Raw genomic sequence first — 55,934 nt, 5'->3', positions numbered from 1 at the left:
ACCCGCAACGAGCTCCTGGACCAGATGGCCTACGCCATGGGCGGCCGCGTCGCGGAAGAAATCGTCTTCCACGACCCCTCGACCGGCGCCTCCAACGACATCGAAAAAGCCACCGCCACGGCCCGCAAGATGGTCACCGAATACGGCATGAGTGAGCGGGTTGGCGCGGTGCGCCTGGGCCAGGGCGGAGGCGAGCCCTTCCTGGGCCGCGATGCCGGCCACGAGCGTAACTACTCGGACCAGATCGCCTACGTTGTGGATGAGGAAGTCCGCCGCCTGATCGACCAGGCACACGACGAGGCCTACGCGATCCTCACCGAAAACCGCGACGTGCTGGACCAGCTGGCCCTGGAACTCCTGGAACGGGAAACCCTGAACCAGGCCGAGATCGCGGACATCTTCAGTAACATTCGCAAGCGTGACTTCCGCGAAGTGTGGCTGTCCAAGGAAACCCGGCCGGTCCAGTTCGCCGGCCCCGTGGAGTCCCGCCAGGAACGGGCTGAGCGGGAGGCGCAGGAGGAAGCCAAGAAGGCCCGCCTCGATGAGCCGTTGGATGCCCAGCCCCCGCACCCACAGGGTGTTCCGGAGGATGCTCCCTTCCAGGGCGGCATTCCCGACTCGGGGCCTGACGCCCTGCGCGGCTAAGCTTTCTTCTGTGAATCACTTCGACGACGACGATGCGCCCTCCTCCGCCGGACTCCCGGCGGAGGACGGATCCCACCACAAAAAGCACGAAAAGGTGGACCGGCCCCGGATTGAAGCTGCTGTCCGCGAAATCCTCATTGCCATTGGCGAGGACCCGGACCGCGGCGGTCTCCAGGACACCCCGAAGCGCGTGGCCAAAGCCTACGCAGAGGTCTTCGCCGGGCTGCACCACGATCCCGCAGACGTCCTGTCCACCACCTTCGACCTGGACCACGAAGAGCTGGTCCTGGTCAAGGACATCCCGTTCTATTCCACGTGCGAGCACCACCTGGTGCCGTTCCACGGGGTTGCCCACGTGGGCTACATTCCCTCGCACGACGGGAAGGTGACGGGCCTGAGCAAGTTGGCGCGGCTCGTGGACATCTACGCCCGGCGCCCCCAGGTGCAGGAACGGCTCACCACCCAGATCGTTGAAGCAATGGTCGCCCACCTCAAGCCGCGTGGCGCGATTGTTGTTGTCGAATGCGAACACATGTGCATGTCCATGCGCGGTGTCCGCAAGCCAGGCGCGAAGACCGTCACCAGTGCGGTACGCGGGCAGCTCCATGACCCGGCCACCCGCGCCGAGGCCATGAGCCTCATCCTCGGAAGGTAATCATCAGAACATGGACTCACTAGCTGCAGCCCCCGGAACCGGGCCCGCAACATCCCCGCTGCCCATCCTGCGCAAACCGCGCCCCGCCGCGAAGTTCGCAGACCTGCCCACCGGCCGCACCCTGGTCATGGGCATCCTGAACGTCACCCCCGATTCCTTCAGTGACGGCGGCCAGCATGCGACGGCGGACACCGCCATTGCCGCCGGCCTGAGGATGTTCTACGCCGGTGCGGACATCATCGACGTCGGCGGCGAATCAACCCGTCCCGGGGCCGAAGATGTCAGCCCGGAGGAAGAGCAGCGCCGGGTGGTCCCCGTCATCGAAGCCCTGGTCAAGGCAGGTGCGCTGGTTTCCATCGACACCACCCACACCTCCACGGCGGCCGCCGCGCTGAAGGCCGGGGCCGCCATCATCAACGACGTCTCCGGCCTCACCATGGAACCCGAAATGGCGGACCTCGTGGCCTCGTCCAAGGCGCCCTACATCCTGACCCACCGCCGCGGCGACGCCCGCACCATGAACTCGCTCGCGGAGTACAAGGATGTTGCCGGCGAAGTGGTTGCCGAGCTGGCCGGGGTGCGCGACAAGCTCCTCGCCGCCGGGGTGGGCCCGGACCAGATCATCGTGGACCCGGGCCTGGGTTTCGCCAAGAACGATGCCCAGAACTGGGAGCTACTGCAGAACCTGGACCAGCTGGACAGCCTGGGCCACCGGGTCCTGGTAGCCGCATCCCGCAAACGCTTCCTCGGCAGCCTGCTGACGGTGGCCGGCAAGGCCGCGGCCCCGGAGGAGCGCGACGCCGCCACCGCGGCCATTACCGCGATCAGTGCCTTCCGCGGCGCCTGGGCCGTCCGGGTGCACGACGTCGGACCCAGCCTGGACGCTGTTAAGGTTGCTTCACGCGTGGCGGCTGCCCGCACCACCCACTAGGGCCGGGGGACCCATGGACAGGATTACGCTGAGCGGTGTCACCGCCGTCGGCCATCATGGCGTATTCGATTTTGAGCGCCGGGAGGGCCAGCCCTTTGTGGTGGACGCGGTCCTGCACCTGGACTTCACCAAAGCCGCGGAGACCGATGACGTCCGGGACACCGCGCATTACGGTGAAGTGGCTGAACGGATCACGGACTGGATCACGGGGGAACCGTTGAACCTGATCGAGGCCCTTGCCGTGAGGATCGCCGATGACCTCCTGGGCCGGTTCAGCATCGAGGCCGTGGAAATCACTGTCCATAAGCCACAGGCACCCATTGAGGTGCCCTTCGGTGACGTGGCCGTCAGCGTGCGCCGGGAGAGACCATGAGCCCCGGATACACCAAAGCGGTCCTCGCCCTCGGCAGCAACCTGGGCGAACGGAACGACACCCTGTCCGGGGCCGTGGCGGACCTCGTGGACCCTCCGGAGGTGCGCCTGCTGGCGGTGTCTCCGGTGGTGCAGACCAAACCGGTGGGCGGCCCGGCCGGTCAGCCCGACTTCCTGAACATGGTCATGACAGTTGAAACCACCCTGTCACCGGCGGCCCTCCTGGAGCATTGCCACGCGGTGGAGAACAAGCACCTCCGTGTGCGGGACGTACGCTGGGGGCCCCGGACGCTCGACGTCGACATCATCACCTACGGGGACGTCGCCAGCGACGATCCGGACCTGACCCTGCCGCATCCCCGTGCCGCCGAGCGCGCCTTTGTCCTGTACCCCTGGTCCCTGATCGACCCGGCGGCAACGCTGGGCGGGGAGCGGATCAGCGAGCTGGCTGCGCGCGCGGCGGACTTCGCGGACCTTGTGCCGTTCGACGGGTTCGGGGACTACGACGGCGTCCCGACCGCCGGGGCGGTGGAATAGCGGTGAAACCCATCAGCCCTGGACGGCTCATGCTGATCGGCCTGGCCCTGACCGTCGCCGGCTGGTCAGCCACTGTGGTGACCACCCGCTACAGTATGGCCACGCCCGTGCTCCCGGTGACCGCCCTGGCCACCATGGCCGTCATTGTTGTCATCACGCTGATTCTTGGCATCCGGGTCCTTCGCTGGCGCAACAGCACTAAACGCAAGAAAGCACTGGACCCCATCCTTGCCGCCAGGACGCTGGTGCTGGCACAGGCCTGCGCCTATGCCGGTACCGTCCTGCTGGGCTGGCACGCGGGAATCTTCCTGGACCAGTTGCGCATTTGGAACCTGCGCAGCGACCAGGGGATCACCTGGGTGGCTGTTGCCGTGGCCGGCGGCGGCCTGGTGATGATCGTGGTGGGCCTGCTGGTGGAGAGGTTCTGCAGGATCCCGCCCGAGGACACTGATGCAGGGTCCGACGACGGGAAGAACAGCCGCGGGGTGCGCGGAGAGTCTGCCGGGGAGGGCGAGTATGCCTACCGAGGCGATTGATCCGACGGGCATCGCCTGGCAGCGGGTATCACCAAAATACGTCAGGGTCCGGCTTGTGGAGTGGGCCCTCGGCAACGTGCTCGCGGTCATCGTCCTTAGCCTGCCCCTCGTTTTCGTTTCGCTGGGATGGTGGCGCTGGCCGCCGCTGTGGCTGGCCATCCTGGTGCCGGCGCTGACGCTGGTCCTCGCCGTGTGGCGCCTGGTCCTGATCCCGCGGCAGGTGCGCGCCATCGGCTACGCGGAACGGGATGACGATCTGCTGATCCGTGGCGGCATCTTCTTCCAGCGCACCATGGCGGTGCCCTACGGCCGGATGCAGTACGTGGACATCGGGGTGGGCCCGGTGGAGCGCGGGCTGGGCCTGTGCACCCTGAAACTCCACACCGCCTCGCCCGGCACCAACGCCACCATCCCCGGCCTGCCCGCCGAGGAGGGGGCACGCCTGCGCGAACAGCTCGCCGCCCGCGGCGAAGCCAGGCTGGCAGGGCTGTGACCGCTGACCTTCCGGAGCGTGCCGTGCCGGAGGCGCCTCCCGCGGCCCCGGGAGCGCCCGGTCCAGCGTCCGCCCCGGTGCCCGGTCCAGCGTCCGGTCCAGCGTCCGACGGCGAATGGCGGCGGGTGCACCCGGCGTCGCCTTTTGTGCGCGGCTGGGTGGCCCTCGCGGCCATCGGGTTTTTCTTCGGGCGGGACACCTTCGAACGGCTGCTGCAGGGCCGTCCCCTCATCGATGAGGACTTCGCCGGCCGTGCGCCGTGGCTGGTGGCCGGCGGCGGGATCATGTTGGTGCTGGCCGTCCTGGGCTTCATCCTCACCTGGTACTTCACCAAATACCAGGTGTCCGAAGGCTACGTCAGGGTCAACTCGGGCTTCCTTTTCCGCCAGCAGCGGCAGGCCCGGCTGGACCGCGTCCAGGCCATCGACATCGTCCAGCCCCTGCTGGCCAGGATTTTCGGCCTGGCAGAACTCAAATTTGAGGTGGCCGACGCCGGCGAATCCGCCGTCAAGCTGGCCTACCTGCGGATGGACGATGCCCGGCAGCTCCGGGCCACCATCCTGGCGCGTGCCGCGGGCGTGCTCCCGGACCCGGCCCGGCCACTGGAGGCGCCGCCCGAGGCGCCGGAATTTCCGGTACTGTCCGTCCCGCCGTCGCGCCTTCTGGGTTCGCTGCTCCTCAGCGAGCAGAGCGTCGGTGTGGTGCTGGGCGGTGTCGCCTCCGTGATCCTGTCCGCCGTGACGGACAACCGTGGCTTCTATTTTTACCTGATTCCGGCGGCGCTGGGGCTTGCCGCCAGCTACTGGGGCTCCTTCAACAAGGGCTACAACTTCACCGCCGCGATTTCCCCGGACGGGATCCGGCTCCGCTACGGGCTGCTGGATACGCAGGCACAGACGCTGCCGCCCGGCAGGATCCAGGCCCTGAAGGTGGTGCAGTCCCCGCTTTGGCGCCTCTTCGGCTGGTACCGGATCCAGGTCAATGTTGCTGGCTACGGAGCCCCGGGCAGCAACGGCGAGCCAGCGTCCAGGACCACGCTCCTGCCGGTCGGCAAGCTGCCCGAAGTGATGAGCATGCTCGCCCTCGTCCTGCCGGATCCCGGAACAGCGGATCCCGGGCGCGTCTTCTCGGCGGGGCTGGGTGGAATGGATTCCGACGGCGGTTTTGTCACCACGCCGCGCCGCGGCCGCTTCCTGGCCCCGTTTGCCTGGCGCCGCAACGGCTTCGCCGCCACCGGAACGGCCTTGCTGATCCGGTCGGGCCGGTGGTGGCGGGAACTGGTCATGGTCCCGCACCAGCGCACGCAGTCGATGGCGCTGCACCAGGGCCCGCTCGCCCGCCGGTTCCGCCTCGCGGACCTGGTCCTCCACACCACCGCCGGCCCGGTGTCACCGCGGCTGAAGCAGGCCGGCCTGGACGAGGCGCGTACCCTTTTTGATGAACAGTCCGCGCGCGCACGCCTGGCCCGCAAACGGCAGACCAGCGAACAGTGGCTCGCGCAGGTGGCCCCGGCGCAGGTGGTCCCGGCTCCGGCAGCCGCCGCTCCGGCAACCGAGTCCGCTGCGGGGGAACAGCCGGCACACGAAATGAAAAACCAACAGGAGAGCACCAACCGTGGCTAAACCGGGGCGCCTTGGCGTCGGAATCATCAGCGCCGGCAAGGTGGGTGCGGTACTTGGTGCGGCCCTCCGCGCTGCGGAACACGCCGTGGTCGGGGTGTCCGCGGTGTCCGACGCCAGCCGGGAACGCGCGGCGGCCCTGCTCCCCGGCGTCCCGGTCCTGGAGATCCAGGAGATTGTGGAGCGCGCCGAACTGGTCCTTCTGGCCGTGCCCGACGACGCCCTGGCCGGCCTGGTGGACGGCCTCGCCAAGCTGGGGGCATGGCAGCCGGGGCAGCTCGTCGCGCACACGTCCGGTCGTTTCGGGGTGGGCGTCCTGCGCCCCGTGCGCGCCGCCGGAGCGATCCCGCTGGCCCTGCACCCCGCCATGACGTTCACCGGCATGAGCCTGGACCTGACCCGCCTGCCCGACTGCACCTTCGGGGTCACCGCGGACGCCGCGATGCTGCCCATCGCGCAGGCGCTCGTGGTGGAGATGGGCGCGGAGCCCGTGGCCATTGCCGAGGGCGACCGGACGCTGTACCACACGGCCCTGGCCCATGGTTCGAACCATCTGGTCACCCTCGTGGCGCAGGCGTCGCAGCTGCTGCGGGATGTAGGGGTGGAGGAACCGGGCCGGATGCTGGGCCCGCTGCTGCGCGCCACGCTCGAGAACGCGCTGGCCTCCGGTGAATCGGCCCTGACGGGTCCGGTGGCCCGCGGTGACGTGGGGACCGTTGCGGCCCACGCTGAGGCACTGCGCGAGTACGACGCCGGGGCGCGCGGCGATGTTCTTGAGGCCTACCTCGCCATGGCCCGCGCCACCGCCCGCCGGGCGGAAAACCGCGGGCTGCTCAAAGCTGATCAACTGGGGGCCATCCGTGCCGCCTTGGAAGAAGGAAATTAACATGGCCATCCAGGTAGTGCACACCGCTGCGGAACTCCGCGAGGCCAGTGCCCGGTTGCTTGCCCGCAAGCAGGGCAGGTCACAGGGCCTGGTCCCCACCATGGGGGCACTCCACGACGGGCACGCACACCTGGCGCGGACCGCCGTCGAACAGAACGACGTTGTGGTGGCGTCCATTTTTGTGAATCCGCTGCAGTTCGGCGACGCGGTGGACCTCGACCGGTACCCGCGGACCCTCGACGCCGACGTTGCGCTGCTGGAGGCGCAGGGCGTAGACCTGGTGTTCGCCCCGTCGGTGGAGGAAGTTTATCCGGGCGGTGAGCCGCTGGTGCGCGTGACCGCCGGCGCCCTCGGCGAGAAGTGGGAAGGGGCGTCACGGCCGGGGCATTTCGACGGCGCCCTCACCGTCGTTGCCAAGCTGCTGCACTACGGCATCCCCGGCGCCGGCCTCCCGTCCGCAGGAGCCTTCGTTTCAGGCGGCGCCGCCGGCCTGCCGGCATACCGTGCCTACTTTGGGCAGAAGGACGCACAGCAGTTGGCGCTGGTGCGGCGGATGGTGGCGGACCTGAACTTTCCTGTCGAGATCATCGCCGTGCCCACGGTGCGTTCCGAGGAAGGCCTTGCCCTGTCCAGCCGCAACCGCTTCCTGTCCGATGAAGAACGGCATGCCGCCTTGGTGTTGTCACGGGCCTTGCGCCTGCTGGAGGAACGGGCGAACGCCCACGAACCCCTGGACCTCGACTCGGCCCAGGCGCTGGTGGCATCGCAGCCGCTGGTGGAGCTTGATTACTTCGACGTGGTGGACCCGGGCACACTGGAACCGCTCGCGGAAAACTGCCGAAAAGTCCCGTTCCGCGGCGAGGGTCTCGCGCTTATTGCGGCCAAAGTGGGCCCGGTCCGGCTGATCGACAACGTGCCGCTGAGCTCCTGATGCTTCTCGGCCCGACTTGGCCCGGCCAGCGTTACAGTGTTGATTCACCCTGGGGGTCGCGGTTGACCATCAATTGTTGGAGGAGGGCGCGTTCGGGGCGCCCGGGATTTTGGGCCACGCAGCGGCGGAGCCTGGCCCTGGCCAGCTCCTCGCCGGGATCGGTACCGCTGAGCACCTCGTCAATAATTTCCTGTGCTTGCCACCGCAGCGACTCACGGGCGAACTGACGGACCTCAGCGGTCGCGGCGGCTGACTCAATCCACGGATCGGAGTCGTTGCACGGGATAAACTCGAACATTCGCTCTGCTGACATTTGGGGCCTCCTTGCACCATACGACGGGTCCCGGGGGATCCCTTCAGCGTCAAAGCACTTGCGTTTGGGAAAACACTACATGCAGTAAGACCGGTCTGTCTGCACTTGGGAGTAAACTAAAGTTACGATGATTTCCGATGGAAAAGCCATTCTGCCGACGGCGGAAAGTAGTGCAGCTGCGGCCATCCGGCCCGCCGATTCGCGGGAGCGGATCCTCGCCGTCGCCTATCAGCTGTTTTCCCACCGGGGAGTGCGGGACGTCGGTGTCAATGAACTGATCGAACGCTCCGGCGTGGCCAAGGCAACGTTCTACCGGCACTTCCCCTCCAAGGATTCATTGGTTTTGGCGTTCCTGGAACTGCGGGACCAGCTCTGGACCGTGGACGCAATCGTTGGCCAGGCTAAGCAACGCGCCACCAAGCCCACAGGGCAACTGCTGGCCATCTTCGACGTCTTCGGCGAATGGTTCGCCCGGGACGATTTCGAAGCCTGCTCGTTCATCAACATCCTGCTGGAGATGGGCCCGGGCCACCCGCTGGGGCTGGCCAGCATCGATTACCTCGCCAGGATCCGGGGCCACGTGCAGGCCCTCGCGGAGCAGGCCGGTCTCGACCGTCCCGAGGATTTTGCCCGGTCATGGCACATCCTCATGAAGGGTTCCATCGTCTCTGCCTCGGAAGGCGATACGCAGGCTGCGAGTCGGGCCCAGGAGATGGCCGGCTGGTTGATAGAGCACCATAGCCGCTGAATAGTCAGCTTGCTTATCACTTTAGACTTTCCTAGGCTGGATGCTGTCAGGCACACAACTCTCGAAGCGGTCAAAATGCGCTGAAACGCGCCCGGTCCGCCTCGCTAAGGAGGAAATATGTCAGAACACATCATCACAGGCAAGAAAGTAGCGTTCCTGCTGACGGACGGCGTGGAGCAGATTGAGCTCACCAGCCCGTGGCAGGCGGTTAAAGATGCCGGCGGCGAACCGACGCTGGTAGCTCCGAACAGCGGACGGCTGCAGGGCTACAACGGGACGGACAAAGGCGACACGTTCAACGTCGACCTCACAGTGGCAGAAGCCAACGCCTCGGATTTTGACGCCTTGGTGCTCCCGGGCGGGGTAGTAAACGCCGATCATCTTCGGGTGGACAAGGACGCGCAGGACTTTACGCGCAGCTTCTTCGAGCAGCACAAGCCGGTTGCATCGATCTGTCACGGGCCGTGGCTCCTGATCGATGCCGGCGTGATCCGCGGCCGCAACGTGACGTCCTACCATACGCTGCAGACTGATCTGAAGAACGCCGGCGCCAACTGGACTGACGAGGAAGTGGTGGTGGACCAGGGCCTGGTCACCAGCCGGACCCCGGACGACCTCCCCGCCTTCAACAGCAAGCTTGTAGAGGAAATCGCAGAAGGCCGGCACGCCGGTCAGACCGCCTGAGGAATCTGCCCGGGACCGCCGATGTTAATGGTTGTAAGCGGGGGAACCACCCGTCTTGATTAACGATGGCTAGGGATTGGCATGACCAGGCAGGTTGAATCGATTGAGGACGATGCCGGTGCAGTGGTGTATTACCATCGGCACGGGAACGGCGGGGGCCTTGTGGGCCGCGGGGCAGTGGTGGCGGACTCGGCACGGCTGGGGCCCATGACCTACGTTGAGCCGCAGGCGCGGATAGGTGCCTGCACCCGCGTGGGGCACGGCAGTTGGATCGACCGACGGGCACAGGTCGGGGAACGGACCATTATTGGCGACGCCGTGCGGGTGGGCCACGGGACAATCATCGGTAACCGGGTCCACATCGGCAGCCATTCACGCATTGGCGCCGGTGCTGTCATTGGGCATGGTGCCCGGCTGGCTGCCGACAGCAGGGTGCCCGACGGCGGTCGTGTCGCCTCCCAGCCGCGGCGCCGGGCCGCCGTGGTCGCGGACAAGCGCCAGCGGGTGCGCACGGCGCAGAAGAAGCTGGCCGCCTGAGGCGGCCAGCTTCTCGCAATGACGGTTCGGGCGCCACCCCCGTCCGGCGTGCAGCTTTGCCTGGGCTAGAGCAGGCCTGCCCCGATGTCCTTGCCGATCTGCCGGAGCAATGCGGCTGAGAGCCGGGGGTCTTTGGACGAGTCCAGATCGGTGTACTCGGCCAGGGTATAAACCTTCGTGACCGCCAGGTCCGGCCACCGTTCCGGCGGCAGCAGGGACCGCCCGGCAACGGCGATGAGCGTGCGGCCACCGGCACGGCGCGCGACGGCGGCAGGCAGCTTTCCCGCCAGCGTCTGCTCGTCGATGCTTCCTTCTCCGGTGATCACCACATCGCAGTTGTCCTGGCGGGAATCGAAGTCCAGCAGGTCCAGGAAGAAGTCCGCGCCCGATACCTGACGGGCCCCGAGCAACAGGCATGCGAAACCGATGCCGCCGGCGCTGCCTGCGCCCTCGCGTTCCGCCAGCGCCGCGGCATCAGCGAACCCGGACTCGGCCAGCCTGGCAGCCAAGTGTGCCAGCCCGGCCTCCAGAGCCGGGACGTCGGCCGGCCCGGCGCCTTTCTGCGGCCCGAAGACCGCCGGCGCGCCATGACTGCCGAGCAGGGGATTGCGGACATCGCTGGCTATCACCAGTTCCGTGCCGGCCAGCTCCGGCAGCGCCGTCCGCTCGACCGTGTGGATCCTGCCCAGGGCGCTGCCGTTGCCGGTCAGCTGCCGTCCATCGGCATCGCGAAAGGTGAATCCGAGGGCCGTGAGCATTCCCATGCCGCCGTCGGTGCTGGCGCTGCCGCCCAGCGCCAGCACAATCCTGGCCGGGTTGAGGCTGAGGGCCAGCATTACCGCTTCGCCGAAGCCGCGGCTGGAAGCTGCCATGGCTTCAAGCCTGCCGTCGGGCAGGAGACCCAGGCCGCAGGTGTTGGCCACCTCCACAACTGCCGTGCCGCCGTCGAACGCGATGCTTGCCTGAACGGGCTGCCCAGTGGGTCCCGTGACCGTGTAGCCCTGCCGGGTGAAGCCGGCGGCGACGGCGGCGTCAACACTCCCGTCGCCGCCGTCCGCCAGCGGAAGGACCTGGCAGTCCACCGTCCCCGCGCCGGTGGCTGACCGCAGACCCGCGGCAAGCGCGTCGGCCACCTCCCCGGCGGTCAGGCTGCCTTTGAACTTGTCGGGCGCGATGAGGGTCCGGACCGTCTTCGGAGCGGTTGTGGTGTCCATGTCAGGCGGATTCCGAGTAGGCGGGGCGGCGGTCAGCGGCGCTGGAAGGCTCGGCGGCGGCGGCCGCCGCGGGTGCCTCCCCTTCAGCCCCTGCGTGCTTGGGTGCGTGGTGGCCGTATTCGGCCAGGTCCCCATCGAGGTCTGCGACGTCGTCCACATGGGCGGGGTCCTGGGCAGGCATCGGCGCCACGTGTTCCCCGGCGAAGACGCGCCGTACACGGTCAGCGTCCAGGGTGCGGTCCCACCAGGCGATGAACAGGGTGGCTACGGCGTTGCCGGTGAAGTTCACCAGGGCCCGGCATTCGGACATGAACTTGTCGATGCCGAAGATGAGCATGATGCCGGCGGCGGGAATGGTGCCGATGGTGGTGAGCGTGGCAGTCAGGGCGATGAACCCGCCGCCTGCCACTCCGGCCGCGCCCTTGGAGGTCAGCAGCATGACGGCCAGCAGGCCCAACTGCTGGCCGATGGTCAGGTCCGTGTTGGTGGCCTGGGCGATGTACAGGGCGGACAACGACAGGTAGATCGCGGCGCCGTCCAGGTTGAAGCTGTAGCCTGTGGGGACCACCAGCCCCACGGTTTCCTTTTTCACGCCGGCGTGTTCAAGCTTGCGCATCAGGCCCGGGAGTGCGGGCTCGGCGGTGGAGGTGCCCAGGATGAGCATGTATTCCTCTTTGAGGTGGCGGATCATCGTGAAGATGTTCAATTTCAGGAACGCCATCACCGACCCGAGGACCACCACCACGAAAAGGATGGACGTGACGTAGAAGAGGGCAATGAGGCCGCCCATGCTGGTCAGCGATGAGACGCCGTACTTGCCGACCGCGAAGGCCATGGCGCCGAAGGCTCCCAGAGGGGCGGCCTTCATGATGAAGCCCAGGATCTTGAACATGACGCCGGTAAGGCGCTGCACGCCGTCCAGGACCGGGGCGCCCAACTTGCCCATGGCGTTCAGGGCGATCCCGAAGACCACGGCGATGAAGATGATCTGGAGAATGTCCCCCTCTACGAAGGGCCCCACGATGCTGTTGGGGATGATGTGCGTGAGGAACTGCCACCACTCCTGGTGCTGCCCGGCGTCGATCAGTTTGGCCGCGGAATCCGAGGTCTTGATGCTGCCGGCGTCAGCGTTGACACCCTCGCCGAGGCGGAAGATGTTGATGGCCACCAGGCCGAAGATCATGGCGAATATGGTGCCCACCTGGAAGTAGGTCAGGGCCTTCAGCCCGGTCATGCCCACCTTCTTCAGGTCGGCGACGCTGGCGATGCCGCCCACGATGGTCAGGAACACGATGGGGCCGATCAGCATCTTCATGGAGCTCACGAAGGTGGTGCCGATGGGTTCCATGGCGATGCCGGTGGTTGGTGCGAGCCAGCCGACCAGGATGCCGACAACTATGGCTGTCAGTACCCAGAAATAAAGCTGCCGGTACCAACGGGTTTTGGGGGCTTTCGTGGCCGGCTGCGCATCGGCTGTTGCCGGGTCCGTGGTGGTGCTGTGATCCATGATTCCTACCTCGTTGTGGAATATCGCTGGAGGGTGGGTGAAGTGTTGGGAGGAACTCCGGGACGACGGCGGCCGCAGGGCCGCCGTCGTACCTTTCAGTTCAGGCGGGCGCTACACCGCTGCCGGTGCGAGGGTGAGTGCCTTGATGATGGCCTCGGTGACGTCGTCCGTCCTGGCGTCCCCGCCGACGTCGCGGGTCAGGTGGCCGGAGCCGGTGGCTGCCTCGATGGCTGCCTCCACCCGGCGGGCTTCCTCGTGCAGGCCGAAGTGGTCCAGCATCAGAGCGGCGCTGGCGATCGCGCCGATCGGGTTGCTGATGCCCTGGCCGGCGATGTCCGGAGCGGAGCCGTGGACGGGTTCGAACATGGACGGGAAGCGGCGTTCCGGGTTCAGGTTGGCGCTGGCGGCCAGGCCGAGGCTGCCGGCCAGGGCCGAGCCGAGGTCGGACAGGATGTCCGCGTTTAGGTTTGAGGCCACCACTACGGACAGGTCTTCGGGCTTGAGGATGAACTTGGCGCTCATCGCATCAACCAGGACGCTTTCGGTCTGCACGTCCGGGTAATCCAATGCCACGCGGTTGAAGACTTCGTCCCAGAGGACCATGCCGTACTGCTGGGCGTTGGACTTGGTGACTGACGATACCTTCTTCACCGTGCGGGTCCGGGCCAGGTCGAAGGCGAACCGCATGATGCGCTCGCAGCCTTTCTCGGTGAACAGCGCAGTCTGCAGTGCCACCTCGTTGCCGGGCCCGCGGCCGCTGAGGTTGCGGCCACCCAGGCCGGCGTATTCGCCTTCGCTGTTTTCCCGGACCACAACCCAGTCAAGTTCGGTGTTGTCGGCTTTGCGCAGCGGGGACTGGATGCCGGGAAGGAACTTCACGGGCCGGATGTTGGCCCACTGGTCGAAGTTCTGCGTGATGTTCAGGCGCAGGCCCCAGAGGCTGATGTGGTCCGGGACGTTTTCCCAGCCGACGGCGCCGAAGTAGATGGCGTCGAAGTCCTTGAGGGCTTCCAGGCCCTTGGGGTCCATCATCTGGCCGGTCTTTCCGTAGTAGTCGCAGCCCCACGGGAACTCGGTCCAGTCGAAAGCGAACTTGCCGTTAGAGTTCGCTGCCAGGGCGTCAAGGACGCGGCGGCCGGCGGAAACCACTTCCTTGCCCACGCCGTCCGCAGGGATGGATGCGATGCTGAATGTCTGGTTGGCGCTCATGTGCCTGTCTCCTCGTTGAGTTTCTTTGCAGTGAACCTGTTGTGCGGGTCACACTGTTCTTCCTCTTCAAGTAGACGGGCGGCGGGCAGGCAGCGTCCAAGACCAAGATCCGATCCGCTAGATAGGTTTTGCCTACCTGTTCACCGTCATCGACTGCTCCAACACAGCCTTTATGAGCGCTCAAAAGGGCCGTGTTGGAGCAATCGATGGGAGTTAGTTGACCTGCTCGGCCGCCACTTTCAGGAACGCCCGGGCTGCGGGAGTGAGACCGTCCTTCCTGCTCAGGATGGCCACGTCCAGGTAGGAAACCGGTTCGATCAGCAGGGTACGGAGCCCGGATTTGTGTGCGGTGTGCGCCCAGGACGAGGGCATCACCGCGTGCCCGACGCCGGCCAGCACCAAGGGCAGAATGGAGGTCCGGTGGGCCACCTCGACGACGATTTCCACCTCGACGCCGTGGGCAAGCGCGTCGTCCACCAGCCACCGCATCAGCGACCCGCGCTGGCTCGCGATCAGGCGGTGGCCGCCCAGGTCCTCGCGCCGGATGGCCGGCCCCGCGCGGAAGGTGTCCGCCTGAGGGTTAATGATCAGGATGAGGGGCTGGCGCTCGAGATCCAGGACATCCACGCCCGGCACCCTGATGGGAGTGGAAGATCCTGCCAACCCGATTTCCGAGCTTCCGCTGCGGACCGATTCGATGACTTCCTCCGGGGTGAAGGCAGCGCTGACGTTGAGCCTGACTGACGGGTGGACCCTGGCAAAGCCGGCGATCATGGACGTCAGCGGCTCGATGCCGGGGGACGGCATGGTGATGATGTCCAGCTTGCCGCTCCTGACGCCCCTCAACGCCTGCACGGCTGACTGTGCGGCGTCCAGGTCCCGCATGACAAGCCGTGCCGGCCCCACCAGTTCCTTGCCGGCGTCGCTGAGGACAACCCTGCGGCCGATGCGGTGAAAAAGCGGAACACCCAGCTCTTTTTCCAGGCTGGCGATGGTCTGGGACAGCGACGGCTGGGCGATCAGCAAGTGTTCCGCGGCCCGGTTGAATCCATCATGGTCAACAACGGCCAGGAAATACTTCAGTTTCCGGGTGTCCACGCAAAACAGCCTACTGCGCAGCAAGAAAAAGCCCGTGCGCAGGAATGACAGCGGCGGGTACAGTGTTTGAATCTGCAGCAGCGACGATGCTCGCGCCACACTTCATTCTTACTCCCTGAGGGAACACCCATGTCTACAGAAGTCTCTTCGAACGCCTCCGGCCAGCCGGGGCCGCCCGGCAAATCCGGCCAAACCGGAACGGCGCCGGCGTCGAAGTCCGCCGCACCGGAAAAGCTGTCCCGGGAGTCGGTGACCATCATCGCCACACTGCTCGTGGCGACGTTCGTGGTGATCCTGAACGAGACCATCATGAACGTCGCCCTGCAGCGGCTGATGGTGGACCTCGGCGTGGACGCGCCCACCGTGCAGTGGCTCTCCACCGGCTTTATGCTCACCATGGCCGTAGTCATCCCCACCACCGGCTTCATCCTGCAAAGCCTGTCCACGCGTGCCGTCTTTATGCTCGCCATGGGTCTTTTCGCCGGCGGCACCGCCCTGGCAGCGGTGGCGCCAGGCTTCGAGGTCCTGCTCCTGGCGCGCATTATCCAGGCCGGCGGTACGGCCATCATGCTGCCGCTCCTGATGACCACCATCCTCACGCTCGTCCCGCTTGCCAGGCGCGGCGCGGTCATGGGCAACGTCAGCATCGCGATCTCCGTGGCACCGGCCATGGGGCCCACAGTGTCCGGGCTGATCCTGGAGCACTTCACGTGGCGCTTCATGTTTGTGTTCGTGCTCCCGGTGGCGCTGGCCGCCCTGGCGATCGGAGCGAAGTACCTGACAAACGTGGGCGAAACCGAAAAAACCAAGCTCGATTTCCTGTCGGTGCTGCTGACGGTTCCCGCGTTCGGCGGCCTCGTATACGGGCTAAGTCAGATCGGCGGTGGCCAGAGCGGGCCCGGCATCGCCGCCATCGCCGCGTTGGTTATCGGTGTGGCCAGCCTGGCTGTCTTTGTGCTCCGCCAGCTCAGGCTGCAGAAGTCGGAGGCTCCGCTGCTGGACCTCCGCGCGTTCAATTTCCGGATGTTCACGGTGTCCGTGCTGCTGATGGTGGTGGCCATGATGGCGCTGTTCGGCGGCGTGATCCTGCTGCCGCTCTACCTTCAGGAAATCCGCGGCCTGGGTTCGCTGGAGACGGGCCTCGCGCTGCTGCCGGGCGGACTGGCGATGGGACTGCTGGGCCCCTTCATCGGGAGGTTGTTCGACAAAGTGGGCCCGTTGCCGCTCACCGTGACGGGCTCGGTCCTGATGGTGGCCACCCTGTGGCAGTTCTCCATGCTCGACGCCGGTACTCCGGTGTGGTGGATCGTGACCCTTCACGTCCTCCTGAGCTTCGGCCTGGCGCTGCTGTTCACGCCGGCGTTCACCACCGGCCTGAACCCGCTGCCGCCACACCTGTACTCCCACGGCTCCGCCATCATGAGCACATCACAGCAGGTCGCGGGTGCCGCCGGCACGGCGCTGCTGGTGTCCATCTTTGCGGTGGTGTCGGCGTCCTCAGGCCTCGTGGCCGGCATGCGTGCCGCATTCCTGACGGCAACCGTGATAGCCGTAGCCGCCGTCGTGCTTTCCGCGATGATGCGCAAAACAGAAGGTGCCGTGCCGGGACACGCCGCGCACTAACCCAACTAGGTAGCGGCAGATGTCCTTTTGACCCGTCTAAACGACATCTGCTGCTACCTACATGGGGTCAGCCGGCGAAGAAATCGCTGAGTTCGGTGATGAGCTTCTCCGGCGCCCTGAGGACGCCGTCGTGCCCGGAGCCCTGCAGGATGGTGTAGCTGGAACCGGACAGGACGTCGTGGATCTGGCCGCAGGCCACACCGAAGTAGGCCGGGCTCTTTTCGCCCACCACGATGAGGGTTTCCAGGGGCAGTTCCAGGAACGGCTCGGCCGGCATGTCCGCGGCGATGATCGCCTTGATTTCGCGGACGCCGGTGCGCATCATTTCGCGCTGCTGCTTGCCGAGGGTTGTGCCGGCCGTGAGTTTGTTGGCGATGGTCAGCATGGACAGCGGCATCCGCGAGAAGGCGCCGCCGGTTTCCAGGCCCTTGGTAAGGACGGCCAGGGCGCGGTCATCGTCCCCCGCTGCGGTTGCCCGCTCATATTCCGTGGTCCAGTCCGCTGTGACGCTGTGGTTCACGGACACGGCCGGGTCATAAACGGCCAGCCGCTCCACCGGCAGGGTCCGGGCTGCGTGCAGGGCCACCGCGCCGCCGAAGCTGTGGCCGAACACGTCGGTGCTGGACGTGTGCTTCATGACGGCGTCCAGGTCCCGGATGTCCACATCCAGGGTGTAGTCCTGAGGTTGCGGCGACGACGAACCGCGGCCGCGGCGGTTGAAGGTGTGCACCGGCCGGCCGAGGGCGGCGCTCAGCTTCTGGGCAAACTTGGTGTAGTCAGCCGCGGTCACCATGGAGGCCTGCACCACCACCACGCCGGACCCGGCGGAGGCCAGTTCCGCACCCGTGGTGAAGAGCTCCAGTGTGCCGCCGTCGGGGGTTGTAATTGTCTCGCGCGTCATGATCCGAGCCTAGCCGAGCAACCTGCGGAATGCCTCAGCCCTTGAAGTACTCCGCGATATCCGCGACGAGTTCCTTCACTGCGGCGGGGACGGAACCGTGGAAGCACTTGGGGGAGAGCTCGAACGTGCTGCCGGGGACTGCGCTGTGCAGGCGCCGGGCCGTGACCTTGTAGTAGTGCGGGCTCTTGCCGCCCGCCATGAAATGGGTGTTGGCCGGCAGGACGGCGAAGTCGCGGGCGCGCTCCACCTCGTCGTAGGCGGCCCGCAGCTCACCCACGCCTGTGGGCATCAGCTCCCTCGCCATCCTGTTGACCTTGGTGCGCGACACCAATGCCATCAGGCCGGCCAGGACCGGTTCCGGAACTTTGGACAAGGCCGTGTCCGGCTGCATGCCCTTCTTCAGTTGGGCCATGGCATGGCCCAACTTGCCCGCGTTGACCGCATCCTCAAAACCGTCGAGCCATGAGGTGTCGATGCTGCCGTCGATGTTCACGGCCGCGTCGTAGACCGCCAGCCTGTCCGGCTCATGCGCCGTTCCCACAAACTCCTGCACGGCATTCAGGGCCACCGACCCACCCAGGCTATGGCCCAGGATATTGCGGGCGCCGGTGGCATCCATGACGGTGCGAACGTCCTCAATCTCGGTGGCCATCGAGTAATCGGCCGGCTGCTCCGTGGACTTTCCCCGGCCGCGGCGGTCGTAGACGTCCACCGCCCACCCCGGTCCCAGACCGTCCGCCAGGGCCATCGAGAACGGCCGGTAAATCAGGGCGGTCAGGAAAGCTCCGCCGATCACCACCACCCGGCGTTCTCCCGGCGCATCCACGGTGCCGTAGCTGTACAAAGCCAATGTGCCGCCGTCGTGCGTGGGGACTGCCTGCTCTTTCACGGTCCCCATCCTAGGCGGACGGTCCTGGGCGCTGGCCGGGTGCCGGCTGGATCCGGCCGTGCTAACGGCGCCGGCCCAGTCTTTGGATCTGGCCGTCGCTGGCATTGATGAACCGGGCAATCCGCACGGCCAGGCCCTTGCCGGGCCGGATAGGGCCCTCGTGTAGCTGCCCCGGAACCACGCGGAACTCGATGGACGGGACCGCGGACGCCAGCTGCCGCCCGGTCTCCGCGAAGTATGCCGGGCTCCAGCCGCCGCTGAGCATCAGGATGGGCGTGGTGAGCGGCGTGAAGTCGTCGAGGTCGGCATCAGCGTCGAGCACGGCCCGCATTTCCTTCACGGCTGTGGGCAGCAGTTGGCGCATCTCCGTCCCGAGGTTTGTCCTGGCTGAGAGGATGCTCAGCATCCGCAGCGCACCCAGCGGCAGGTGGGACAGCGGCCCGGCGGTGCCCAGTCCCTGGACCAGGTGTGCCCAGGCGTGGTTCAACTGGCCTGCCGTGACGGCGTCCTCAAGCTCGGGCCGCCAGCGGTGACTGAGGTTTCCGGACAGCGACACCGCAGCGTCGTAGGTCACCAGCCGGGCGATCGGCAGCGTCCGGGCGGCTTGCAGCGCCACGAAACCGCCGTAGCTGTGGGCCACCACGTCCGTGGAACCGGTCTTGTCCATGACCGCTGCGAGGTCCTTGATCTCGGTGGCCGCCGAGTAGTCGTCCGGCTGCGGCGAGGAGCCCGCCCGGCCCCGCCGGTTGTAGCAGTGCACCGGACGGCCCAGCAGGAGGCTGAGCTTCCGTGCGAAAGGACGGTAGAGGGCGTCGGTGACCAGAGTGCCGTGGACAATTACGACGCCGGGAGGTCCCGCCGTCGTCGGCTCCCGTTCCGCAGGGGTGAGGAACGAATGCACCTCCAGGTGGCCGCCGTCGGCTGCCTCAAGTTTCCAGGACTCCACAGCCCGAGTCTATGCCCGGGCGCCGCCGGAAGCCGGGCGGCGGAACTCCCGGTAAACTTGTGGACTGTGACTTCCCAAAACACCCCCGCCCCCAAAAACGCCCCAGAGCCCCTCGACGCCAGCGAGCAGATGCGCATCCGCATGGACAAGCGCGCCAAGCTGATCGAGGGTGGCATCGAGGCGTACCCGGTGGGTGTTGAGCGTACACACTCCCTGACCGAGATCCGCGAAAAGTACGCGCACCTCGAGGCGGACGACACCACCGGCGACACCGTGGGCGTCACCGGCCGGGTCGTGTTTGTCCGCAACACCGGCAAGCTCTGCTTCGCCACGCTCCAGGAAGGCGGCGTGGACGGCAAGGGCACCCGGCTGCAGGCCATGCTCAGCCTCGCCAACGTGGGGGAGGAGGCGCTCGCCGAGTGGAAGGCTCTGGTGGACCTCGGCGACCACGTGTTCATCAAGGGCGAGGTGATTTCCTCCCGCCGCGGTGAGCTGTCCGTGATGGCGGAGTCCTGGTCCATGGCGTCCAAGGCCCTGCGCCCGCTGCCCGTGCTGCACGCGGAACTGAACGAGGAAACCCGTGTCCGGCAGCGCTACGTGGACCTTATGGTGCGCGACGAAGCCCGCGAAATGGTCTACACCCGCGCCGCCATCACCCGGTCCATCCGCGAAACACTCTTCCGCCACAACTACGTGGAGGTGGAAACCCCCATCCTGCAGCTGGTCCACGGCGGTGCCCTGGCGCGCCCGTTTGAGACGCACATGAACGCGTTTGACCAGAAGATGACCCTGCGCATCGCTACCGAGCTGTACCTGAAGCGGGCAGTGGTGGGCGGTATCGACCGCGTCTACGACATGGGCCGCGTCTTCCGCAACGAGGGCGTGGACTCCACCCACAGTCCCGAATTCACCACCCTCGAGTGCTACGAGGCGTGGGCGGACCAGTTCGTCATGGCTGAGCGCATCAAGGAAATCATCCTCGACGCCGCCGACGCCGTGGGTGCCGGCCGCACCATCCAGACCGAAGCCGGGGAGATTAACCTCGACGGCGACTGGGCGTGGGTTTCCGTCTACCCGGGGCTTTCCGACGCCGTTGGCCAGGAAGTCACACCGGATACTTCGCCGGAGGTGCTGCGCGAAATTGCCGCCAAGCACGAGGTCAAGGTGGACCCGACGTGGGACGCAGAGAAGCTCGCGGTGGAGCTGTTCGGGGAGATCGTGGAGCCCACGCTGCTCAACCCCACCTTTGTTTACGACTACCCGCCGTCGGCCCAGCCGCTGGCCCGGCCGCACCGTGAGGACGGCCGGCTGATTGAGGCCTGGGACCTCATCATCGGCGGCATGGAACGCGGCACGGCCTTCTCCGAACTGATTGACCCGGTCATCCAGCGCGAACGGCTGACCGAACAGTCCCGGCACGCGGCGGCCGGTGATGACGAGGCCATGCAGCTGGACGAGGACTTCCTCCGTGCCCTCGAATACGGCGCGCCGCCCATGGGCGGTATTGGTTTGGGCATCGACCGCCTGGTCATGCTGTTTACCGGCGCCGGTATCCGCGAAACCATTCTCTTCCCCCTCCTGAAGCCCGAAGGGCACTAATTATGGAATATGTAGCCGTACTGCTGCCCTCATTGGTAGTGGGCCTGATCTTCTGGTTCGCCATGAAATCAATCTTTAATGCCGATAAGTCCGAACGGCAGGCCGAAGCCCGTGCACAGGCCGAGGCCGATGCGCAGGCCATCAAACCGCAGAACGGACACGCTGCGGGCCAGGATAATTAAAGTCCCGGAACTTCCTGGGAATATGCCCAGAGTTCATTTTCGCTTTGACGTGATGCCATAAAGAGGTTCATACTTTTTGTAGAAACATCCTGCTTTTCTGCAAACCCGAACCTCCAAAAGGAAGTCTTTAAATGGCACAGAAAGTGAACATCATCCTCGTAGATGATCTGGATGGGGGATCCGCAGACGAGAATGTCCGGTTTGGCCTTGACGGGGCCAGCTACGAAATCGACTTGTCGGCCGCAAATGCAGCCGAGCTCCGCTCGAGTCTGGAGCGCTTTGTTGCCGCTGCCCGTAAAACGTCGGCGGGGCGCAGCTCCCGCCCCAAGGCTGCTGTGACGGGCCGCGGCAATGATTCCGCCCAGATCCGTCAGTGGGCACGCGACAACGGCTACACGGTCAACAGCCGCGGCCGAATTCAGGCCGAAATCCAGGAAGCCTACCAGAAGGCCAATTCCTAGGACTTCGTCCCTTTGTCTGCAAAGAACCCTGTTTCGCCCCGTGCGGTACAGGGTTCTTTGCTGTCCGGAGAATGAGTAGCCCGGCCGGTCTTCCCGGAAACCCCACTGCTGTGACTAAAGAAGTGTCAAAGTGAAGCCCGCGCAATACTAACGGACACCAGTGCCGCAAATGACAGCCACGTACGGTGAATGTTCCACAGGGTCCAGCGGCGTTCGAATGATTTTCCGCCGGCCGAGGTATCTCCGGCCGCCGCAGCCCGGCTCAAGCCGTTAATAAAGGGAATATTTACTCCGAAGGTTATGGCCAGTGTTGCGGTATAGCAGGTCAGGGCAACAAACGTAGGGCATGGCACTGTCAAGCTGCTTCATCCACGAAAAGACCGCCGCGGCCGCCAAAGCGAGGAATGCACTGCCGAAGCTCAGCGCAAATACCGGATTCTGAATTGCCGTGTTGATGCACGCAGTCCGGGGATCACGGAGCAGGCGTAGGACTAATACAGCCCCCCCGATGCCGGCCAGCGACACTGTGGCTGCGGTCATGAGCGTTGAGGTTAGTTCCAAAACGTTCTCCTTGCCCGTGGCCTTTCCTGATCCACGCGGGGCCGGGTTACGGGAGGTTGAACGCGCCATGTTTCCCCTGTGGCGAACACGCTCCACAAGACGGGATCGGGCACGTAGCATCAAAGTACGTTGTAGCTAGGAGTGTGGCGAAATGTTTGAGCGATTTACGGACCGTGCCCGTCGCGTCGTTGTGCTTGCCCAAGAAGAGGCACGCATGCTGAACCATAACTATATTGGTACCGAACACATCCTCTTGGGTCTGATTCATGAGGGTGAAGGCGTTGCCGCCAAGGCTCTTGAGTCCCTGAGTATTTCGCTGGACGGTGTCCGCGAGCAGGTGCAGGAGATTATTGGCCAGGGCCAGCAGGCCCCGTCGGGCCACATTCCCTTCACGCCCCGCGCCAAGAAGGTGCTGGAGCTCTCCCTGCGTGAGGCTCTGCAGCTTGGCCACAACTACATCGGCACGGAACACATCCTGCTGGGCCTCATCCGTGAGGGTGAGGGCGTGGCTGCCCAGGTGCTTGTCAAGCTCGGCGCCGACCTCAACCGGGTCCGCCAGCAGGTCATCCAGCTGCTCTCCGGCTACCAGGGCAAGGAGACCACCGGCGCAGGCGTCGGGGCCGGCCAGCCCGAAGGCACCCCTGCCGGGTCGGTGGTACTGGACCAGTTCGGCCGCAACCTGACCCAGGCTGCACGCGAGAACAAGCTGGATCCTGTGATCGGCCGCGAGCAGGAAATGGAACGCGTCATGCAGGTCCTTTCCCGCCGCACCAAGAACAACCCCGTCCTAATCGGTGAGCCCGGCGTTGGCAAGACCGCCGTCGTCGAAGGCCTCGCGCAGGCGATTGTCCGCGGCGACGTCCCGGAGACCATCAAGGACAAGCAGCTCTACACCCTGGACCTTGGGTCCCTGGTGGCAGGGTCCCGCTACCGCGGCGACTTCGAAGAGCGGCTGAAGAAGGTCCTCAAGGAAATCCGCACCCGCGGCGACATCATCCTCTTCATCGACGAGATCCACACACTGGTGGGTGCCGGCGCTGCCGAGGGTGCCATCGACGCCGCCTCCATCCTTAAGCCGATGCTGGCCCGTGGTGAACTGCAGACCATCGGGGCCACCACCCTGGATGAGTACCGCAAGCACATCGAGAAGGACGCCGCCCTGGAGCGCCGCTTCCAGCCGATCCAGGTCAAGGAGCCTTCCGTCGCCCACGCGATCGAGATCCTCAAGGGCCTGCGTGACCGCTACGAGGCGCACCACCGCGTGACCATCACCGACGGCGCCCTCGCCTCGGCTGCCAGCCTCGCCGAGCGCTACATCTCGGACCGCTTCCTGCCGGACAAGGCCATCGACCTGATCGATGAGGCCGGTGCCCGGCTGCGCATCCGCCGGATGACCGCCCCGCCGGAGCTGAAGGCCATGGACGAGCGCATCGCCCAGCTGAAGATGGAGAAGGAATCCGCCATCGACGCCCAGGACTTCGAAGGTGCAGCATCGCTCCGCGACAAGGAGCAGAAGCTCATCACCGAGCGCGCCGAAAAGGAACGCCACTGGAAGTCCGGCGGCATGGACGACATCTCCGAGGTGGATGAGGATCTCATCGCCGAGGTGCTGGCCAACTCCACCGGCATTCCGGTCTTCAAGCTGACCGAGGAAGAATCCTCGCGCCTGCTGAAGATGGAAGACGAACTGCACAAGCGTGTGGTGGGCCAGGACGAGGCCATCAAGGCCCTGTCCCAGGCGATCCGCCGCACCCGTGCAGGCCTGAAGGACCCCAAGCGTCCCGGCGGCTCGTTCATCTTCGCCGGCCCCACCGGCGTCGGCAAGACCGAGCTGGCCAAGGCCCTGGCCGAGTTCCTGTTCGGTGAAGAGGATGCCCTCATCACGCTGGACATGTCCGAGTACTCCGAAAAGCACACGGTTTCGCGGCTCTTCGGTGCCCCTCCGGGCTACGTCGGGTACGAGGAAGGTGGCCAGCTCACCGAGAAGGTCCGCCGCCGTCCGTTCTCCGTGGTCCTCTTCGACGAAGTGGAGAAGGCACACGCCGATCTCTTCAACTCGCTCCTGCAGATCCTGGAGGACGGCCGCCTGACCGACTCCCAGGGCCGCGTGGTGGACTTCAAGAACACCGTGATCATCATGACCACGAACCTTGGCACCCGGGACATCTCCAAGAGCGTTGCCACCGGCTTCCAGTCCGGCACCGACACCCAGACCGGCTACAACCGGATGCGTGCCCGCGTGACCGAGGAACTCAAGCAGCACTTCCGCCCCGAGTTCCTGAACCGTGTGGATGACGTTGTGGTGTTCCCGCAGCTGACCCAGGACGAGATCATCGAGATCGTTGACATGTTCGTTGGCCGGCTGGAGAAGCGCCTCAAGGACAAGGACATGGGCATCGAGCTCACGCCCGCCGCCAAGGTGCTCCTGGCAACCCGCGGCTACGATCCCGCGATGGGTGCCCGGCCGCTGCGCCGCACCATCCAGCGCGAGATCGAGGACCAGCTCTCCGAAAAGATCCTGTTCGGAGACATCCACGCCGGCGACATCGTGGTGGTGGATGTGGACGGCGAAGGTGACGACGCCAAGTTCACTTTCGCCGGCAACGCCAAGCCGCGTATCCCGGAGATTGCCCCGAGCGTCTAATCGGCAAATCCAGAGGGCCCCGTCATTCCGAAAGGAACGGCGGGGCCTCTGCGTTGCGGTCGCCTCGTAGGATGGAAGACGTGACTGACTCCTTCCAAATCCGTCCTGCCCGCACCAGCGATGTCCCCGCCATCAAGAGACTTGTGGCACCGCTCGCGGAACAACGGATCCTCATGGCCAAGGAGACGGTTGCCTACTATGAGAGCCTGCAGGAGTTCCGGATCGCCGAATCGCCCGACGGCGAGGTCATCGGCTGCGGCGCCCTGCACGTGATGTGGGAAGACCTGGCCGAGGTGCGCACCCTGGCCGCCTCCGACGTCTGGCGCGGCAAAGGCGTTGGCCACGTACTGGTGGAAACCCTGCTCGGGGAGGCGCGGGCCCTCGGTGTAGCGCGTGTCTTCTGCCTCACCTTCGAAGTGGATTTCTTCAAGCGCCACGGCTTTGAGGTGATGGCGGACCAGTCCGCCGTTGACCCCGCCGTCTACTCCGAGCTGCTCCGCTCCCACGACGAAGGCGTCGCCGAATTCCTGGACCTGGCGCGGGTCAAACCAAACACCTTGGGCAACACGCGCATGATCAAGTTCCTCTAAAGGGCCGTCAGGATCCCCTCTTTGTCCCGCCGTCGTCCGGCGTCATCTCCGCCCAACCTCTTGGCTTTAGTCGAGTTGATGGATAAACTGAGCGGGCCGCAGTTTGGGGCCTGCCGGTAAGGGACAGTCATTGGGGGCTGTCCCTTACCTGTGTCCGGGAGGCGGAGGCTATCCGAGTTCGATGCCGCGGTAGTAGGGTCAAAGTGCAATCCTCTAGCACGAGCCCACACCCAGGAGTTCTGCCATGAAAAAGCTCATCAATGATCCACGTTCCGTTGTCGACGAGTCTGTTGAAGGTTTCGGACTCGCCCACGCCGACCTCGTGACCGTCAGCGCCGATCCCAAATACGTCACGCGCAAGGACGCGCCTGTCGCGGGAAAGGTCGGGCTGCTCTCCGGCGGAGGCAGCGGCCACGAACCGCTGCACGCCGGCTATGTCGGGCGGGGAATGCTCGACGCCGCCGTGCCGGGGGCGGTGTTCACCTCACCCACGCCGGATCAGATCCTTCCGGCGACCCTCGCAATTAACTCGGGTGCCGGCGTCGTCCACATCGTGAAGAACTACACCGGCGACGTCCTGAACTTCGAGACTGCCGCCGAACTGGCGCAGGCCGAAGGTGTGGAGGTCCGCACCGTCTTCGTCAACGATGACGTGGCCGTGGAGGATTCGCTGTACACCGCCGGGCGCCGCGGCGTTGGCGGGACTGTCCTGGTGGAGAAGATCGCCGGTGCCGCCGCTGAACGGGGCGACAGCCTTGATGCCGTGGCCGCAATCGGCGACCGCGTCAATAGCAATGTCCGCACCATGGGCGTCGCGTTGTCGGCCTGCACCGTACCGCATGCCGGAACCCCGAGTTTCGAGCTGGCGGACAACGAGATCGAGATCGGCATCGGGATCCACGGCGAACCGGGCCGGCACAAGATTCCGATGGAGAATGCGGACGGCATCACCGACCGGCTGTTGGAGCCTGTCCTCAGCGACCTCGGCATTTCGAGCGGCGATAAGGTCCTGCTCTTCGTCAATGGAATGGGCGGCACGCCGCTGAGCGAGCTGTACATCGTCTACCGCCGCGCGGCGCAGGTCCTTGCGGAGCGGGGAGCCACGGTGGAACGTTCGCTGGTGGGGAACTACATCACGGCCTTGGAGATGCAGGGCTGCTCCATCTCGGTGCTCCGGCTCGATGATGAGATGACGCAGCTGTGGGACGCACCCGTTCACACGGCCGCACTGCGGTGGGGCGTGTGACGATGCTGCTGGACGTTAAGTGGGCCGTCAGGTGGCTGACCATGTGCGCTGAGGCGATGGCCGAAAACCGGGCATGGCTGATCGAGCTGGACCGTCCAATCGGCGACTCGGACCACGGCGAGAATATGGACCGTGGATTCCAGGCCGTGCTGGAGAAGCTCGCCGAGGCTCCGCCGGAGACGCCCGGCGCGGCCCTCAAGCTCACCGCCATGACCTTGATGTCCAAGGTCGGCGGTGCCGCCGGCCCGCTTTACGGCACGGCGTTCCTCCGTGCCGCCACCGCGTTCGGCGACGCCCTCGAAGTTGATCCCGCAGGGCTCGCTACTGCCCTGATGGCTGCCCGCGACGGCATCGTGGCCAGGGGCAAGGCCGAGTCCGGCGACAAGACCATGGTGGACGCCTGGACCCCGGCCGCCGAGGCCGCCCAGGCCGCCGCGGACGGGACAGGCAACGTCCTGGCCGTGCTGGTGGCGGCCGCCGAGGCCGCCGAAGCGGGTGCGGTGGCAACGGATCCGCTGGTGGCACGCAAAGGCCGGGCCAGCTATCTGGGGGAGCGCAGTGCGGGCCACCGCGACCCGGGCGCGGCGTCCAGCGCGCTGATCCTGCGGGCCGCCGTCGGGGCTGCTGCATGACGGTACGCCTGGTGGTGGTGTCCCATAGCGAAAAGATCGCCGACGGCGCCGTGCAGCTTGCCGCCCAGATGGCACCCGACGTGGTGATCATCGCAGCGGGAGGCACCTCGGACGGCAGGATCGGAACAAGCCTGGAGAAAGTCATGTCCGCCCTGGACCAGGCCGCCGGCGGTGACGGCATAGTGGTCCTGACGGACCTTGGTTCTGCCGTCATGACGGCAGAATCGGCGCAGGAACTCGCGGACGACCCGTCCGCTGTGCTCCTTGCGGACGCGCCCCTGGTGGAAGGCCTGGTGGCGGCCGCCGTTGCCGCCCAGGGTGGCGGCGACATGCTCGCCGTCAAGCGGGCGGCAGAGGCTGTTTACGGATCCGGGGCCGCCGGGGCATCGCCGGTCAGCTCCGTCGAAGAAGGCCCGGCAGCCGGTGCCGGGCCGGACTTCACCGGGGATTTTGAACTTATCAACCAGGCCGGCATGCATGCCCGGCCGGCAGCGAAAGTTGCCGGCGGGCTGTCTGCCCTGAACGCCGACGTCACCATCAACGGCGTGGATGGCGCCTCCATGACCGCACTCATGACTCTCGCCGCCGGCAAGGGAGCCCTGCTTCACGTTGAGGCCTGGGGACCGGACGCCGAGCGTGCCCTGAATTATGTTGGAGGCCTGGTGCAGGCTGGGTTCGGCGAGCCCTAGGCTCAGCGAAGCCGCGTGGGGCGCGTGCCCAGGACCAGGTAGGTGCCGGTGCCCATCAGGAGGAAGCCGCCTACGCCGACCACGATGAGTTGCGTGCTGACGCCCGTTATCAAAAGGATCAGCCCGATCAGGCACAGAAGCAACCCGACGTACGCCTTGGCACGCAGCCTGACCGAACCCGACGAGAGTCTTTGCGCCAGCTGCGGATCGTCTGACGCGAGATCCGCTTCCAGCTCTTCCAGCTGTTTGCGCTCCCGATCTGAAAGTGGCATCGGAACCCCTGTCTGGCGTCCAGTGAACTGTCGAAATCTGGCTTTCGCAGTGTTAGTAAAGCTGACGGTAGGAGTGTTCCCTACGGAAGTCAAGAGCACGCGGTGGCAGGTACCAGGGGTCTGGTGGAGGCCCTGGACTCGGGCCCGGAAGCCCGGTTGCCTGGCCGGAAAAGGGTGCGATTCACGCCGGCGCCTGACGCAGGCCGCCGGCGTCGAGCACTACGGCTGCGGAGATGAACCGCCCGCACTGTTCGCCGTAGGGGAAGGCTACTCGGGGCCGGAATTCGAGCGTGCGCACCGGCAGGGCCTGCCCGTCGGGCGAGGTCCCCGCGGCGGTTACCGCCATGGGCGATTCGGTGAGGGTGTCCAGGAACAGCATGCCGGTCAGCGTTCCGTCCGGTGAGGCAGTGGCCGAGCAGCCGCCGTCAGGGGTGCAGCCCTGGTCCACCGAAACAGACCCTGGCCTGAGTTCCACGGAGTCCTCCTTGCACACGCCGTCCTGGCATGCCTTCAGGCGCAGCGTCGCCACGCGCGGCACATACGACGCCGGAATGGTCACCGCCGCCACCGACGCCTGCGCGATTGCGGGGCACGGTGTCCCTCCGGGGTAGTCGTTGCAGCCGCAGGCGAGGACCGTCGTCGTCAGCAGTGCCAGAAGCAGCCCGGACTTGCGCATACTTCAGCGTAGGACCGGGGCCGCGGCGGCCGCACGGCTACCAGGAAAGTGACGCAAACATTGTTATGGCTCCGGCGCCAAATAGCACCAAAAGGAGACCCGTGGCCAGCCGGCCCCTGGCGACTACGAACACGGGGAGGGTGGATTCGGCCGGATTGGCGGGGTTGTAGCGGACAGCGATGCGCTGCCCGATAATTGCCTGGTCCTGGCTGTAGATATCGGACTGGCCCAGCCAGCGTTTACCGGCGGCGTCCTCGAATTCGTACGACGCCGCAAACCGGTCCCTGCCGTTGCTCCCGGGCCCGTCCTTGCCGTGCAGGTTGCCGGTGACGGTTGCGGAGCCGTGTGACCACCCTGCCATGCTGCGCTGCCGCCGGATCGATGCCGCCAATGAAAGGCCAACCAGGATCAGGCCCAGGAGAAGGAGAAGCCCGGGCAGCACAATAAAGATCAGCTTGAGAAAGTCCAAGGCTCAGCCCAGCGGGAAAGCGCCGGCAACCCAGAACAGCAGCAGGGAAAACAACGCGAAGAACGGCACCATGCAGCCGAGAATCATCTTGGATTCGGATGCCACCTGGAACGACTGGTTGGGATTTGCGGGGTTATACGCGACCTCCACCAGCGAACCCGGCACCTGCTGGTTCCGGTAGGAAACCTCCGATTCGCCGGCATGGAGAATCCCGTTCGGATCCGCGAACTGATAGGTGGGGTAGAAGCGCCGGCTTCGCGATGAACCGCCGCTGCCACCGCTCCAGCCGCCCACATTGCCGGTTACCGTGGCCTGGACCTTCGGCCAGCCGGCGATCAGCTTTTCCTGGCGCTTGGTCTTCCGAAGCGTGTGGACCAGCGCGAAAATGACCCCGCCCACGAACAGCGCCCAGATGATGTACAGCACGATTCTCATAGAATTCCCCCGGTTCGAGTCACCAGAAAGTATGCCACCCGGCCCGCGGCTGCCCTAAAAGTGCGTTAGCCAGGGAGTTGGTAGCCGCCCTCGCGGAGCTCGGCCAGGCCGTCACCGAGCAGGCCGGCCAGCGCACGTTCCAGCTGTTCGGGGGCGGAGTTCAAGCGATGCAGGGCCGCGAGAGGCACCCCGATCCCGTCCGCCGCGAAGCCCAGGTCCGCCGGTTCCTGCTGGAACATTTCTGCCGCGACGGGGCTGTCCGCGAGCCGCAGCACAGCCATCACGGCGCCGCGGACCTGGCGGTCGGTGCCGTGCCACGCCTGGCCCTTGGGGATGTACGACGGCGGCGGCTCGCCGGCTGCCAGCCATGCACACGAGTCCCGCACGGGGCAGTCCGCGCATTTTGGCGCCCTCGCTGTGCACAGCAGCGCCCCCAACTCCATGACCGCAGCGTTCCAGCGTACGGAAGTGCCGTCGTCGTGCGGCAACAGTTCCGCCGCGAGCCGCATCTCCGCGGCGCTCAGGGACGGGGCGGGAAGTGCGACGCCGGAAATGAGGCGTGCGTGCACGCGCCGGATATTGGTGTCCACCACCGTCTCCCGGCGTCCGAACGCAAAGGCTGCAACGGCCGCGGCGGTGTAGCTGCCCACCCCGGGGAGTGCCAGCAGCTCGGCATAGGTGCCTGGAACTTTTCCGCCGTGATCCCGGACGATGGCGGCGGCGGCCGCGTGCAGGCGCAGCGCGCGGCGGGGGTAGCCGAGCCGGCCCCATGAACGGACTGCTTCGCCGGCCGGCTCACCCGCCAGCCCCGCCGGGGTGGGCCACCGCTCCAGCCATTCCCGCCAGACCGGCAGCACCCGAACCACCGGCGTCTGCTGCAGCATCACCTCGCTGACCAGGACGGCCCACGCCGAGCAGCCCGCTTCACGCCATGGCAGCTCGCGGGCGGTCTCCGCGAACCAGCCAGTGATCCGGCGATGCAGCTCCTCGAGTTGCATCGCACTGAGTTCGGCCGGAGCGGTCGCAGGCGCGCTGCCCGCGGGCATGGCTGGGGAAAGGGTTGTAGCGTCGATCCCCACACTGTAGTTGATGCCGGGCGGCCCGCGCCAAGATGAGCCTCTGGGTGTGACCGGCAAACTGTGACCCGGGCGTTGGCCGGGCGGCGGCGTGGTGGGCAGGCAAAATGCGGCCGGTTCTCTAGCCTAGAAGGATGGGCAGGCAAGGCAATTCATCAGAGCGCACTACGGCACCCGTTTCGGGTTCCCGTGCCGGTTCCGGCGCGTCCCGGAAGCCGAGTCCCGCCGTCTACCGCCGTCGCCGCCTGTTTGTGGGGGTAGTCCTCCTGTTTGTGGTTGGCCTGGTTTTCGGCGGCTTTGCCGTGGGAGGAGCCTTCAACGGGACCAAGCAGGTGTCCTCCACTGAGAGTGCTGCCCCTGCCCCCAGCGAATCCGCACCCGCCAGGGATCCGGCGTCGGCAGCGCCGAGCGCCGCTCCGACGCCCACACCCACGCCGACCCCCACGTGCAACCAGAACCTGGTCACCGTTTCGGCGTCGACAGACAAACCGGCGTACGGCCCCGACGAGAAGCCGCTGCTCACACTGAAGGTGACCAACGGCGGCACCATGCCGTGCGAGGTCAACATCGGCACATCGCAGATGGAATTCGTGGTCACCAGCGGCGCGGACCGGATTTTCTCGTCCAAGGACTGCCAGGCCAAAAGCGAGGACCTGGTGAAAACCATTGCGCCCGGAGCCAGCGAGACGGCCAACTTCCCGTGGGCCCGGAACCGCTCACTTGAGGGCTGCCAGCCGATACAGACGAAGCCCGGCGGCGGCGGGGCCTACTACATCTTCACGGCCAAGCTTGGCTCGAAGGCCAGCCCGAAGGCAGTGTTCCAGCTCAACTAACTGTCCGATGGCTCGCCGGGCGGGGACTAGAGGAAGCGGTCCAACAGGCTTGCTTCGGCCATCCGGCTCAAGCCCTCGCGCACGGTTCTAGCGCGCTGGTCGCCGATGCCGTCCACGGTCATCAGGTCATCGATGGTGGCCGCCATCAAGAACTGCAGCCCCCCGAAGTGGTCAACCAGGCGGTCGGCCACGGCCTTGGGGACTGCCTTGAGGCCTGACAGGAGCCGGTAGCCGCGGGGCTGCACCACGGCGTCGAGCGTGTCCACGCCTCCGGCGAAGCCGATGATCCCGGAGATTTTGCCGAGGTCGATCAGCTCGGTGGGGCCAAGATTCACGAGGGCGCTGACGGCTTTCTCGATGTCCGCGGCGGACGCGTCAGGGCCGGCATAGTCACGGATGATGACGTCGCTGCCCGGCCCCCGGCCAACCGTGAGTTCGTCCAGTTGGAGCGACAGCAGCCGGCCGTCCTCGCCCAGTTCCAGGACGTACTGCGAGATTTCCTCGGAGATCCGGCGGACCATTTCCTGCCGCTGCAGGGTGACGGCGACATCCCGGACGGTCACCATGGCCTCGATCTCCAGCGCGGACAGCGAGCTGGTGACCTGGTCCAGCCTGGACCGGTACCGTTCCAGGGTGGCGAGGGCCTGGTTGGCGCGGGCCAGTACCTTCTCGGACCCTTCCAGCACGTGCCGGAGCCCGTTCACGTACAGGGCGATGATCTGCATGGACTGGCTGACCGAGATCACGGGGACGCCGGTCTGGATGGCGACGCGTTCGGCGGTGCGGTGGCGGGTTCCGGATTCCTGGGTTTCGATGCTGGAGTCCGGGACCAGCTGGACGGCGGCGCGCAGGATGTTGCCGGCGTCCTTGTCGCAGATGATGGCGCCGTCCATTTTCGCCAGCTCGCGGAGGCGGGTGGGGGAGAAGTCGATGCCGATGTCGAAGCCGCCTGAACAGATGGATTCGATGGTCCGGTCGATGCCCAGCACGATCAGCGCGCCGGTCCGGCCCCGGAGGATCCGTTCGAGCCCGTCCCGCAGCGGCGTTCCCGGAGCCACTCTGCCAAGAGTCGCCTTGAGCGATTCTTCGGGGCTCCGCGCCATAGGTGTTCCCTTCAAAAGTGCGGACTGCCGCCCGCAGAATGCCGGAATTCACGCTCAGCCGGCAGGACTAAAAGTACTCATTTTCCCGCTAGGTCCATGATAGGGGTAAGAATCAGTAGAAACCGCACGGACAAGCCCTAAAGTGCCTCATGCGGGGGTGCCGGAAAGTGCCTGGGGATGGCGTCCGACGGCGGCTGGCCGGAAAGCATTTTGCTCACCAGGGCGTCTGCATACGGGCCTGCGCGGTCGTCTGCGTGCTGGGGCCCCGAGTGCGGGGCCGTCGCAGTCTTCAGCGCCGGCCCGGCACTGCGATAAACTTGGAACTTGGCGTTCAGCCAGTCAGATTCCCCTCGCGCCAGGGTTTTCCCGGCCGCAGTCGTCCCCATCGCAGCGAAAGTAGCACCGTGTCCCAAGATGTCCTTAGCCCCGCCCGGGTCAACGAGATTCACAAACAGGCGGCCCGGCGTCGGACCTTTGCTGTTATTTCGCACCCCGACGCCGGCAAGTCCACGCTGACCGAGGCCTTGGCGCTGCACGCGAAAGTCATCGGCACCGCCGGCGCGTCCAGCGGCAAAGCGAACCGCAAGGAAACGGTCTCGGACTGGATGCAGATGGAAAAGGACCGCGGCATCTCAATCAGCTCCGCCGCGCTTCAGTTCTCCTACCGGGACACCGTCATCAACCTGCTGGACACCCCCGGCCACGCCGACTTTTCCGAGGACACCTACCGAGTTCTCGCCGCCGTCGACTGCGCCGTGATGCTGGTTGATGCCGCCAAGGGCCTGGAAACCCAGACCATGAAGCTGTTCGAAGTCTGCAAGCAGCGCAACCTGCCCATCATCACCGTGATCAACAAGTGGGACCGGCCCGGCCTGGACGCGCTGGCGCTGATGGACGAAATCACCGAGCGCACCGGCCTGCAGCCCATGCCGCTGACCTGGGCCGTGGGCATCTCCGGCGACTTCCGCGGTGTCTGGGACCTCCGCAACGACCGTTTCGCCCGGTTCCAGCGCAACAACGCCGGCGCCAACATCGCGCTGACCGAGTACTTCACGCCGGAGGAAGCCGCGGAAAGCCAGGGCAACAACTGGTCCGACGCCGTGGACGAGGCGGGCCTGGTGATCGAGTCCAACCTCGAGTTCGACGTCGACGCCTTCCACGCCGGCACCGCCACGCCCATCCTCTTCAGCTCTGCCGCCCTGAACTTCGGCGTCAAGGAAATCCTAGACGCGCTGGTCGATTTCGCGCCGCCCGCTGCACCTCGGCCGGACATTGACGGTAGCCCGCGCGCCGTCGACTCGCCGTTCTCCGGCTTCGTCTTCAAGGTCCAGGCCGGCATGAACAAGGCCCACCGCGACCATGTGGCCTTCATCCGCGTCTGCTCCGGCGTCTTCGAACGCGGCATGGTGGTCACCCAGACCCGCACCGGGAAATCGTTCGCCACCAAGTACGCCCAGCAGGTGTTCGGCCGCGAACGCGAGGTCATCGACGAGGCCTACCCCGGCGACGTCGTAGGCCTGGTCAACGCCTCCTCGCTCCGAGTGGGCGACAGCCTGTTCCTGGAGGAAGCCGTGGAATACCCGGCGATCCCGCTGTTCGCCCCCGAACACTTCCAGGTGGCCCGCTCCAAGGACCCCAGCAAGTTCAAGCAGTTCCGCCGCGGCATCGAGCAGCTCGAGCACGAGGGCGTCATCCAGCTGCTCCGCTCCGACCTCCGCGGCGATCAGGCGCCGGTGCTCGCCGCCGTCGGGCCCATGCAGTTCGAGGTGGTGGAGGACAGGATGGCGCACGATTTCAGCGCGCCCATGCGCCTCGAGCGGCTGTCCTACTCACTCGCAAGGATTACGACTGCGGACGCGATGCCCGCGCTGGCCAACGTACCTGGCGCCGAGGTGCTGTTGAGGTCCGACGGCGAATACCTCGCGTTGTTCACCGATGTCTGGGCCCTTCGCCGGATCGAAAAGAACCACCCCGATCTGACCCTGGTGCCCATCGGCACGCATAACCCCGCAAAGTAGGGTCAGCATGAACGCGGTCCCCAAGGACGCCGAACAGCAGCGTGCGCTGATCACCGGCGCCGGCACCATCAACCCGCTCGGTGCCACCGTGGCGGAGACCTGGTCCGGCCTGACTGCCGGGAAGTCCGGGATCACTGCCCTGGACGCAGAGTGGGCTGCGCAGCTGCCGGTCCGGATGGCGGGGCAGGTCACCGCCGATCTCTCCGAACATCTTTCCACCCGCGAACTGAAGCGCATGGACCGCTGCGGGCAGCTGGCGCTGGTGGCGGCCCGCGAGGCGTGGGCCCAGGCTGGTTCGCCGGACGTGGACCCGGAGCGGTTTGCCGTGGTGATCGGCTCGGCTTACGGCGGTCTCGGTTCCACGCTGGAGCAGGACCGTATCTTGGGTGAATCCGGCCCGCGCAAAGTCTCACCGCATACCCTCACCCGGCTCATGGTCAACGGGCCGGCGGCCTGGGTGTCCATCGACCTGGGTGCCCGCGGCGGCGCGCGCACGCCCGTCAGTGCCTGCGCGTCCGGCGCCGAAGCCATTGTCCAGGGTGCCGAAATGATCAGGTCCGGAGCGGCCGACGTCGTGATTGCCGGGGGCGTGGACGCCTCCGTCAACGACCTGGTGATCACCGGTTTTTCCCAGATCCGCGCCCTGTCCACGCGCAACGATGAGCCGCAGCGCGCGTCACGGCCGTTCGACGCCGGCCGCGACGGGTTTGTCCTCTCTGAAGGCGCCGCCATGGTGGTGCTGGAGAGCGAGGCGCACGCCCGCGCCCGCGGCGCCGCCGTGCTCGGTGCCGTGGCGGGTGGCGCGGTCACGTCCGACGCCCACGACATCGTGGCAGCGGACCCCGCCATGCAGGTGCGCGTCATGCAGAAATCCTTGGCTGCGTCCGGAATGCAGGCTTCGGAGATCGGCTTCGTCCACGCCCACGCCACGTCCACCCCGGTGGGGGACAGGCTCGAAGCACAGGGCATCAACGCGGTCTTCGGCGCGGACGTGCCGGTCACGTCAACGAAGGGCCATACCGGACACCTGCTCGGCGGTGCCGGCGCGCTCGCTGCGGTGGTGGTTGTGCAGGCCCTGCAGACCGGCCAGCTCCCGGGCACCGTGAACATCGACGCGCTGGATCCCGAGGTGAACCTGAATATCGTGACCGAAAACGCCCACACGCTGGCACCCGGGTTCGCCCCGGCCGGCCTGGTGAACGCCTTCGGCTTTGGCGGCCACAGTGTTGCGCTGGTGATTACGGGGAGCTGAGGCTGGGTACGCGGAGCTGAGGCCCACCCCGTCCCGACCGCTAACCGATCAGCAGGCTCAGCGCTTCTGTAAGGTGCTCCACCTCGCGGACGGAGAACCCAGGGGGAACGGGTCCCGGCCCGTTATGGCTGGCCGGAACCACGGCGTGGGTGAAGCCCAGGCGGTGGGCCTCCTGGATCCGCTGGTTGATGCCGGGCACTGGCCGCACTTCGCCGGCCAGGCCCACTTCACCGAACGCGATCAGTCGGATTGGCAGTGGCTTCCGCGCTTTGGCGGACGCCACTGCCAACGCGACCGCAAGATCCGTGGCGGGTTCGCTGAGCTTCACGCCGCCCACTGTGGCCACATAGGAATCGTCCTTGTGCAGCAGGCACCCGGCGCGCTGCTGGAGGACGGCGAGCAGCATGGAAACCCGCGAACTGTCCAGGCCGCTGGTGGCCCGGCGCGGCTGCGAATTGGGACTCTCGGCCAGGAGCGACTGCACTTCGGCCAGCAACGGCCGCCGTCCTTCCATGGTCACGGTGATGCAGGTGCCGGAAACCGGGTCCTTGGTACGGCTGACGAACAGCCCGCTGGGGTCGGCGAGCCCTTCGATGCCGTTCTCGTTCAGGTCAAAACAGCCGACGTCGTCCGTGGGTCCATACCGGTTCTTCACCGCGCGCAGCATCCGCAGCCGGGAATGGCGTTCGCCCTCAAACTGGCACACCACATCCACCAGGTGCTCGAGCAGCCGCGGACCAGCGATGGACCCGTCCTTGGTCACATGGCCCACCAGCAGCGTGGTCATGTTGCGCCGCTTGGCCGCCGCGATGATGGAGGCGGCCACTTCACGAACCTGCGACACCCCGCCCGCGCTGCCGTCCACATCCGCGCTGCTGAGCGTCTGGACCGAGTCAACGATCAGAAGCCGCGGCTCGATTTTTTCCACCTGTCCCAGGGCCTGGCCGAGGTCCGTTTCGGCTGACAGATACAGGGAATCTGCGACGGCGTCGATCCGCTCAGCCCGCAGCTTCACCTGGGCGGCGGACTCCTCACCGGTAACGTACAGGACGTCCTGCGCGGTCCGCGCAAATTTCGCGGCGACATCCAGCAGCAGGGTGGACTTGCCCACTCCCGGCTCACCGGCCAGCAGAATCACGGCGCCCGGAACCAGGCCTCCGCCGAGGACGCGGTCCAGTTCATCAACGCCGGTGGGCAGGAACGCCGCGGTGGTGGCGTCCACCTCGGCAATCCGCCGCGCTGGCTCCAAAACTGTAGTTGCCGCCGTCGTACGCGCCACGGCCGCGCCGGTTTCCTCCACGCTGCCCCACGCCTGGCACTCACCGCAGCGCCCCACCCACTTGACCGTGGTCCAGCCGCATTCGGCGCATTTGTATGCGGGCGCTTTGGAAGCGCGGGAAGTCTTTGTTGCCATGGGTTCCACCCTACTGGCGGCCCCCGACATCCTGCCCCTACAGGCCCGGCAGTATGTCCCGGGCCTCGCGCGAGTCCATCCCGGTGGCCTCCAGCAGGTCCACCATCAGCGGCCGGAAGAGCATCACCACGGTCTCACCCTCCAGCCGCTGGACCTTGAGCAGCTTGGGGTGCAACCGCAACGCGATCTCACTTAACTCGTGGCGGGCGGTGCGCAGATGGGCGCGCCGCACGCCGTCGTGCGTCTCTGCGAGGCCCAGCGAAAGTTCGTCGATGGCCGCCGCGGTTTCCTGGAGGACGTCGGCAATGTTCTCGGTGGCTTCGTCGGACAGCGCCGCATGATTGATGGCACTGGTCAACCGCCGCGCGAAGACGCGGCTGTTGCGGAGCGCCAGGTCGATGAAGTCCAGCGCGGTATCCAGCTGGTCCAGTTCGTCCCGGTGCCGGCGGTGCGCCGGGGCCAGGGTGGCCACCTCGTTGGAGGCGCGCAGCGACTGGCGCATGCGGTCCACCAGCGGTTGGCAGTTGCGGCCCCGGATCAGCGCATGCCAGGCCTGGGTGGAATCGCTTTCCGTCAGCGCGGAGGCACACTCGCGGAGCACCTCAGCAAGCTCGTGCAGGATCTTCCGAACGTCCTCGCGCGGCTCCCGGCGCGGGTCCTTCGGGACCAGGAACGTCACCAGCAACGCACACAGCCCGCCCACCACGGCGTCCAGGCTCCGGGTGAAAGGGCCGCCGGCGGGCGCCGGCAGCAGCACCACCAGCAGGGACTGCAGCCCCAGCTGGGTGGTGAAGATGGTGCCGCTGTCCAGGAAGCGGGCCAACAGGATGGAGAAAAGAAGTACGACGGCGGCCTGCCAGATTCCGCTGCCCAGCCAGTGCAGGAGCAGATCACCCACGGCGATGCCAATGGTGCAGCCAAGGCCCACTTCCATGACGCGGCGCAGGCGGGGGTCCCGCGAGAAACCCAGGGCGATCAGTGACGAGGTGGCCGCAAAGAGGGGGCCGGAATGGCCCAGCACATACTCGGCGAAGGCGTAGGCACCCACCGCGCACGCAGTCATCTGGACCGCGGGAAGCAGCGAATTCCGGCTCCGGATCAGGCCTGTGCGCATCCGACTGCGCAGGAATCGCCTGCTTGCTGAAAGTCCTGCTGCTGCGGCCATGCCCTTCAGTCTATTTGCCGGGCGGCCACTACGACCGCAAGTGTGACCTGCGCAATGGTGACGCTACAGTTGTAAGGAAGAATGTCACTGCCGTTAACGTTCTGTTCACTTTCGGCAGCCAATTCCTTTACCTGTTGCCCCTAAATTCGATGAAGGTACAAAACGTACGCATCGCGCTGCAGGGCGTCTCCGGCCCTGCCCGCTACTGAATATCCCTGGAAGGGGTACACATCTAGTGAAGGCACTTCGTTTCGGCCGCCACGCGGCTATCGCTGTAATCGCTGCCGGCGCACTCGCGCTCACCGCCTGCGGTTCAGACAACCCCTCCGGCAACACGCCTGCAGGCACCCAGACTTCCGGCACGAAGGTGACCGGCACCCTGACCGGCATCGGCGCCTCCTCCACCGGCCCCGCCATGGACGCCTGGAAGGCCGGCTTCGCAGCTGCCAACTCCGGCGCATCAGTGCAGTACTCCCCGGACGGCTCCGGCGCAGGCCGCAAGGCCATCATCGACGGCTCGGCCCAGTTCGCCGGTTCCGATGCGTACCTCAAGGACGAAGAGCTGGCCAGCTCCAAGGCCAAGTGCGGCCCCGAGGGCGCCATCAACATCCCGGTTTACATCTCCCCGATCGCCGTTGCCTTCAACCTCCCGGGCATCACCGAACTGAAGCTTGACGCCACCACCGTGGCCAAGATCTTCCGCGGCCAGATCGCCACCTGGAACGATCCGGCAATCGCCGCCCTGAACCCGGGCGTCTCCCTCCCGGACACCAAGGTCACCCCGGTCAACCGCTCTGACGACTCCGGTACCACCACCAACTTCACCGAGTACCTGGCTGCCGCTGCCGCCGATGTCTGGACCGACAAGGCTTCCGGCGTCTGGCCCGCATCCCTGCAGGGCGAGAACGCCAAGGGCACCTCCGGCGTCGTCAAGACCGTCACCGACACCCCGGGCGCCGTGACCTACGCGGATGACTCCGCAGTTGGCGGCAAGCTGGGCACCGCTTCCATCAAGGTGGGCGAGGAGTTCGTCAAGATCTCCGCCGATGCCGCTGCCAAGGCTGTTGAAGCCGGCAAGCCCGTTGAAGGCCGCTCCGCCAACGACGTCGCCATCAAGCTGGACCGCAAGACCACTGCTTCCGGCGCTTACCCGGTTGTCCTGGTTTCGTACCACGTCGTTTGCACCACCTACGACAAGCAGGAAACCGTTGACCTGGTCAAGGCCTTCGAAAGCTACGTAGTTTCGGATGCCGGCCAGAAGGCAGCCGCTGACTCCGCGAAGTCCGCACCGCTCTCGGCCTCGCTCGCCGAGAAGGCCGCCAAGGCCATCGAATCCATCAAGGTCAAGGCCTAAGGCTAAGTCCTGAACCGAGTTCCCCGCCACGCCGCAAGGCGGGCGGGGAACTTGGCTTTTGTAAGCTAGTTCTTTGCGCACCACCAAACAACCGAAGGGTCTGGAATGACCGCCACCCCCCTGAGTACTTCCCAGGGCGCAGGCCGCGCCGGGGATAAGATCTTTTCCGGCGCCGCGCTGGCCGCCGGGTGCCTCATCCTCGCCGTCCTGTTCGGCGTTGCACTGTTCCTTGTTGTCCAGGCCATTCCGGCGCTCACCGCACCGGCCGCCGAAATCCAGGGCGGAGCAGGCTTCTTCGCCTACATCTGGCCGATCGTCATCGGCACGCTCATCGCCGCAGCGATCGCCCTGGTGATTGCCACTCCGATCGCCATTGGGGTGGCGCTCTTCATTTCCCACTTTGCTCCGCGCGGGCTCGCCTCCGGCCTTGGCTACGTGGTTGACCTCCTCGCCGCGATCCCCTCCGTGATCTACGGTGCCTGGGGTGCTGCGTTCCTTGCCAAGGAAATCTCTCCGGCCTACAACTGGCTGGCCGAAAACATGGGCTGGCTGCCCATCTTCGAGGGCCCGGCATCGGCCACCGGCAAGACCATCCTCACCGCGGGCATTGTGCTTTCAGTCATGGTCCTGCCCATCATCACGTCCCTGACCAGGGAGATCTTCCTGCAGACCCCCAAGCTGCATGAGGAAGCCGCCCTGGCCCTCGGCGCCACGCGCTGGGAAATGATCAAGATGGCAGTCCTGCCGTTCGCCCGCCCGGGCATCATCAGTGCCGTCATGCTTGGCCTGGGCCGTGCCCTCGGCGAAACCATGGCCGTGGCACTCGTGCTCTCCTCGGGCGCCTTGACCGCAAGCCTGATCACGTCCGGCAACCAGACCATCGCTGCCGAAATCGCCCTGAACTTCCCCGAAGCAAGCGGCCTCAAGGTCAGCACGCTGATCGCCGCCGGCCTGGTCCTGTTCCTCATCACACTGGCCGTGAACATGATCGCCCGCTGGATCATCAGCAGGCACAAAGAATTCTCGGGAGCAAACTAAATGACCTCCACGCTCACCCCGGTGCGCAGCAAGCGCTCAGCCCTCACCAAAGGCCAGCTGCCCGCGTTCGCACCATACGTCGTCCTGGCGGCCGCGCTCATCATTGGCGCCGCCATCCTGGCCCTGATCGGGTTCAACGCTTTCGGCTGGGGCGTCGTCTCCGCATTGCTCTTCGCCATCGGCCTGGTGACCTGGAGCGCCATTGTCGAAGGCTCACGCAAAGCCAAGGACAAGCTGGCCACCTGCCTGGTGGTGGGCTCATTCCTGATCGCACTGCTCCCGCTGATCTCCGTCATCTGGACCGTCCTGGTCAACGGCATCCCCGGCGTCATCGCCCCCGGCTTCCTCACCAGTTCCATGAACGGTGTTACCGGCATCTATGACACCAAGGCCGTGGAACAGGGTGCCCCGGTCATCGGCGGCATCTACCACGCGATCGTGGGCACCGTGCAGATCACGCTGGTGGCCACCCTCATCTCCGTGCCCGTGGGCCTGCTCACCGCCATCTACCTGGTGGAGTACGGCAACGACGGCCGACTGGCCCGGGCCATCACGTTCTTCGTAGACGTGATGACCGGCATCCCGTCCATCGTCGCCGGCCTGTTCGCAGCAGCGTTCTTCTTCGCAGTGGTTGGGCCCGGCACCAAAACCGGTGCTGTCGCCGCCGTCGCCCTTTCTGTGCTGATGATCCCCGTGGTGGTGCGCTCCAGCGAGGAAATGCTGAAGATTGTTCCCAACGAACTGCGCGAAGCCGCCTATGCGCTGGGCGTGCGTAAATGGCGCACCATCCTCAAGGTGGTTATTCCGACGGCGATCTCCGGTATCGCTTCCGGCGTCACCCTTGCGATCGCCCGCGTTATCGGCGAAACCGCGCCCATCCTGGTCACCGCAGGTTTTGCCACCACCATCAACAACAACGTGTTCGGCGGTTGGATGGCCTCGCTTCCCACGTTCATTTACACCCAGATCCTCAATCCCACGTCGCCGGCCAACCCGGATCCGTCCTCCCAGCGGGCCTGGGGCGCCGCCCTGGTGCTGATCGTCCTGGTGATGATCCTCAACCTTGTCGCCCGGCTGATCGCCAGGATCTTCGCCCCCAAGACGGGCCGCTGACTCCCTCTTTCGGCGGCCCATTCCGGTCCCAGCGGCCAACCTCTAGACTTCAATCCGTACCCCAGCAAGTGAAGGAACATCATGTCTAAGCGCATCGACGTCAAAGACCTGAACGTGTACTACGGCGATTTCCTCGCCGTGGAGGATGTCAACATCAACATCGACGCCAAGTCCGTGACGGCCTTCATCGGTCCCTCGGGCTGTGGCAAATCCACGTTCCTGCGCACCCTGAACCGCATGCACGAAGTGCTGCCCGGGGCCCGTGTTGAAGGCGAAGTCCTTTTGGATGGCGACAACCTCTACGGACCCGGCGTTGACCCGGTGACCGTCCGCTCGCAGATCGGCATGGTCTTCCAGCGGCCCAACCCGTTCCCCACCATGTCCATCCGCGACAACGTGCTGGCGGGCGTGAAGCTGAACAATAAGAAGATCTCCAAGGGGGAAGCCGACGCCTTGGTGGAAAGCTCCCTGCGGGGCGCCAACCTCTGGAACGAGGTCAAGGACCGGCTCGAGAAGCCCGGGTCCGGCCTGTCCGGCGGCCAGCAGCAGCGTCTCTGCATTGCCCGCGCCATTGCCGTGCAGCCGCAGGTGATCCTGATGGACGAGCCCTGCTCCGCACTGGACCCCATCTCCACGCTGGCCATTGAGGACCTCATCAATGAGCTCAAGGATCAGTACACCGTGGTGATCGTGACACACAACATGCAGCAGGCCGCCCGCGTCTCGGACAAGACGGCGTTCTTCAACATCGCCGGCACCGGCAAGCCGGGCAAGCTGATCGAATACGGCAACACGCAGAACATCTTCAGCAACCCCACCGTGAAGGCCACCGAAGACTACGTCTCCGGCCGCTTCGGGTAATCCCCAGCCGCTCCCCAGGCTCGCAAGCTCGCCCGGGGACCCTGCGGCTGTGGGCCCACAAGCTTCATCTCATCGACTGCTCCGGAAGGGCCCTTTTGACAGCTCAGAAGGGCGCTGTTGGAGCAGTCGATCGTGGTTAACCGGCGGGAGTGCTGGCACTCACACGCCGGTCAGCGGTGACAGCGCCAGGGCGAAGACAAAGGCCACGGCAGCGGCCGCCACAGGCGTCAGGACCCACAGCCCGAGGATTTCCATGACCAGTTTCCGGTTGGTCACGGCGAAGTGCTGGTTTTCGCCCGCGCCCAGGGCGGAGGCCGTCACGGTGTGGGTCGTCGACAGGGGCAACTGCAGCGCAATGGCCCCGACGAGCAGCATGAGGGCGCTGAAAGTCTGGGACACGGACCCCCGCAGCGGGTCTATCCGGGTGATCTTGTAGGCGAGGGTGTACGAGATCCGCCAGCCGCCGAACATGGTCCCGGCGGCCATCATCACCGCTGACACCAGTGCGATCCACAGGGGGATGCTGTCGCCGTCGTCATAACCTGCCGTCACGAGCGCGAGCAGCAGCACGGCGCCCACCCGCTGCCCGTCCTGCAGCCCGTGCCCGAACGCGACAGCGCCGGTGGCGATGGCCTGGCTGCGGCGGAAACGCTGGTTGATGACACTGGGCTGGGCGTAGCGGGCCGCCCAGGTCACCGGAAAAACCGCCAGGTAGGCGCCAACGTAGGCGACAACGGGGGACAGCAGCAGCGGGAGTACCACCTGGAACAGCAGCGACCGGTCCACGCCCCCAACTCCCGCCCCGCCCACGGCAAGGCTCGCGAGCCCGGCACCGGCCAGGCCGCCTACCAGGGCATGCGTGGAGGACGCCGGTATGCCCCGCCACCACATCAGCAGGCCCCAGGCACACGCACTGGCCACGCCGGCAAGGAGGATACTCAGGCCGCCGGTCCCTGGCGGCAGATGAATCCAGGTGTGGCTGACGGCCACCACAATGCTGGCGCTGAGCAGGGCACCCACCAGGTTGAAGAGGGCCGCCAGGAGCACGGCCACCGTCGGTGTGAGGGCACGGGTCCGGACCGCGAGAGCCACGGCGGTGGAGACGTCCCTGAAGCCGTTCAGGAAGCCGAACGCCGCGGTCAGCAGGACCACGGCCCCGAAGATCGCTGCTGTCACCTCAGGATTCCTTGACGATGATGCTGCCTACCTGGGTGGCGATGCGGCGCATGTCTTTGGTGACCTCCACCAACTGGTTGGCCACATCGCGGTTGCGTGAATACTGCGCCCACTTCATGTCCCGGATCATGTCCGCCACCCAAACGCGGTGGGTCCGTTCTGCACGTTGGGCCAGTCTCAGGATCTCGATCCAGTAGTCCTCAAGGTCATCGAGGTTGTCGAGCCGGCGCATGGCGTCCACGGTGAGCTCGGCCTGCCTGCTGATGACCTCCAACTGGTCCGCGGCACGTTTGGGCAGCCGGTCCAGCTTGTAGAGGGAGACCAGTTCGGCGGCGCCGTCCAGCTTTTCGAGGGCTTCGTTGAGGTAGCGGGACAGCGCGTACATGTCTTCGCGGGGCAAAGGGTTAACGAAACTCGTGCGCATGTGGGTCAGCAGGGCGAAGTGCAGCTCGGCTGATTTCGCCTCGTGGTTGTGCATGTCGTCCACGAGTTTGGGGTGCTCGGAGGCCGGCACGCCGAGGATCTCTGCCATGGTGGCGCTGGCATGCACGATCTGCTGGGCCATTTGGGACAGCAGGACCAGCCCGGCGGGCTCCTGGGGGAAAAGGCGAAGCTTCACGTGGGTTCGGTCTCCGGGCGTTGTACTGGGTCTGGGGCCGCCCACTGTGACTTGACGCAGGCCTGCAACTGGTCTTGAGTCTACCGGGCTGCTGACTGTGGCCTGTAAACGGGCAAGAAAAATGGTGCCGAACCGGATACGCCTCTCGGCGGTAGGCCGCTCTAGGCGGCTAAATGTTGAAGCCCGGGGGTTTCGCGGCTCGGCACCAGTTTTAGTGTTCTACGTTGCCCGGCCCAAGTCAACATTGACAGATGGGGCCCTGGGAGGCAGCGCGAGGTCAGTCCAGCTCGCCCAGGCGCCAGGCATTCGCAGCGTGTTCGAGGTCTTCAGCGGTTTTTACCAGCTGATGCGAGTTGCGGGTGAGCTTGCTCGCGTGAGCCTCATTTCCGTGTTCGGCGCCGTCAGCGAGAGTTGCCTGGCCGAGCGCCACCACGCGGCAGAAAGCGGCGGAACGTTCCAGCGCGACGTCGAACTCGCCGTCGAACGCGCCGGAAAGTATGGCGTCCGCGAGGGTACGCATTTCATCGGCCCCCGGCGGCTCGGCAGCGCCCGCCACCACGTTGGACACTTGCGCAGTGTCCTTGCCCGCGCGGAAGTAGACGGAGATCCGCTCCGGATCCTGGACGGTGGCCGCGCGCAGCGCATACAGCCGCCACAGCGCGCCAGGCAGGGACCGCGCCGGGCTTTCGGCCCACATTTCGGCGATGGCATCCAGTCCCTGTTCGTCCGTCAGCTTGACCAGGCGTTCAGTGATGACGGGGTCGTCGCTGTCGCGCCCGTGGCGCACCAGCGCCTGGGCCGCGAGGTGTGCGGCCTCGGAAACCCGGGCGGGATCCGGTCCGCCGGCGAACGGCTCGAAGTCAAGGGGAGCGAACGGCTTGGGCTTGTGATGCCGGTTGGAGCCGCCATAGTGACTGGGTCCTGCTTGCTCGTTCATGCCCCCACGCTACTCCTGTGCCGCCGGGGAAATCGAGTGCTCCAGGGAACCTGCTGCGCTCCGGCCCGGGGGCCCCGGATCCTGTGGAAAAGGGACGTACGACGGCGGCGCGTGCCTTTGATGCCAAAGCAGACCCGCACGTGGGGTAAAGTATCTATCGTCCAGAAATGGACTGGGCTGATCGGACAGTTGACCGGTCGGCTGGGGCCTTTAGCTCAGTTGGTAGAGCATCGGACTTTTAATCCGTGGGTCGTGGGTTCGATCCCCACAGGGCCCACCCACGCAGCAGGCCAGGGGCGAAACGCCACTGGCCTGTTTCATTTTAAGCGGGCTCAGCTCAGATCAGCTCAGCTCAGCTCAGGTCAGCACCGCTCAGCTGAGCGAGAGCACGAGGTAAAGCAGTGCGAGGGCAAGTGCCGTCGGAGTCATGGTGAGGCGTTCCGGCCGGCTGCGCGAGATCCCGTTCATGACAACACCCAGGCCGAAGTAGGCCGTGAGCACCCAACTGGTCACGTCCGTGAAGGAGCCGCTGAGGAACGGTGCCGTCACCCCGGCCCTCGCCAGGGCGATGTAAGCGAAGACGCCGTAGAGAACGATCGAGACTGCGCTGCCCACCCTTAGCCTGGGTGTAAGAACCTTGTGCTGGCCGCCCCACGCCAGATGGCCAAGCGGAGCCCCCGCAATAAGTGCCAGCTGGAAAACCGTGAGGACGGCGAGTATCGCCGCAGCCACAAGCGCACAAACCTGAACCATCGTTGCCCCCAAGAGCGTGCTGCTGGCCTAGTGTTCGAAGTGGGTGCGCGGCGCGCCGCCGGGCAACTTCTCCAGAATACCCTCGGCCACTTTACGGAGCTTGATGTTCCGGTGGCTCGAGGCCCTGGCGATGATGGCAATCGCGTCATCGTAGGAGCACCGGTTCTGCGCCATGATCACTCCGCAGGCAATATCGATCGACGTGCGGCTTTCGAGCGCGGACTGCAGGTCCGATGCCCTGACGCTGGTGGAATGAAGTTCAAGGACCAGTCTTAGGCCCCGCGCGGCGAGGTCCGCGAACCCGCGGGCGCCCGCGATGACCCGGAGCGGGAAGGCCTGGGCGGTGGGGGCAAAGAAGGCGAGGGCCGCGGCGGCACTGTCGTCCAGCCCGAGCCGCAGGCCAAGAACGCTGTGGAATCCGGCCTCCTGCAGGTGCGGCCGGTAGTGCGACCAGCGGAAATCGGAAGAAACGTGGTTCATGGCCACGGTGCCGTTGCCGGAGAGCGCTTCCGTCAGTGGCCCTTCATGCACTTCATGCTCCAGCCGTGCCAGCATTTCCGTCTGCGCGTTGGTGCCCGCCGTAGCGGTGGCATTCTTTGCCCTGGTGAGGATCGCGCAGCATTCCACCGGGGAATCCGTCAGCCTCCTGAGGGTGGCGGATGCCGTTCGGGCCAGGATCTCGAGCGAGTCTGCAAGGGTCTGGGCGCCGGTGGCCAGATCGGGGATGAACCCGTCCGGGCCCGAACCAAGCGGACTGGCGCCAAGCGGACCCGCGCCTTGCGGAGCGGCCCCAACCGGACCGGCGCCTAGCGGGCCGGTGCTGACCGTTCCGCCGGCCGAAGGTGCCGGCTGACCGGGAAGGGCAGCCGGATGCCCGGCCGCGTGGGGTGGCAGCTGGTGCGGCGGCGCCGGACGCCTGCCCGCCGTTGTGTGGGACGCGGAAACCTGGGACGTGGAGTACTTCACGGCCGGCTCCTGAGCGGCTGTCTCCCGCGGAACCGGCTACCCGCCCGCCCGTGCGCGCGAAGAGGGTCCAACCAGGGCGGGGGCGGCGAAAACCGGGTGTTCAGAGGGCCGGCGACGGCTGGGGGAGAGGCCTTGGTCTCGAAGACCTCCTCGTCGCCGGCCCCGCTTACTTCCCGCACCCGTGAGCGCGGGAAAACGTGGCTGCTAAGTCCTGTATTCATTCCTTCTCACAACCCCCTAGTGAGACATCCGACCCAGCGAGATAGCGAGTCATTGGCTCTAGAACGAAGGTAGTGGGGGCACGGCCCCAGGCAAACGCGTAATCGGTACTCGAGTTTAAAATTAGGTAGTACTTGGGCCCTCAGGACGGCGCACCCGGCTGAGCCGGAAAACGGAGTTGAACCATGACGCGGGGAGCCCGGGGATGGAAGGATAAGGGCCATGGAACTGCATATCACCGGGGACCCCGCTGCCGACCAACTGCTCACCGATGACGCGTTTGCACTGCTGACAGGCATGCTGCTGGACCAGCAGGTAACCATGGAGTCCGCCTTCGCGGGGCCGGAGAAGATCCGGTCACGTATCGGCTCGATTGATCCGGCAGCCGTGGCTGCCTACGAACCGGAGGCGTTCGTGGAGGTCTTCAAGGAGCGGCCGGCTGTGCACCGGTTCCCCGGCTCGATGGCAGCACGGGTCCAGGCCCTCGCTGAAACCGTCCAGCAGGAATGGAACGGTGACGCCACGCAGATCTGGACCCAGGGCGGGCCGGACGGCAAGGAAGTTCTGCGCCGCCTGCAGGCGCTGCCGGGGTTCGGGGAGCAGAAGGCGAAGATCTTCCTTGCGCTCCTTGGCAAGCAATGCGGGCTGAGCGCGCAGGGCTGGCGCGAGGCGGCCGGGCACTACGGCCAGGAGGATGCCTTCCTTTCGGTTGCTGACATCGTGGATCCTGAGTCCCTCGTCAAGGTGCGGGCAAGCAAGCAGGCAGCGAAGGCAGCGGCGAAGCAGGCCCGCGGCTGACCCGTTTGTGGCGCGTGCTCCTGCAATAATCGGAACCGACGGTTGTCCGGGCGCAGCGAAGCCCCGGCCAGTCAGGACGCAATGTAAGTTCAGGCCCATCACACCAGACGAGGCGGACATCCATGAAGGTTCCAGACCAGCAGTATGCACAACTTTCCGGCGCGCCGGGTGCACCGGGCGGCGGGGATACGGCCGCTGTGGATCAGGAACTCCTTCGCCGCCTGGCCGACGTGCACGGGGTGGGCACTACCTTTTGGGGCTTCGACGGGCTGCAGTACGGCGTCGCCACGGACACGCTGGTCAAGGTGCTGGCGGCCCTGGGCGTTGCGGCCCATTCCAACGAACTGATCGAGGCGGCCCTTGCCGAGGCGGACGTGGCGCCGTGGCGGCGCATGCTGCCACCCGCCGTCGTGGTCCAGCAGGGCGAGGCCGCAGAGGTACCGGTCCATGTCCGGGACGGCGCCACTGCGCGCCTCACCGTGGCGCTGGAAGCAGGCGCCGGCGATCCGGTGGAGGCGGTGCAGCAGGACGTGTGGATCCCGCCACGGGACGTGGACGGTGTGGCCACCGGCAGGGCCACGTTCGCCCTTCCGGAGGGGCTGCCGCTCGGGTGGCACACGCTGCATGCCGAGTCCGACGGCGTCACGGCCGAATGCGCGCTGGTGGTGGTTCCGGCGCGGCTTACCACCGCCGATCCTCTGGTGGGGCGCCGCGGCTGGGGCCTGGCCACCCAGCTTTACTCCGTACGGTCCAAGCGCTCCTGGGGCATCGGTGACTTCGCCGACTTGGCGGACCTGGCTGCCCTGAGTGGCGCCCGCGGCGCGGACTACGTCCTGGTTAACCCGCTCCACGCTGCCGAGCCGGTTCCGCCGGTCCAGCCGTCGCCCTACTCGCCGTCCACCCGCCGTTTTTTCAACCCGCTCTACATCAGGGTGGAAGCCATTCCGGAGTTCGCGTACCTGAAGCCCCGGCGGCGGGCCACGATCGAAAAGCTCCAGGAACACGTGCAGCCGCTTAACTCGGACGGTGAACGGCTGGACCGGAATGCCGTGTTCGCGGCCAAGCTCCAGGCGCTCGAATTGCTGTACCACGCGCGGCGCTCGCCGGCGCGACAGGCTGCCTTCGACGAATTCTGCCGGATTTCCGGTTCCGGGTTGGACGACTTTGCCCTGTGGTCAGCCATCCGGGAGGACCTCGCGCCCGGGGATCCGCTGTGGACCGATCCGGACTGCGCACTCGGCACCCCGGAAACCGAAGGCCTGCGGGAGAAGCTGGCTGACCGGATCGGCTTCCACCGCTGGCTGCAGTGGATCTGCGACGAGCAGCTCGAGTACGCGCAGCAGGCCGCACGCCGGGCGGGGATGCGGCTGGGTGTGGTGCACGATCTGGCCGTGGGCGTCGACCTGAGCAGCGCCGACGCCTGGACGCTCCGCGGTGTGCTGGCACCAGGGGTCAGCGTGGGCGCCCCGCCGGACATGTACAACCAGCTGGGCCAGGACTGGAACCAGCCGCCGTGGCATCCGGCGCGTCTCGCGGAGGCCGGTTACGCACCCTTCCGCAACATGCTGGCCACCGTGCTCCGGCACGCGGGCGGGATCCGCGTGGACCACGTCCTGGGCCTGTTCCGGCTCTGGTGGGTGCCGGCTGGCAACTCGCCGCGGGATGGCGCCTACGTCAAGTACGACCACGACGCACTGATCGGCATCCTGGCCCTCGAGGCCCAGCGCGCCGGAGCCGTAGTGATCGGGGAGGACCTGGGCACCTTCGAGCCGTGGGTGCGTGACTACCTGGCCGCCCGCGGCATCCTGGGCACGTCCATCCTGTGGTTCGAGAACGACGGCGACTCCCCGCTGCCGCCCGAAAGGTACCGGACGCAGGCGCTCGCCAGTGTTAACACCCATGACCTGCCGCCCACCGCCGGCTACCTCGCGGGCGACCATGTGGCGCTCCGCAGCAGGCTGGGCCTGCTGAAACGTTCGGAGGCCGAGGAACGGGCTGAACACGAGGCCACCCTCGAAAAAATGATGGGACTGCTGCGTGAACGCGGGCTGTTGCCGGACGGCGGACAGGCAGGCCTCGACCACGGGGAAACCGTGGTCGAGGCGCTGCACCGCCTGCTCGCCCAGACGCCGTCGGTGCTGCTCGGCGTCGCATTGGTTGACGCAGTGGGGGAGCGGCGCCTGCAGAACCAGCCGGGCACCACGGAAGCGCTTTATCCCAACTGGCAGGTCCCGCTGGGTGACGCCGAAGGCAATGCCGTGTACCTCGACGACCTTCCGGCGAACCGGCGGTTCAACTCCCTCCTGGCCGCGGTGGAGGAGTCCCTGCACACCCCCTAGCCTGCCGTGAGCAGGTGGGTGGTGTGGTCGTACCGGAAGGTGACCGGGCCGCCGTCGTGCTTGTACGAAATGTTGCCGCCGTTGGGCGCACCGTCTGCCCCGTAGTTCACCTCCCATCCGCGGTTCAGCGCTGCCTTGAACTCATAGGTGCCCGCCGGCAGTGCCGTTACCGCCAATTTCCATACCTGGGAGGCCGGATCCAGCGTCAGTTGCGCCTGGTCGCAGGCTGGTTCCCAGTCGGAGGCGCACCCCAGCTCGCTGTTCAGGCTGCCGGCGATGGCCACCGCCTGCGGCTGTTGGCTGGCGTAGACCGTGCTGGTGAGGTGGGTGCGGTGATCGTAGCGGAAGGTGACGGTGCCGCCCGGATGATTGAGGACAATGTTGTTGCCGTTGAGGGCACCATCCGCGCCGTAGTTCACGGTCCAGTTTCCGTTGAGTGCGGCCTTGAATTCGTACTGGCCGGGCGGGAGTTCGGCTGAGAGCCGCCAGATGCTGTCCGCTGGGTCGTACACCAGGGACGCTTGAGGGCAGCCGGGGTCCCAATCCGCGGGGCAGCCCAGTTCGGTGTTGAACGTGCCGGCCACCGTCACGGAGTCCGGCTGTGGTGCCTTGCCGACGGTCACCGTCCGCGGTTCGCTGGCCGCGGTGTAGCCGGGGCCGGACATCGTGGCGCGGTACTGCACCTGGGTGCCGTTGCTGAGGCCCAGCGATGCGAGGTCGTCGACTGCCGTGTAGGCCGGGGACGAATCGTCCGAGCCCACAGCAGCCCAGCCACCCCCTGCCACGCTGCGTTCGAAGGACACCACATGGCTGGATTTCTCCGGATCGGCGGTGGCACTGATTTCCACTTTGCCTTCGACGCTGCTGCCTTCCACCGGCTTCTGGATAGTCAGTTTGGGCGCCGGGGCGGTGGCCGTCCGGGGCCCGCTGGTGGCAGTGTGGCGGCCGTTGTCCAGAACGGTGGCGCGGTATTCGACTGCCGTGCCCGGGTCCAGGGCGGCCACGTCGTGGAACACCTGGTACGGTGCCGTGTCGTCGGTGCCGATCGGCGTCCAGTCGCCGCCTGCCTGTTTCGCTTCGAAGGTGACCTCATAGAACGAAGAACCGCCGACGTCGGCTGTTACCTTGATCCTGCCGTTGTCCGCCGGTGCCGCGGCAGGCTGCTGCAGTGCGATGGCCGGAGCCGCCTTTGAGTGCGGGATCCGGCCAGACGACTGGTACACCACGGCGGACAGGGGCGGGACGGTGACGGTCAGCATGGCGTCGGCTGAGGTCTTGACGTCGTTGACCGCCTCGCCGTAGATGCGGGTGTAGTTGCGCTTTTCGATGTAGGTGGGCACTTGCGCCGTCTGCTGCTGCCCGCTGTTGTTCAGCGCAACCACGTATTCGCGCTGGTCCTCCGCGTCCGTGCGTGAGAACGCATAGATCCCCTCGCCGTCCGCGGCGTAGCGGTGCTGGTGGGCGCCGTCGCGCAGGGCGGGGTGCTCCTTGGTCAGGGCAGCGAGTTCGCTGATCTTGGCGTAGAGCGGGTGGCCGGTGTTGAAGTTGTCGGTGGCGTGTGTGGCATCGGTACCCAGCAGGTCGTCGTCGAGGTACTCCGGGACCTGGCTGGCGAAGAGCGTTTGGCGCGCGTCCTGGTCACCGCCGGGGCCGGTAAAACCCTGCTCGTCGCCGTAGTAGATCACCGGGTTGCCGCGGGAGAAGTACATCAGTTCGTGGGCCAGTTGGTCGCGGGCCAACTTTTCAGCGTCGGTGGCGCCGGGGTTGTCTGCGGCGATGAAGCTGCCGATCCGGCCCATATCGTGGTTGCCCAGGAACGTGGGCAGTTGGTACACGTTGGAATCTGCGTCGGTGTACCAGTCATCGCGGGCGAAGAACGTTCCGAGGTTGCGGGCGTCCTGGCTCTTGGAGGCGAAGTTGCGGGCGGCGTCCTGGAACGGGAAATCCAGCACGGCCTGCATCTGGTTGCGCGTGGTGAACTGGGACGTGAAACTCTGGCTGGTGTCGAACACCTCGCCGAACATAAAGAACTCGTCCTTGCCCTGTGCCTTCGCGTAGTTGAGGACGTTGGGCCCGAATTCCTGCCAGAACTCGTTGTTGACGTGCTTCATGGTGTCGATCCGGAAGCCGTCCACGCCGAAATCGCCGATCCAGGATTTGTAGATGTCCTCCATGCCCTGCACTACTCTTGGGTTTTCGGTGAAGAGGTCATCCAGGCCGAAAAAGTCCCCATACATGGAGTCCTCGCCGGTGAAGGTGGTGTCCCCGCGGTTGTGATAGAGGGTCAGATCGTTGAGCCAGTCCGGGACCTTCACGTGCTCTTCGCCGGCTTCGAGGACGGGTTTGTACGGAAATGAGGTCTCGGTATTGAGCTTCGGGAACGTTTCCTTGCCGGCGAAGTCACGGTCATCGAACACGTCGCCCTGCGCCGTCCGGTAGGGGGCGGCGTCCTTGGAGACATAACTCTTGCGGGCACCCTCTTCGTAGCCGATGACGTCCGCGGTGTGGTTGGTGATGATGTCGAAGTACACCTTCATGCCGCGCGAGTGTGCCTCTACGATCAGGGCTTTCAGTTCGTTGTTGGTGCCGAGGTGCGGGTCGATCTGGGTGAAGTCAGTGACCCAGTAACCGTGGTAACCGGCCGACTTGTCCTCGGGCTGGACAGCCTTGTTCTTGAAGCTCGGAGTCAGCCAGATGGACGTGGTGCCCAGGCCCTGGATGTAGTCGATTTTGTCCCGGAGCCCGGCGAGGTCGCCGCCGTTGTAGAAGCCCTTCTTGGTGGGGTCGAAGCCGGACACCATGGGATCTGGGCCCAGGCCGCCGTCGTCGTTGGCGGTGTTCCCATTGCTGAAGCGGTCGGCCATCACGAAGTAGAAATTCTCGTCCGTCACCGGGGCGCGGAGCGAATGAGCGGCCGACGACGGCGCGGGCTTCTTCGGGTCCGTGTTCCCAGTGCCCGGGGTGGCCTGCGCCGGAAGTGCGGTTGCTGAGGCGGTCAGGGCTGCGGCCAGAAGGGTTGACGCCGCTCGGAACCAGGCGGGCCGTCGGGGTTTGATGCGGGGTGCAACGGGAGATTTTTCGTGCAGGTGGTGGAGCGGTTTCTGCAGGGTTGCGGATTTTCTCCTTGGCAGAAGGATGAGTGCGTTGTGGAGACGTGGGGAGGCGCCTCTGGGGGTGCGGTTGTTCACGGACGAGACCTTCCTGGTAGCGGCGATGCTGTTCAAGGTTTTGACGGGCTGCGCTGCGCCTGGCTGTTCAGTCGACGACAGGCGTGCAGCGGGTCCGCGGCGCTCCCAGCGAGTGCTCAGCGAACCTCGCCAAACCGTAAGCGCTTACACAGAATAAATCCAGTCTTTTGCGATTCGCGCGGAGGGGCTAAGGAGCGCATACGATGAGCTTTGTGGCGGGTGTTTCGGACTCCGAACTCCCCCTGCTTTGCTGCCGGTTGACTGCCCCGGTGGAAGTACTTGCCGAGGCCCGTCCCGGTAAGCACCTCCCGCGGCACAGCGAAAGGGTCCCTTTGCCAGGTTCCGAATTGCGTGTTGAGGCCATGGAGGGGATCGTTGTGCGCCTTCGCGCGGCGGGGTGCGTATTCGCTGAGGAAGAGGCCAGGCTGCTTTTAGGCTGGGCTTCCAGTCCCGTTGAACTCGACGCCGGCGTGGCCAAGCGTGTTGCCGGATACCCGCTGGAATACATCCTTGGATGGGCTGAGTTCGCTGGACTAAGGATCGCACTCGACGCCGGTGTTTTTGTTCCACGCCGGCGCACGGAGCTGCTGGTCAAAGAGGCCGTACGAGTTCTTTCGGCTCGGCGGCTGCCGGAAGCTGGGGAGGGGCTCTCCCCGGGTCGGGGAACGGGTCAGCCCCAGTCGGCCGGCGCGGCCGGCGCGGCTGGCGCGGCTGGCGCGGGCAGCGGCGACGCGTCGGTCGCGCCTTATGGGGCGACGGGTCGCCGGGGGCCGGCAGGGGCGGCCAGCGTGTACGAGCCCGGGGAAGGTGCCCAGTCAGGCGCCGGCGTCGTCGTCGTTGATCTGTGCTGCGGCTCCGGCGCGGCGGGTGCCGCCATCGTCAGCAGGGTTCCTGGGCTGGAGTTGCATGCTGCGGACATCGATCCCGTTGCGGTGCGGTGTGCGCGCCGGAACGTTGACTTGCCGGGTGGGTGGGTTCATCAGGGCGATCTTTACGGTGCTCTGCCGGCGGGCCTCAGGCGAAGGGTTTCCGTGGTAATCGCCAATGCCCCGTACGTCCCGACGGCTGAGATTGCCACCATGCCGCGCGAAGCCAGGGATTATGAGCCCAGACTGTCGCTCGACGGGGGTCCGGACGGACTGGATCTGCAGCGCCGAGTGGCCGCAGGCGCAAGCGACTGGCTGGCGCCAGGTGGACATCTCCTCATTGAGACGAGCAGACTGCAGGCCGAACATACAGCCGCGATCATGGCGGCAGAGGGCTTTGAAGTCCGGACAGTCCGTTCAGACGAATTGGAGGGCACCGTAGTGGTGGGGCGGGCCAGCGGGCGCAGGCCAAGGGTCTGATTCCTGCGCGCCGCCGGGTCCTCCGTCGTCTAGTGAGCGGCAGTTATGCCCAGATGTATTCCTCGGCGATGGCGCCATCCTTCCACTTCGCTACGGTGACCATGCGTCCGCCGCCCTCGAACTCGCCAATCACGCACGTCCACTCGCCGGACCCGAAGGCAATGGGGTGCGAGGTGATCTGGGGAGGTGTACCACCGGCAGATTCCACATAGGCCTTCATGGCATCGATGTGTTCCTGAACGCCGTGGGTGGGTGCCTGGCCCTTCCAGTCCACTAGAACATCGTCGGTGTGGTGATGGGCAAACACTCCGTTCCAGTCGGCGTTGTTCCAGCCCGTGAAGTCCAGGTCATCCATGCCTTTAAGGTTCGATGCCACCTGATCATCAGTCATGAGTTGCTTCTTTCCATCGGTAGTTGGATTTGCGTGGAATTGCGTGCCCGCGTCGTGGCTGCCTGAGTCTGGATGGCGATATTCCCCGGAGCGGGATGCCCTGACACTATCCCTCAGACGGGCGACGTGGAAGGTCCCTCTGGCGGGCAGCCTGGAAGACCTGTGGGCGCAGGCCGGACGCGGTCGCCTACTTCTGCGGGTGCAGGCCGGCGGTGCTCTGTAGGGACTTTTCCCGCAGACTCCCT

The 55,934-nt window shown here is 66.1% G+C and carries 56 protein-coding genes and 1 tRNA gene (1 of these 57 running past the window's edge); 33 read left to right on the top strand and 24 right to left on the bottom strand.

Going from position 1 to position 55,934, the window contains the following annotated elements:
• The 10 genes in view from ftsH to NQJ30_RS07385 are tightly spaced (at most 13 nt apart) and all read left to right on the top strand, a layout consistent with a single transcriptional unit that may run on beyond the window.
• Positions 1-645, top strand: partial view of an ATP-dependent zinc metalloprotease FtsH gene (ftsH, locus tag NQJ30_RS07430; RefSeq protein ID WP_255769212.1) — the 3' portion only. 1,422 nt of this gene lie to the left of the window's left edge; the window shows 645 of its 2,067 coding nt (coding positions 1,423-2,067); its start codon lies off the left edge, out of view; it ends in the stop codon at positions 643-645.
• 10 nt (positions 646-655) lie between these two features.
• Complete coding sequence (gene folE / locus NQJ30_RS07425; RefSeq protein WP_255769211.1) at positions 656-1,300, top strand: GTP cyclohydrolase I FolE; 645 nt, start codon at positions 656-658, stop codon at positions 1,298-1,300.
• Between the two features lie 10 nt (positions 1,301-1,310).
• Positions 1,311-2,231: a dihydropteroate synthase gene (folP, locus tag NQJ30_RS07420; RefSeq protein WP_255769210.1), complete on the top strand. Its 921-nt coding sequence runs from the start codon at positions 1,311-1,313 to the stop codon at positions 2,229-2,231.
• Positions 2,232-2,244: 13 nt separating this feature from the next.
• Positions 2,245-2,604 carry a dihydroneopterin aldolase gene (gene folB / locus NQJ30_RS07415; RefSeq protein WP_255769209.1) on the top strand — a complete coding sequence of 120 codons (360 nt, stop codon included), beginning with the start codon at positions 2,245-2,247 and terminating at the stop codon, positions 2,602-2,604.
• The gene (gene folK, locus NQJ30_RS07410; RefSeq protein ID WP_255769207.1) at positions 2,601-3,140 is read left to right on the top strand and encodes a 2-amino-4-hydroxy-6-hydroxymethyldihydropteridine diphosphokinase; all 540 of its coding nucleotides are present in this window, start codon (positions 2,601-2,603) and stop codon (positions 3,138-3,140) included. The genes folB and folK overlap by 4 nt, the downstream gene beginning before the upstream one ends.
• Positions 3,141-3,142: 2 nt before the next feature.
• Entirely contained in the window at positions 3,143-3,676 is a 534-nt protein-coding gene (locus tag NQJ30_RS07405; protein WP_255769206.1) for a DUF3180 domain-containing protein, read from the top strand.
• Positions 3,657-4,169 carry a PH domain-containing protein gene (locus NQJ30_RS07400; RefSeq protein ID WP_255769204.1) on the top strand — a complete coding sequence of 171 codons (513 nt, stop codon included), beginning with the start codon at positions 3,657-3,659 and terminating at the stop codon, positions 4,167-4,169. Before NQJ30_RS07405 ends, NQJ30_RS07400 begins: the two co-directional genes overlap by 20 nt.
• Positions 4,166-5,791: a PH domain-containing protein gene (locus NQJ30_RS07395; protein WP_374113229.1), complete on the top strand. Its 1,626-nt coding sequence runs from the start codon at positions 4,166-4,168 to the stop codon at positions 5,789-5,791. The genes NQJ30_RS07400 and NQJ30_RS07395 overlap by 4 nt, the downstream gene beginning before the upstream one ends.
• Positions 5,784-6,674 carry a Rossmann-like and DUF2520 domain-containing protein gene (locus NQJ30_RS07390; RefSeq protein ID WP_255769203.1) on the top strand — a complete coding sequence of 297 codons (891 nt, stop codon included), beginning with the start codon at positions 5,784-5,786 and terminating at the stop codon, positions 6,672-6,674. The genes NQJ30_RS07395 and NQJ30_RS07390 overlap by 8 nt, the downstream gene beginning before the upstream one ends.
• 1 nt (position 6,675) lies before the next feature.
• A complete protein-coding gene (locus tag NQJ30_RS07385) occupies positions 6,676-7,605 on the top strand; it encodes a 4-phosphopantoate--beta-alanine ligase (RefSeq protein ID WP_255769202.1) in 930 nt (309 codons plus the stop codon).
• A gap of 31 nt (positions 7,606-7,636) precedes the next feature.
• On the opposite strand, the gene NQJ30_RS07380 is transcribed toward NQJ30_RS07385, so the two are convergent.
• Complete coding sequence (locus NQJ30_RS07380; protein ID WP_255769201.1) at positions 7,637-7,918, bottom strand: hypothetical protein; 282 nt, start codon at positions 7,916-7,918, stop codon at positions 7,637-7,639.
• A gap of 127 nt (positions 7,919-8,045) precedes the next feature.
• Here NQJ30_RS07380 and NQJ30_RS07375 point away from each other — a divergent pair, with 127 nt between their 5' ends.
• The 3 genes from NQJ30_RS07375 to NQJ30_RS07365 all read left to right on the top strand — a co-directional run bounded on the left by NQJ30_RS07375 (position 8,046) and on the right by NQJ30_RS07365 (position 9,887).
• Positions 8,046-8,666 carry a TetR/AcrR family transcriptional regulator gene (locus NQJ30_RS07375; protein ID WP_255769200.1) on the top strand — a complete coding sequence of 207 codons (621 nt, stop codon included), beginning with the start codon at positions 8,046-8,048 and terminating at the stop codon, positions 8,664-8,666.
• A gap of 117 nt (positions 8,667-8,783) precedes the next feature.
• Positions 8,784-9,350 (top strand): type 1 glutamine amidotransferase domain-containing protein, encoded by a 567-nt coding sequence (locus NQJ30_RS07370; protein WP_255769199.1) that lies wholly within the window; start codon positions 8,784-8,786, stop codon positions 9,348-9,350.
• Between the two features lie 81 nt (positions 9,351-9,431).
• Positions 9,432-9,887, top strand: coding sequence for a transferase (locus NQJ30_RS07365; RefSeq protein ID WP_255769198.1), 456 nt, complete (start codon positions 9,432-9,434; stop codon positions 9,885-9,887).
• A 65-nt stretch (positions 9,888-9,952) separates the two neighbouring features.
• Here NQJ30_RS07365 and NQJ30_RS07360 read toward each other — a convergent pair whose 3' ends face one another.
• The 4 genes from NQJ30_RS07360 to NQJ30_RS07345 all read right to left on the bottom strand — a co-directional run bounded on the left by NQJ30_RS07360 (position 9,953) and on the right by NQJ30_RS07345 (position 14,915).
• Entirely contained in the window at positions 9,953-11,101 is a 1,149-nt protein-coding gene (locus tag NQJ30_RS07360) for a glycerate kinase (protein ID WP_255769197.1), read from the bottom strand.
• Position 11,102: 1 nt separating this feature from the next.
• Positions 11,103-12,608, bottom strand: a complete 1,506-nt coding sequence (gene dctA, locus NQJ30_RS07355; protein WP_255769196.1) for a C4-dicarboxylate transporter DctA — start codon at positions 12,606-12,608, stop codon at positions 11,103-11,105.
• A 111-nt stretch (positions 12,609-12,719) separates the two neighbouring features.
• Positions 12,720-13,817: a tartrate dehydrogenase gene (locus NQJ30_RS07350; protein ID WP_255769195.1), complete on the bottom strand. Its 1,098-nt coding sequence runs from the start codon at positions 13,815-13,817 to the stop codon at positions 12,720-12,722.
• Positions 13,818-14,030: 213 nt separating this feature from the next.
• Entirely contained in the window at positions 14,031-14,915 is an 885-nt protein-coding gene (locus NQJ30_RS07345) for a LysR family transcriptional regulator (protein ID WP_255769194.1), read from the bottom strand.
• 129 nt (positions 14,916-15,044) lie between these two features.
• On the opposite strand from NQJ30_RS07345, the gene NQJ30_RS07340 reads away from it, so the two are divergent.
• A complete protein-coding gene (locus NQJ30_RS07340) occupies positions 15,045-16,538 on the top strand; it encodes a DHA2 family efflux MFS transporter permease subunit (protein WP_255769193.1) in 1,494 nt (497 codons plus the stop codon).
• Positions 16,539-16,605: 67 nt separating this feature from the next.
• Here NQJ30_RS07340 and NQJ30_RS07335 read toward each other — a convergent pair whose 3' ends face one another.
• From NQJ30_RS07335 to NQJ30_RS07325, 3 genes are read right to left on the bottom strand one after another with little or no spacing between them, the layout of a single operon-like run.
• Complete coding sequence (locus NQJ30_RS07335; RefSeq protein ID WP_255769192.1) at positions 16,606-17,439, bottom strand: alpha/beta fold hydrolase; 834 nt, start codon at positions 17,437-17,439, stop codon at positions 16,606-16,608.
• Between the two features lie 34 nt (positions 17,440-17,473).
• The gene (locus NQJ30_RS07330; protein ID WP_304663912.1) at positions 17,474-18,337 is read right to left on the bottom strand and encodes an alpha/beta fold hydrolase; all 864 of its coding nucleotides are present in this window, start codon (positions 18,335-18,337) and stop codon (positions 17,474-17,476) included.
• A 52-nt stretch (positions 18,338-18,389) separates the two neighbouring features.
• Positions 18,390-19,274, bottom strand: coding sequence for an alpha/beta fold hydrolase (locus tag NQJ30_RS07325; RefSeq protein WP_255769190.1), 885 nt, complete (start codon positions 19,272-19,274; stop codon positions 18,390-18,392).
• 66 nt (positions 19,275-19,340) lie between these two features.
• Between NQJ30_RS07325 and lysS the strand changes: the two genes are divergently transcribed.
• The 3 genes from lysS (at position 19,341) to NQJ30_RS07310 (ending at position 21,516) form a co-directional block, all read left to right on the top strand.
• Positions 19,341-20,873, top strand: coding sequence for a lysine--tRNA ligase (gene lysS / locus NQJ30_RS07320; protein ID WP_255769189.1), 1,533 nt, complete (start codon positions 19,341-19,343; stop codon positions 20,871-20,873).
• Between the two features lie 2 nt (positions 20,874-20,875).
• A complete protein-coding gene (locus NQJ30_RS07315) occupies positions 20,876-21,055 on the top strand; it encodes a hypothetical protein (RefSeq protein ID WP_255769188.1) in 180 nt (59 codons plus the stop codon).
• Positions 21,056-21,186: 131 nt separating this feature from the next.
• Positions 21,187-21,516, top strand: a complete 330-nt coding sequence (locus tag NQJ30_RS07310) for a histone-like nucleoid-structuring protein Lsr2 (RefSeq protein ID WP_255769187.1) — start codon at positions 21,187-21,189, stop codon at positions 21,514-21,516.
• A gap of 125 nt (positions 21,517-21,641) precedes the next feature.
• Here the strand turns inward: NQJ30_RS07310 and NQJ30_RS19115 are convergent, their stop codons facing one another.
• Positions 21,642-21,869, bottom strand: coding sequence for an anthrone oxygenase family protein (locus tag NQJ30_RS19115; RefSeq protein ID WP_374113228.1), 228 nt, complete (start codon positions 21,867-21,869; stop codon positions 21,642-21,644).
• 359 nt (positions 21,870-22,228) lie between these two features.
• Between NQJ30_RS19115 and NQJ30_RS07305 the strand changes: the two genes are divergently transcribed.
• From NQJ30_RS07305 to dhaM, 5 genes are all read left to right on the top strand, one after another.
• Positions 22,229-24,721: an ATP-dependent Clp protease ATP-binding subunit gene (locus NQJ30_RS07305; RefSeq protein ID WP_255769186.1), complete on the top strand. Its 2,493-nt coding sequence runs from the start codon at positions 22,229-22,231 to the stop codon at positions 24,719-24,721.
• Positions 24,722-24,801: 80 nt separating this feature from the next.
• Positions 24,802-25,311 carry an amino-acid N-acetyltransferase gene (locus NQJ30_RS07300; protein WP_255769185.1) on the top strand — a complete coding sequence of 170 codons (510 nt, stop codon included), beginning with the start codon at positions 24,802-24,804 and terminating at the stop codon, positions 25,309-25,311.
• Positions 25,312-25,555: 244 nt separating this feature from the next.
• Positions 25,556-26,557 carry a dihydroxyacetone kinase subunit DhaK gene (gene dhaK / locus NQJ30_RS07295; RefSeq protein WP_255769184.1) on the top strand — a complete coding sequence of 334 codons (1,002 nt, stop codon included), beginning with the start codon at positions 25,556-25,558 and terminating at the stop codon, positions 26,555-26,557.
• Positions 26,558-26,559: 2 nt separating this feature from the next.
• Complete coding sequence (gene dhaL / locus NQJ30_RS07290) at positions 26,560-27,189, top strand: dihydroxyacetone kinase subunit DhaL (RefSeq protein WP_255769183.1); 630 nt, start codon at positions 26,560-26,562, stop codon at positions 27,187-27,189.
• Positions 27,186-27,878 (top strand): dihydroxyacetone kinase phosphoryl donor subunit DhaM, encoded by a 693-nt coding sequence (gene dhaM / locus NQJ30_RS07285; protein ID WP_255769182.1) that lies wholly within the window; start codon positions 27,186-27,188, stop codon positions 27,876-27,878. Before dhaL ends, dhaM begins: the two co-directional genes overlap by 4 nt.
• Positions 27,879-27,880: 2 nt before the next feature.
• On the opposite strand, the gene NQJ30_RS07280 is transcribed toward dhaM, so the two are convergent.
• The 5 genes from NQJ30_RS07280 to NQJ30_RS07260 form a co-directional block, all read right to left on the bottom strand.
• Positions 27,881-28,150: a DUF3040 domain-containing protein gene (locus NQJ30_RS07280; protein WP_255769181.1), complete on the bottom strand. Its 270-nt coding sequence runs from the start codon at positions 28,148-28,150 to the stop codon at positions 27,881-27,883.
• Positions 28,151-28,331: 181 nt separating this feature from the next.
• A complete protein-coding gene (locus NQJ30_RS07275; RefSeq protein ID WP_255769180.1) occupies positions 28,332-28,826 on the bottom strand; it encodes a hypothetical protein in 495 nt (164 codons plus the stop codon).
• A 37-nt stretch (positions 28,827-28,863) separates the two neighbouring features.
• The gene (locus NQJ30_RS07270) at positions 28,864-29,295 is read right to left on the bottom strand and encodes a DUF3592 domain-containing protein (protein ID WP_255769179.1); all 432 of its coding nucleotides are present in this window, start codon (positions 29,293-29,295) and stop codon (positions 28,864-28,866) included.
• Between the two features lie 3 nt (positions 29,296-29,298).
• Positions 29,299-29,730: a DUF3592 domain-containing protein gene (locus NQJ30_RS07265; protein ID WP_255769178.1), complete on the bottom strand. Its 432-nt coding sequence runs from the start codon at positions 29,728-29,730 to the stop codon at positions 29,299-29,301.
• Positions 29,731-29,795: 65 nt separating this feature from the next.
• Positions 29,796-30,776 carry an A/G-specific adenine glycosylase gene (locus NQJ30_RS07260; RefSeq protein WP_304663911.1) on the bottom strand — a complete coding sequence of 327 codons (981 nt, stop codon included), beginning with the start codon at positions 30,774-30,776 and terminating at the stop codon, positions 29,796-29,798.
• A gap of 164 nt (positions 30,777-30,940) precedes the next feature.
• On the opposite strand from NQJ30_RS07260, the gene NQJ30_RS07255 reads away from it, so the two are divergent.
• Positions 30,941-31,639 carry a hypothetical protein gene (locus tag NQJ30_RS07255; protein WP_255769177.1) on the top strand — a complete coding sequence of 233 codons (699 nt, stop codon included), beginning with the start codon at positions 30,941-30,943 and terminating at the stop codon, positions 31,637-31,639.
• A gap of 26 nt (positions 31,640-31,665) precedes the next feature.
• On the opposite strand, the gene disA is transcribed toward NQJ30_RS07255, so the two are convergent.
• A complete protein-coding gene (gene disA, locus NQJ30_RS07250) occupies positions 31,666-32,742 on the bottom strand; it encodes a DNA integrity scanning diadenylate cyclase DisA (protein ID WP_255769176.1) in 1,077 nt (358 codons plus the stop codon).
• 404 nt (positions 32,743-33,146) lie between these two features.
• Here disA and NQJ30_RS07245 point away from each other — a divergent pair, with 404 nt between their 5' ends.
• Positions 33,147-34,760, top strand: coding sequence for a peptide chain release factor 3 (locus NQJ30_RS07245; protein WP_255769175.1), 1,614 nt, complete (start codon positions 33,147-33,149; stop codon positions 34,758-34,760).
• 7 nt (positions 34,761-34,767) lie between these two features.
• Positions 34,768-36,012 carry a beta-ketoacyl-[acyl-carrier-protein] synthase family protein gene (locus NQJ30_RS07240; RefSeq protein WP_255769174.1) on the top strand — a complete coding sequence of 415 codons (1,245 nt, stop codon included), beginning with the start codon at positions 34,768-34,770 and terminating at the stop codon, positions 36,010-36,012.
• Between the two features lie 40 nt (positions 36,013-36,052).
• Here NQJ30_RS07240 and radA read toward each other — a convergent pair whose 3' ends face one another.
• On the bottom strand, positions 36,053-37,426 hold the full coding sequence (gene radA, locus NQJ30_RS07235) for a DNA repair protein RadA (RefSeq protein WP_255769173.1): 1,374 nt from the start codon (positions 37,424-37,426) through the stop codon (positions 36,053-36,055).
• Positions 37,427-37,463: 37 nt separating this feature from the next.
• The gene (locus NQJ30_RS07230) at positions 37,464-38,591 is read right to left on the bottom strand and encodes an FUSC family protein (RefSeq protein ID WP_255769172.1); all 1,128 of its coding nucleotides are present in this window, start codon (positions 38,589-38,591) and stop codon (positions 37,464-37,466) included.
• A gap of 235 nt (positions 38,592-38,826) precedes the next feature.
• Here NQJ30_RS07230 and pstS point away from each other — a divergent pair, with 235 nt between their 5' ends.
• The 4 genes from pstS to pstB all read left to right on the top strand — a co-directional run bounded on the left by pstS (position 38,827) and on the right by pstB (position 42,957).
• A complete protein-coding gene (gene pstS / locus NQJ30_RS07225) occupies positions 38,827-39,945 on the top strand; it encodes a phosphate ABC transporter substrate-binding protein PstS (protein WP_255769171.1) in 1,119 nt (372 codons plus the stop codon).
• A gap of 105 nt (positions 39,946-40,050) precedes the next feature.
• Entirely contained in the window at positions 40,051-40,983 is a 933-nt protein-coding gene (gene pstC, locus NQJ30_RS07220) for a phosphate ABC transporter permease subunit PstC (protein WP_255769170.1), read from the top strand.
• Positions 40,984-42,096 carry a phosphate ABC transporter permease PstA gene (gene pstA, locus NQJ30_RS07215; protein ID WP_255769169.1) on the top strand — a complete coding sequence of 371 codons (1,113 nt, stop codon included), beginning with the start codon at positions 40,984-40,986 and terminating at the stop codon, positions 42,094-42,096.
• Positions 42,097-42,177: 81 nt separating this feature from the next.
• Positions 42,178-42,957 (top strand): phosphate ABC transporter ATP-binding protein PstB, encoded by a 780-nt coding sequence (gene pstB / locus NQJ30_RS07210; RefSeq protein WP_255769168.1) that lies wholly within the window; start codon positions 42,178-42,180, stop codon positions 42,955-42,957.
• 159 nt (positions 42,958-43,116) lie between these two features.
• On the opposite strand, the gene NQJ30_RS07205 is transcribed toward pstB, so the two are convergent.
• The 3 genes from NQJ30_RS07205 to NQJ30_RS07195 all read right to left on the bottom strand — a co-directional run bounded on the left by NQJ30_RS07205 (position 43,117) and on the right by NQJ30_RS07195 (position 45,689).
• Positions 43,117-44,133: an inorganic phosphate transporter gene (locus NQJ30_RS07205; RefSeq protein WP_255769167.1), complete on the bottom strand. Its 1,017-nt coding sequence runs from the start codon at positions 44,131-44,133 to the stop codon at positions 43,117-43,119.
• A gap of 1 nt (position 44,134) precedes the next feature.
• Complete coding sequence (locus NQJ30_RS07200; RefSeq protein WP_255769166.1) at positions 44,135-44,752, bottom strand: DUF47 domain-containing protein; 618 nt, start codon at positions 44,750-44,752, stop codon at positions 44,135-44,137.
• 277 nt (positions 44,753-45,029) lie between these two features.
• Complete coding sequence (locus NQJ30_RS07195) at positions 45,030-45,689, bottom strand: hypothetical protein (protein ID WP_255769165.1); 660 nt, start codon at positions 45,687-45,689, stop codon at positions 45,030-45,032.
• A 204-nt stretch (positions 45,690-45,893) separates the two neighbouring features.
• Between NQJ30_RS07195 and NQJ30_RS07190 the strand changes: the two genes are divergently transcribed.
• Positions 45,894-45,966: transfer RNA gene (locus tag NQJ30_RS07190), tRNA-Lys, on the top strand.
• Between the two features lie 95 nt (positions 45,967-46,061).
• On the opposite strand, the gene NQJ30_RS07185 is transcribed toward NQJ30_RS07190, so the two are convergent.
• Entirely contained in the window at positions 46,062-46,421 is a 360-nt protein-coding gene (locus NQJ30_RS07185) for a hypothetical protein (RefSeq protein ID WP_255769164.1), read from the bottom strand.
• A 48-nt stretch (positions 46,422-46,469) separates the two neighbouring features.
• On the bottom strand, positions 46,470-47,408 hold the full coding sequence (locus tag NQJ30_RS07180) for an ANTAR domain-containing protein (protein ID WP_255769162.1): 939 nt from the start codon (positions 47,406-47,408) through the stop codon (positions 46,470-46,472).
• 441 nt (positions 47,409-47,849) lie between these two features.
• Here NQJ30_RS07180 and NQJ30_RS07175 point away from each other — a divergent pair, with 441 nt between their 5' ends.
• Positions 47,850-48,425: an HhH-GPD-type base excision DNA repair protein gene (locus NQJ30_RS07175; protein WP_255769161.1), complete on the top strand. Its 576-nt coding sequence runs from the start codon at positions 47,850-47,852 to the stop codon at positions 48,423-48,425.
• A gap of 122 nt (positions 48,426-48,547) precedes the next feature.
• Complete coding sequence (gene malQ / locus NQJ30_RS07170; protein WP_255769160.1) at positions 48,548-50,764, top strand: 4-alpha-glucanotransferase; 2,217 nt, start codon at positions 48,548-48,550, stop codon at positions 50,762-50,764.
• On the opposite strand, the gene NQJ30_RS07165 is transcribed toward malQ, so the two are convergent.
• Positions 50,761-53,820, bottom strand: coding sequence for an alpha-amylase family glycosyl hydrolase (locus NQJ30_RS07165; RefSeq protein ID WP_255769295.1), 3,060 nt, complete (start codon positions 53,818-53,820; stop codon positions 50,761-50,763). The two genes, malQ and NQJ30_RS07165, sit on opposite strands and share 4 nt — an antisense overlap.
• A gap of 494 nt (positions 53,821-54,314) precedes the next feature.
• Here NQJ30_RS07165 and NQJ30_RS07160 point away from each other — a divergent pair, with 494 nt between their 5' ends.
• A complete protein-coding gene (locus NQJ30_RS07160) occupies positions 54,315-55,298 on the top strand; it encodes a methyltransferase (RefSeq protein WP_255769294.1) in 984 nt (327 codons plus the stop codon).
• 43 nt (positions 55,299-55,341) lie between these two features.
• Here the strand turns inward: NQJ30_RS07160 and NQJ30_RS07155 are convergent, their stop codons facing one another.
• Complete coding sequence (locus NQJ30_RS07155; protein WP_255769159.1) at positions 55,342-55,689, bottom strand: ester cyclase; 348 nt, start codon at positions 55,687-55,689, stop codon at positions 55,342-55,344.
• Between the last annotated feature and the right edge of the window lie 245 nt (positions 55,690-55,934).

The organism is Pseudarthrobacter sulfonivorans, assembly GCF_024391045.1.
GTDB classification, from domain to species: Bacteria; Actinomycetota; Actinomycetes; order Actinomycetales; family Micrococcaceae; genus Arthrobacter; species Arthrobacter sulfonivorans_B.
This window is presented reverse-complemented; position numbering and strand designations above follow the sequence as displayed.

Coding starts and splice junctions, on each gene's coding strand:
- NQJ30_RS07350 (WP_255769195.1), bottom strand. CDS start 13,817: ATGAGCGCCAACCAGACATTCAGCATCGCATCCATCCCTGCGGACGGC.
- NQJ30_RS07240 (WP_255769174.1), top strand. CDS start 34,768: ATGAACGCGGTCCCCAAGGACGCCGAACAGCAGCGTGCGCTGATCACC.
- NQJ30_RS07230 (WP_255769172.1), bottom strand. CDS start 38,591: ATGGCCGCAGCAGCAGGACTTTCAGCAAGCAGGCGATTCCTGCGCAGT.
- pstB (WP_255769168.1), top strand. CDS start 42,178: ATGTCTAAGCGCATCGACGTCAAAGACCTGAACGTGTACTACGGCGAT.
- NQJ30_RS07175 (WP_255769161.1), top strand. CDS start 47,850: ATGGAACTGCATATCACCGGGGACCCCGCTGCCGACCAACTGCTCACC.
- NQJ30_RS07340 (WP_255769193.1), top strand. CDS start 15,045: ATGTCTACAGAAGTCTCTTCGAACGCCTCCGGCCAGCCGGGGCCGCCC.
- NQJ30_RS07280 (WP_255769181.1), bottom strand. CDS start 28,150: ATGCCACTTTCAGATCGGGAGCGCAAACAGCTGGAAGAGCTGGAAGCG.
- NQJ30_RS07330 (WP_304663912.1), bottom strand. CDS start 18,337: ATGGGGACCGTGAAAGAGCAGGCAGTCCCCACGCACGACGGCGGCACA.
- NQJ30_RS07195 (WP_255769165.1), bottom strand. CDS start 45,689: ATGAACGAGCAAGCAGGACCCAGTCACTATGGCGGCTCCAACCGGCAT.
- NQJ30_RS07385 (WP_255769202.1), top strand. CDS start 6,676: ATGGCCATCCAGGTAGTGCACACCGCTGCGGAACTCCGCGAGGCCAGT.
- dhaL (WP_255769183.1), top strand. CDS start 26,560: ATGCTGCTGGACGTTAAGTGGGCCGTCAGGTGGCTGACCATGTGCGCT.
- NQJ30_RS07315 (WP_255769188.1), top strand. CDS start 20,876: ATGGAATATGTAGCCGTACTGCTGCCCTCATTGGTAGTGGGCCTGATC.
- NQJ30_RS07360 (WP_255769197.1), bottom strand. CDS start 11,101: ATGGACACCACAACCGCTCCGAAGACGGTCCGGACCCTCATCGCGCCC.
- NQJ30_RS07400 (WP_255769204.1), top strand. CDS start 3,657: ATGCCTACCGAGGCGATTGATCCGACGGGCATCGCCTGGCAGCGGGTA.
- malQ (WP_255769160.1), top strand. CDS start 48,548: ATGAAGGTTCCAGACCAGCAGTATGCACAACTTTCCGGCGCGCCGGGT.
- disA (WP_255769176.1), bottom strand. CDS start 32,742: ATGGCGCGGAGCCCCGAAGAATCGCTCAAGGCGACTCTTGGCAGAGTG.
- folK (WP_255769207.1), top strand. CDS start 2,601: ATGAGCCCCGGATACACCAAAGCGGTCCTCGCCCTCGGCAGCAACCTG.
- NQJ30_RS07370 (WP_255769199.1), top strand. CDS start 8,784: ATGTCAGAACACATCATCACAGGCAAGAAAGTAGCGTTCCTGCTGACG.
- pstC (WP_255769170.1), top strand. CDS start 40,051: ATGACCGCCACCCCCCTGAGTACTTCCCAGGGCGCAGGCCGCGCCGGG.
- pstA (WP_255769169.1), top strand. CDS start 40,984: ATGACCTCCACGCTCACCCCGGTGCGCAGCAAGCGCTCAGCCCTCACC.
- radA (WP_255769173.1), bottom strand. CDS start 37,426: ATGGCAACAAAGACTTCCCGCGCTTCCAAAGCGCCCGCATACAAATGC.
- NQJ30_RS07375 (WP_255769200.1), top strand. CDS start 8,046: ATGATTTCCGATGGAAAAGCCATTCTGCCGACGGCGGAAAGTAGTGCA.
- NQJ30_RS07380 (WP_255769201.1), bottom strand. CDS start 7,918: ATGTCAGCAGAGCGAATGTTCGAGTTTATCCCGTGCAACGACTCCGAT.
- NQJ30_RS07155 (WP_255769159.1), bottom strand. CDS start 55,689: ATGACTGATGATCAGGTGGCATCGAACCTTAAAGGCATGGATGACCTG.
- NQJ30_RS07275 (WP_255769180.1), bottom strand. CDS start 28,826: ATGCGCAAGTCCGGGCTGCTTCTGGCACTGCTGACGACGACGGTCCTC.
- folB (WP_255769209.1), top strand. CDS start 2,245: ATGGACAGGATTACGCTGAGCGGTGTCACCGCCGTCGGCCATCATGGC.
- NQJ30_RS07365 (WP_255769198.1), top strand. CDS start 9,432: ATGACCAGGCAGGTTGAATCGATTGAGGACGATGCCGGTGCAGTGGTG.
- dhaK (WP_255769184.1), top strand. CDS start 25,556: ATGAAAAAGCTCATCAATGATCCACGTTCCGTTGTCGACGAGTCTGTT.
- NQJ30_RS07305 (WP_255769186.1), top strand. CDS start 22,229: ATGTTTGAGCGATTTACGGACCGTGCCCGTCGCGTCGTTGTGCTTGCC.
- dhaM (WP_255769182.1), top strand. CDS start 27,186: ATGACGGTACGCCTGGTGGTGGTGTCCCATAGCGAAAAGATCGCCGAC.
- NQJ30_RS07160 (WP_255769294.1), top strand. CDS start 54,315: ATGGAGGGGATCGTTGTGCGCCTTCGCGCGGCGGGGTGCGTATTCGCT.
- NQJ30_RS07335 (WP_255769192.1), bottom strand. CDS start 17,439: ATGACGCGCGAGACAATTACAACCCCCGACGGCGGCACACTGGAGCTC.
- dctA (WP_255769196.1), bottom strand. CDS start 12,608: ATGGATCACAGCACCACCACGGACCCGGCAACAGCCGATGCGCAGCCG.
- NQJ30_RS07265 (WP_255769178.1), bottom strand. CDS start 29,730: ATGAGAATCGTGCTGTACATCATCTGGGCGCTGTTCGTGGGCGGGGTC.
- NQJ30_RS07310 (WP_255769187.1), top strand. CDS start 21,187: ATGGCACAGAAAGTGAACATCATCCTCGTAGATGATCTGGATGGGGGA.
- NQJ30_RS07255 (WP_255769177.1), top strand. CDS start 30,941: ATGGGCAGGCAAGGCAATTCATCAGAGCGCACTACGGCACCCGTTTCG.
- NQJ30_RS07260 (WP_304663911.1), bottom strand. CDS start 30,776: ATGCCCGCGGGCAGCGCGCCTGCGACCGCTCCGGCCGAACTCAGTGCG.
- folP (WP_255769210.1), top strand. CDS start 1,311: ATGGACTCACTAGCTGCAGCCCCCGGAACCGGGCCCGCAACATCCCCG.